The organism is Giesbergeria anulus (genome assembly GCF_900111115.1).
Taxonomy (GTDB): domain Bacteria; phylum Pseudomonadota; class Gammaproteobacteria; order Burkholderiales; family Burkholderiaceae_C; genus Simplicispira; species Simplicispira anulus.
In genome coordinates, this window is the sequence record NZ_FOGD01000003.1 from 225,186 (window position 1) to 273,778 (window position 48,593).

At 57.6% G+C, this 48,593-nt stretch carries 50 protein-coding genes, 1 tRNA gene and 3 pseudogenes (1 of these 54 only partly in view); 31 read left to right on the forward strand and 23 right to left on the reverse strand.

Features of this window, described 5'->3' with window-relative positions:
* The 3 genes in view from tyrS to BMX55_RS07960 are tightly spaced (at most 16 nt apart) and all read left to right on the forward strand, a layout consistent with a single transcriptional unit that may run on beyond the window.
* Positions 1-476 carry the 3' end of a tyrosine--tRNA ligase gene (gene tyrS / locus BMX55_RS07950; protein WP_091455504.1) on the forward strand. 757 nt of this gene lie to the left of the window's left edge, so 476 of the gene's 1,233 nt are visible here — the last part of the coding sequence; the start codon falls outside the window, past its left edge; the stop codon is at positions 474-476.
* Positions 477-492: 16 nt separating this feature from the next.
* Complete coding sequence (gene glmU / locus BMX55_RS07955; protein ID WP_091455507.1) at positions 493-1,935, forward strand: bifunctional UDP-N-acetylglucosamine diphosphorylase/glucosamine-1-phosphate N-acetyltransferase GlmU; 1,443 nt, start codon at positions 493-495, stop codon at positions 1,933-1,935.
* A gap of 6 nt (positions 1,936-1,941) precedes the next feature.
* The gene (locus BMX55_RS07960) at positions 1,942-2,718 is read left to right on the forward strand and encodes a sensor histidine kinase (protein ID WP_091455511.1); all 777 of its coding nucleotides are present in this window, start codon (positions 1,942-1,944) and stop codon (positions 2,716-2,718) included.
* On the opposite strand, the gene BMX55_RS07965 is transcribed toward BMX55_RS07960, so the two are convergent.
* Genes BMX55_RS07965 through BMX55_RS07980 form a run of 4 tightly spaced genes read right to left on the reverse strand, consistent with a single transcriptional unit; the run spans position 2,715 to position 6,509 of the window.
* On the reverse strand, positions 2,715-3,524 hold the full coding sequence (locus tag BMX55_RS07965; RefSeq protein ID WP_091455515.1) for a ChbG/HpnK family deacetylase: 810 nt from the start codon (positions 3,522-3,524) through the stop codon (positions 2,715-2,717). The two genes, BMX55_RS07960 and BMX55_RS07965, sit on opposite strands and share 4 nt — an antisense overlap.
* Positions 3,521-3,931: a GtrA family protein gene (locus BMX55_RS07970; protein ID WP_091455518.1), complete on the reverse strand. Its 411-nt coding sequence runs from the start codon at positions 3,929-3,931 to the stop codon at positions 3,521-3,523. The genes BMX55_RS07965 and BMX55_RS07970 overlap by 4 nt, the downstream gene beginning before the upstream one ends.
* Positions 3,928-4,920 (reverse strand): glycosyltransferase family 2 protein, encoded by a 993-nt coding sequence (locus BMX55_RS07975; protein WP_091455520.1) that lies wholly within the window; start codon positions 4,918-4,920, stop codon positions 3,928-3,930. Before BMX55_RS07975 ends, BMX55_RS07970 begins: the two co-directional genes overlap by 4 nt.
* Positions 4,917-6,509 carry a glycosyltransferase family 39 protein gene (locus BMX55_RS07980; RefSeq protein ID WP_245751327.1) on the reverse strand — a complete coding sequence of 531 codons (1,593 nt, stop codon included), beginning with the start codon at positions 6,507-6,509 and terminating at the stop codon, positions 4,917-4,919. The genes BMX55_RS07975 and BMX55_RS07980 overlap by 4 nt, the downstream gene beginning before the upstream one ends.
* A 93-nt stretch (positions 6,510-6,602) precedes the next feature.
* Between BMX55_RS07980 and BMX55_RS07985 the strand changes: the two genes are divergently transcribed.
* On the forward strand, positions 6,603-7,085 hold the full coding sequence (locus tag BMX55_RS07985) for a thioesterase family protein (RefSeq protein ID WP_091455754.1): 483 nt from the start codon (positions 6,603-6,605) through the stop codon (positions 7,083-7,085).
* 2 nt (positions 7,086-7,087) lie between these two features.
* On the opposite strand, the gene BMX55_RS07990 is transcribed toward BMX55_RS07985, so the two are convergent.
* The gene (locus tag BMX55_RS07990) at positions 7,088-7,525 is read right to left on the reverse strand and encodes an acyl-CoA thioesterase (RefSeq protein WP_091455526.1); all 438 of its coding nucleotides are present in this window, start codon (positions 7,523-7,525) and stop codon (positions 7,088-7,090) included.
* 41 nt (positions 7,526-7,566) lie between these two features.
* On the opposite strand from BMX55_RS07990, the gene BMX55_RS07995 reads away from it, so the two are divergent.
* The 4 genes from BMX55_RS07995 to BMX55_RS08010 all read left to right on the forward strand — a co-directional run bounded on the left by BMX55_RS07995 (position 7,567) and on the right by BMX55_RS08010 (position 12,100).
* Positions 7,567-9,387: an ABCB family ABC transporter ATP-binding protein/permease gene (locus BMX55_RS07995; RefSeq protein ID WP_091455529.1), complete on the forward strand. Its 1,821-nt coding sequence runs from the start codon at positions 7,567-7,569 to the stop codon at positions 9,385-9,387.
* A gap of 72 nt (positions 9,388-9,459) precedes the next feature.
* Positions 9,460-10,155 carry a DUF3334 family protein gene (locus BMX55_RS08000; protein WP_091455533.1) on the forward strand — a complete coding sequence of 232 codons (696 nt, stop codon included), beginning with the start codon at positions 9,460-9,462 and terminating at the stop codon, positions 10,153-10,155.
* Between the two features lie 110 nt (positions 10,156-10,265).
* Entirely contained in the window at positions 10,266-10,658 is a 393-nt protein-coding gene (locus tag BMX55_RS08005) for a hypothetical protein (protein WP_143059597.1), read from the forward strand.
* A 104-nt stretch (positions 10,659-10,762) separates the two neighbouring features.
* Complete coding sequence (locus BMX55_RS08010) at positions 10,763-12,100, forward strand: hemolysin family protein (protein WP_091455538.1); 1,338 nt, start codon at positions 10,763-10,765, stop codon at positions 12,098-12,100.
* On the opposite strand, the gene BMX55_RS08015 is transcribed toward BMX55_RS08010, so the two are convergent.
* The 4 genes from BMX55_RS08015 to BMX55_RS08030 form a co-directional block, all read right to left on the reverse strand.
* On the reverse strand, positions 12,088-13,485 hold the full coding sequence (locus tag BMX55_RS08015) for an SPOR domain-containing protein (protein WP_091455541.1): 1,398 nt from the start codon (positions 13,483-13,485) through the stop codon (positions 12,088-12,090). The two genes, BMX55_RS08010 and BMX55_RS08015, sit on opposite strands and share 13 nt — an antisense overlap.
* A 37-nt stretch (positions 13,486-13,522) precedes the next feature.
* Complete coding sequence (locus BMX55_RS08020; RefSeq protein WP_091455545.1) at positions 13,523-13,981, reverse strand: CreA family protein; 459 nt, start codon at positions 13,979-13,981, stop codon at positions 13,523-13,525.
* 94 nt (positions 13,982-14,075) lie between these two features.
* On the reverse strand, positions 14,076-16,595 hold the full coding sequence (gene cphA, locus BMX55_RS08025) for a cyanophycin synthetase (protein ID WP_091455548.1): 2,520 nt from the start codon (positions 16,593-16,595) through the stop codon (positions 14,076-14,078).
* Between the two features lie 39 nt (positions 16,596-16,634).
* Positions 16,635-18,860 carry a cyanophycin synthetase gene (locus BMX55_RS08030; protein WP_091455552.1) on the reverse strand — a complete coding sequence of 742 codons (2,226 nt, stop codon included), beginning with the start codon at positions 18,858-18,860 and terminating at the stop codon, positions 16,635-16,637.
* Positions 18,861-19,071: 211 nt separating this feature from the next.
* Here BMX55_RS08030 and BMX55_RS08035 point away from each other — a divergent pair, with 211 nt between their 5' ends.
* Positions 19,072-21,399, forward strand: coding sequence for a cyanophycin metabolism-associated ABC transporter (locus BMX55_RS08035; RefSeq protein ID WP_177172855.1), 2,328 nt, complete (start codon positions 19,072-19,074; stop codon positions 21,397-21,399).
* 70 nt (positions 21,400-21,469) lie between these two features.
* Here BMX55_RS08035 and BMX55_RS08040 read toward each other — a convergent pair.
* From BMX55_RS08040 to BMX55_RS08050, 3 genes and pseudogenes are all read right to left on the reverse strand, one after another.
* Positions 21,470-21,718, reverse strand: a pseudogene (locus tag BMX55_RS08040) (IS5/IS1182 family transposase); the annotation flags it as partial.
* A gap of 54 nt (positions 21,719-21,772) precedes the next feature.
* On the reverse strand, positions 21,773-22,867 hold the full coding sequence (locus BMX55_RS08045) for an NAD(P)-dependent alcohol dehydrogenase (protein ID WP_091455562.1): 1,095 nt from the start codon (positions 22,865-22,867) through the stop codon (positions 21,773-21,775).
* Between the two features lie 134 nt (positions 22,868-23,001).
* A complete protein-coding gene (locus BMX55_RS08050; protein ID WP_091455570.1) occupies positions 23,002-24,810 on the reverse strand; it encodes a glutamine--tRNA ligase/YqeY domain fusion protein in 1,809 nt (602 codons plus the stop codon).
* Positions 24,811-24,998: 188 nt separating this feature from the next.
* On the opposite strand from BMX55_RS08050, the gene BMX55_RS08055 reads away from it, so the two are divergent.
* Both BMX55_RS08055 and aroQ read left to right on the forward strand, forming a co-directional pair.
* The gene (locus BMX55_RS08055) at positions 24,999-25,430 is read left to right on the forward strand and encodes a hypothetical protein (protein WP_091455575.1); all 432 of its coding nucleotides are present in this window, start codon (positions 24,999-25,001) and stop codon (positions 25,428-25,430) included.
* An 81-nt stretch (positions 25,431-25,511) separates the two neighbouring features.
* Complete coding sequence (gene aroQ, locus BMX55_RS08060) at positions 25,512-25,964, forward strand: type II 3-dehydroquinate dehydratase (protein WP_091455579.1); 453 nt, start codon at positions 25,512-25,514, stop codon at positions 25,962-25,964.
* Between the two features lie 199 nt (positions 25,965-26,163).
* Here the strand turns inward: aroQ and BMX55_RS08065 are convergent, their stop codons facing one another.
* The 6 genes from BMX55_RS08065 to BMX55_RS08090 are packed head-to-tail and all read right to left on the reverse strand — an operon-like array spanning position 26,164 to position 31,321.
* A complete protein-coding gene (locus tag BMX55_RS08065) occupies positions 26,164-26,991 on the reverse strand; it encodes a M90 family metallopeptidase (RefSeq protein WP_091455584.1) in 828 nt (275 codons plus the stop codon).
* A gap of 3 nt (positions 26,992-26,994) precedes the next feature.
* Positions 26,995-27,768, reverse strand: coding sequence for a UDP-2,3-diacylglucosamine diphosphatase (locus BMX55_RS08070; RefSeq protein ID WP_091455587.1), 774 nt, complete (start codon positions 27,766-27,768; stop codon positions 26,995-26,997).
* A gap of 21 nt (positions 27,769-27,789) precedes the next feature.
* On the reverse strand, positions 27,790-28,296 hold the full coding sequence (locus tag BMX55_RS08075) for a peptidylprolyl isomerase (RefSeq protein WP_091455591.1): 507 nt from the start codon (positions 28,294-28,296) through the stop codon (positions 27,790-27,792).
* A gap of 27 nt (positions 28,297-28,323) precedes the next feature.
* Entirely contained in the window at positions 28,324-28,914 is a 591-nt protein-coding gene (locus tag BMX55_RS08080) for a peptidylprolyl isomerase (RefSeq protein WP_091455594.1), read from the reverse strand.
* The gene (locus tag BMX55_RS08085) at positions 28,914-30,209 is read right to left on the reverse strand and encodes a L,D-transpeptidase family protein (protein WP_091455598.1); all 1,296 of its coding nucleotides are present in this window, start codon (positions 30,207-30,209) and stop codon (positions 28,914-28,916) included. Before BMX55_RS08085 ends, BMX55_RS08080 begins: the two co-directional genes overlap by 1 nt.
* 38 nt (positions 30,210-30,247) lie before the next feature.
* Positions 30,248-31,321, reverse strand: a complete 1,074-nt coding sequence (locus tag BMX55_RS08090) for a nuclear transport factor 2 family protein (protein ID WP_091455601.1) — start codon at positions 31,319-31,321, stop codon at positions 30,248-30,250.
* 157 nt (positions 31,322-31,478) lie between these two features.
* Here BMX55_RS08090 and cysS point away from each other — a divergent pair, with 157 nt between their 5' ends.
* The 6 genes from cysS (at position 31,479) to BMX55_RS08120 (ending at position 37,102) form a co-directional block, all read left to right on the forward strand.
* Positions 31,479-32,855, forward strand: coding sequence for a cysteine--tRNA ligase (cysS, locus tag BMX55_RS08095; protein ID WP_091455603.1), 1,377 nt, complete (start codon positions 31,479-31,481; stop codon positions 32,853-32,855).
* Positions 32,856-32,870: 15 nt separating this feature from the next.
* Positions 32,871-33,611, forward strand: a complete 741-nt coding sequence (locus BMX55_RS08100) for a DNA-3-methyladenine glycosylase family protein (protein WP_091455606.1) — start codon at positions 32,871-32,873, stop codon at positions 33,609-33,611.
* A gap of 53 nt (positions 33,612-33,664) precedes the next feature.
* Complete coding sequence (locus BMX55_RS08105; RefSeq protein WP_091455757.1) at positions 33,665-34,642, forward strand: acetyl-CoA carboxylase carboxyltransferase subunit alpha; 978 nt, start codon at positions 33,665-33,667, stop codon at positions 34,640-34,642.
* A 21-nt stretch (positions 34,643-34,663) separates the two neighbouring features.
* The gene (gene tilS, locus BMX55_RS08110) at positions 34,664-35,605 is read left to right on the forward strand and encodes a tRNA lysidine(34) synthetase TilS (RefSeq protein ID WP_091455609.1); all 942 of its coding nucleotides are present in this window, start codon (positions 34,664-34,666) and stop codon (positions 35,603-35,605) included.
* Positions 35,606-35,701: 96 nt separating this feature from the next.
* Entirely contained in the window at positions 35,702-36,970 is a 1,269-nt protein-coding gene (locus BMX55_RS08115; RefSeq protein WP_091455612.1) for an aspartate kinase, read from the forward strand.
* 39 nt (positions 36,971-37,009) lie between these two features.
* A tRNA-Ser gene (locus tag BMX55_RS08120) sits at positions 37,010-37,102 on the forward strand.
* A 167-nt stretch (positions 37,103-37,269) separates the two neighbouring features.
* On the opposite strand, the pseudogene BMX55_RS16935 reads toward BMX55_RS08120, so the two are convergent.
* Positions 37,270-37,497, reverse strand: a pseudogene (locus tag BMX55_RS16935) (YdaS family helix-turn-helix protein); the annotation flags it as partial.
* On the opposite strand from BMX55_RS16935, the gene BMX55_RS08130 reads away from it, so the two are divergent.
* Together BMX55_RS08130 and BMX55_RS08135 are read left to right on the forward strand one after the other, a co-directional pair.
* Entirely contained in the window at positions 37,496-37,777 is a 282-nt protein-coding gene (locus tag BMX55_RS08130; RefSeq protein ID WP_091455615.1) for a hypothetical protein, read from the forward strand. The pseudogene BMX55_RS16935 and the gene BMX55_RS08130 overlap by 2 nt on opposite strands.
* A complete protein-coding gene (locus BMX55_RS08135) occupies positions 37,774-38,028 on the forward strand; it encodes a hypothetical protein (RefSeq protein WP_091455618.1) in 255 nt (84 codons plus the stop codon). Before BMX55_RS08130 ends, BMX55_RS08135 begins: the two co-directional genes overlap by 4 nt.
* 23 nt (positions 38,029-38,051) lie before the next feature.
* Here BMX55_RS08135 and BMX55_RS08140 read toward each other — a convergent pair whose 3' ends face one another.
* Entirely contained in the window at positions 38,052-38,456 is a 405-nt protein-coding gene (locus BMX55_RS08140) for a DUF4124 domain-containing protein (protein WP_143059598.1), read from the reverse strand.
* Between the two features lie 221 nt (positions 38,457-38,677).
* Between BMX55_RS08140 and BMX55_RS08145 the strand changes: the two genes are divergently transcribed.
* The 11 genes from BMX55_RS08145 to BMX55_RS08200 all read left to right on the forward strand — a co-directional run bounded on the left by BMX55_RS08145 (position 38,678) and on the right by BMX55_RS08200 (position 45,699).
* Entirely contained in the window at positions 38,678-39,967 is a 1,290-nt protein-coding gene (locus tag BMX55_RS08145; RefSeq protein WP_091455624.1) for a replication initiation factor domain-containing protein, read from the forward strand.
* Positions 39,968-39,979: 12 nt separating this feature from the next.
* Positions 39,980-40,303 carry a hypothetical protein gene (locus BMX55_RS08150; protein ID WP_091455627.1) on the forward strand — a complete coding sequence of 108 codons (324 nt, stop codon included), beginning with the start codon at positions 39,980-39,982 and terminating at the stop codon, positions 40,301-40,303.
* Between the two features lies 1 nt (position 40,304).
* Positions 40,305-40,532 carry a hypothetical protein gene (locus tag BMX55_RS08155; protein ID WP_091455629.1) on the forward strand — a complete coding sequence of 76 codons (228 nt, stop codon included), beginning with the start codon at positions 40,305-40,307 and terminating at the stop codon, positions 40,530-40,532.
* Between the two features lie 11 nt (positions 40,533-40,543).
* A complete protein-coding gene (locus tag BMX55_RS08160; RefSeq protein WP_091455632.1) occupies positions 40,544-40,768 on the forward strand; it encodes a hypothetical protein in 225 nt (74 codons plus the stop codon).
* Positions 40,765-41,028, forward strand: coding sequence for a major capsid protein (locus BMX55_RS08165; protein WP_091455636.1), 264 nt, complete (start codon positions 40,765-40,767; stop codon positions 41,026-41,028). The genes BMX55_RS08160 and BMX55_RS08165 overlap by 4 nt, the downstream gene beginning before the upstream one ends.
* Positions 41,029-41,167: 139 nt before the next feature.
* A complete protein-coding gene (locus BMX55_RS16115; protein ID WP_143059599.1) occupies positions 41,168-42,634 on the forward strand; it encodes a hypothetical protein in 1,467 nt (488 codons plus the stop codon).
* 2 nt (positions 42,635-42,636) lie between these two features.
* Positions 42,637-42,939: a DUF2523 domain-containing protein gene (locus BMX55_RS08180; protein WP_091455646.1), complete on the forward strand. Its 303-nt coding sequence runs from the start codon at positions 42,637-42,639 to the stop codon at positions 42,937-42,939.
* Between the two features lie 2 nt (positions 42,940-42,941).
* Complete coding sequence (locus BMX55_RS08185) at positions 42,942-44,138, forward strand: zonular occludens toxin domain-containing protein (protein WP_091455650.1); 1,197 nt, start codon at positions 42,942-42,944, stop codon at positions 44,136-44,138.
* A gap of 259 nt (positions 44,139-44,397) precedes the next feature.
* A complete protein-coding gene (locus tag BMX55_RS08190) occupies positions 44,398-44,973 on the forward strand; it encodes a recombinase family protein (protein ID WP_091455653.1) in 576 nt (191 codons plus the stop codon).
* Between the two features lie 50 nt (positions 44,974-45,023).
* A complete protein-coding gene (locus BMX55_RS08195; RefSeq protein WP_091455761.1) occupies positions 45,024-45,395 on the forward strand; it encodes a type II toxin-antitoxin system RelE/ParE family toxin in 372 nt (123 codons plus the stop codon).
* Positions 45,388-45,699, forward strand: coding sequence for a helix-turn-helix domain-containing protein (locus tag BMX55_RS08200; protein ID WP_091455657.1), 312 nt, complete (start codon positions 45,388-45,390; stop codon positions 45,697-45,699). The genes BMX55_RS08195 and BMX55_RS08200 overlap by 8 nt, the downstream gene beginning before the upstream one ends.
* Before the next feature lie 177 nt (positions 45,700-45,876).
* Here BMX55_RS08200 and BMX55_RS16565 read toward each other — a convergent pair whose 3' ends face one another.
* From BMX55_RS16565 to BMX55_RS08215, 3 genes and pseudogenes are all read right to left on the reverse strand, one after another.
* The gene (locus BMX55_RS16565; protein WP_218144469.1) at positions 45,877-46,044 is read right to left on the reverse strand and encodes a hypothetical protein; all 168 of its coding nucleotides are present in this window, start codon (positions 46,042-46,044) and stop codon (positions 45,877-45,879) included.
* A 206-nt stretch (positions 46,045-46,250) separates the two neighbouring features.
* Complete coding sequence (locus BMX55_RS08205) at positions 46,251-46,712, reverse strand: DUF2726 domain-containing protein (RefSeq protein WP_091455660.1); 462 nt, start codon at positions 46,710-46,712, stop codon at positions 46,251-46,253.
* Between the two features lie 739 nt (positions 46,713-47,451).
* Positions 47,452-47,773: pseudogene (locus tag BMX55_RS08215) on the reverse strand (transposase); the annotation flags it as partial.
* Between the two features lie 80 nt (positions 47,774-47,853).
* Here BMX55_RS08215 and BMX55_RS08220 point away from each other — a divergent pair.
* On the forward strand, positions 47,854-48,593 hold a 740-nt coding region (locus BMX55_RS08220; protein WP_091455764.1), incomplete at its 3' end, for an RNA-guided endonuclease TnpB family protein.

The window sequence follows — 48,593 nt, forward strand, 5'->3', positions numbered from 1 at the left end:
CCGAAGAGGCCAACAGCATGTTTGCCAAGGTGCTGTCGATCTCTGACACGCTGATGTGGGACTGGTACACGCTGCTGTCGTTCAAGAGCTTGGCCGACATTGCCGCGCTCAAAGCCGAAGTAGCCGCAGGCCGCAACCCCAAAGAGGCCAAAGTGATGTTGGCTAAAGAGATTACGGCGCGCTTTCACAGTGTGGCGGCAGCGGATGCAGCCGAGCAAGACTTTATCAACCGCAGCAAGGGCGGTGTCCCCGATGAGATTCCAGAGGTGAGCCTGTCTGGCGCGCCCTTGGGCATTGGTGCTCTGCTCAAGCAGGCCAATCTGGCCCCGTCCACCAGCGAGGCCAATCGCCTCATTGACGGTGGCGGTGTGCGCGTCGATGGCAGCGTGGTCAGTGACCGGGGCCTGAAGGTGGCCGCTGGCACCTATGTGGTGCAGGTGGGCAAGCGCAAGTTTGCCCGCGTTGCACTGAGCTAACCACGACAAGCCCATCATGACATCACCTATCGATATCCTCATCATGGCTGCCGGTAAGGGCACCCGCATGAAAAGCCGCCGCCCAAAGGTGCTGCACCGGCTGGCTGGCCGTGCCCTGTTGCAGCATGTGTTGGATACGGCAGCGCAGTTGCAGCCGCGCAGTGCCATCGTCATTACGGGCCACGAAGCCGCTACCGTAGAAGCAGCGATGGCCGCATCCCACGGCCCCAGCGCCGACTTTGCTTTGAAATTTGCCCGCCAAGAGCCGCAATTGGGCACGGGCCATGCGGTGCAGCAGGCGGTGCCTTTGCTGGCCGGTGATGGCACCGTGCTGGTGTTGTCGGGCGATGTGCCGCTCACCCAAGGTGATACCCTGCGTGACCTGATTGCGGCTTCACAAACGGCGGTTGGTGGGGCGTTGGCCCTGCTCACTGTGACTTTGCCCGACCCTACCGGCTATGGCCGCATCGTGCGTGCTGCCACTGGTGCCGTGCAGGGCATTGTGGAGCACAAGGATGCCAGCGCGGCACAGCGCGCCATCACCGAGGTGTACAGCGGCATCATGGCGGTGCCTGCACAGCGGTTGGCGGGCTGGTTGGCCCGGCTCACCAATACCAATGCCCAAGGCGAGTATTACCTGACCGATATCGTGGCGATGGCAGTGCAAGACGGTGTGCCCGTGGTGGGCCACTGCATTGCAGACGCCTTGCAAGTTGCGGGTGTGAACAGCCCCTTGCAACTGGCCGAGTTGGAGCGTGCCCACCAGGGGCGTCAAGCCCGTGCGCTGATGGAGCAAGGGGTGCGGCTGGCCGACCCGGCCCGCTTTGATCTGCGTGACGATGTGCGCTCAGGTGCCAAGGCCGCGCTGGTGTGCGGCCAAGATGTAGAGATTGATGTCGGCTGCATCTTTACCGGGCGCGTAGAGTTGGGCGAAGGCGTACAAATTGGCGCGCACTGCTGCATTGCCAATGCGCGTATTGCTGCCGGAGCCATCATTCACCCCTATACCCACATAGATGGCGAAAAACTGGGGGTCAGTGTGGGTGAAGGCGCTTTGATTGGCCCCTTTGCCCGCTTGCGCCCCGGTGCCCAATTGGGCCCAGAGGTGCATATCGGCAACTTTGTCGAAGTCAAGAACAGCACGCTGGCCGCTGGTGCCAAGGCCAACCATCTGGCCTATTTAGGCGATGCCACGGTGGGTGAGCGGGTCAACTATGGCGCAGGCAGCATCACCGCCAACTACGACGGTGCCAACAAGCACCGCACGGTGATTGAGGCCGATGTACATATCGGCAGCAACTGCGTACTGGTGGCACCACTGACCATCGGAGCCGGTGGCACCGTGGGTGCTGGCACCACCCTGACCAAAGATGCGCCCCCTGGCAGCTTGAGCGTGGCCCGTGGCAAGCCGATCAACATTGCCCAATGGCAGCGCCCAGCCAAACAACCCAAAGGCTGAGGCCACATGACGCCGCCCACGCCCAGCACCGAGCAAGAAGTGGCGCAGTTGCGCATGCTGCTGGCGCAGCGCGAGCGTCAATTGGCCGAGATAAGCCAAGCCTACGAGGATTTTCTGCGTGCCGTATCGCACGATTTGCGTGCGCCGCTGCGCCATGTTACCTCCTATGGCACCCTGCTGGCCGAGGTGTTGCCAGAGGCCGGGTTGCAAGGCCCCGCTTGGGAAGAAGCCGAGGAGTTTCTGGGCACCATGAACCAATCGGCACGGCGCATGGGCCAGATGCTCGATGGCCTGCTGGCCTTGTCGCGCATCGTGCGTGCGCCGCTACAACGCCAGCCGGTGGCCTTGGCGGCTTTGTTGGCCGAGGTGCAAACCGAGCTGGCTGCGCGCACGGCGCAGCGCAGCATTGAGTGGCAAGCACAATTACAAACCGCCCACGTCGAGGCTGATGCCGCCCTGCTGCGTCAATTGCTGCGGCAACTGCTGGACAATGCGCTCAAGTTCACACAATCGCGGTCACCGGCGCGCATTGCCATTGCCTGTTGGCGCAACACCGAGGGCCAAGTGGGCTTGCGCATCCAAGACAATGGCGTCGGTTTCAATCCAGCGCAAGCGGCAGGGCTGTTTGGCTTGTTTCAGCGCCTGCACCGTGAAAACGAGTTTGAGGGCGTGGGGGCCGGTTTAGCAGCGGTGCGTGCCATTGCCAAGCGCCACGGTGGTGATGCACAGGCCAGCGCCATCCTTGGCGAGGGCTGTACTGTCACGGTGACTTGGCCGGGTTAGCTCTTAGGTGTTTGGGGTAGGGATTCGCCCTGCACCAGCACCACCCCAAGGCGCTGCAATAAAGCAGCAAATTCGGGCGAGGCCAAATAGGCGTATTCCACCGCCCGCTGGCTGCCAATGGCATCGCCCGGCACTGGGGTGCTGGCTGGGTGGCACATCAGCAAGGTGCCCTCCGTGGCTTGTGCCAGCCATTGCACCATGTGTGCGCCATAGGCTGCTGGCGTGGTGGCATCAAAGCCATACACCCCGGCAAAAGCCGGGTGGTGGCGTACCCCCGCCCGCACCAGATGGCGGCGCAGGCTCCAGCCCCCCAACACGGCCAGTACCGTGGCCTTGTCTGGCCCTAGCCGCACAGGCAGGGTAGAGCGCACCCAAGGCTGATGGCTGCCATAGCGGGCGTGCAGCACTTGCAACAAGGCGGTGCGTACCCCCGGCAGTTGGTGGACATGCTGGTGGCCGTCAATAAAATCGGGGGCGGTGCCCAAGTGCTGCTCAAAGGCATCCAACTGGCTGTGCAAGATGGGGGCGATCAGCGCCGGGCGCAACTGCCCACCGTAGGCCCGCGCCAGCACCTGTACCAGACTGGGGGCCGCAGTGCAGCCATGCCCCTCGGTCAAATTAAAGTGCAGGCCCACTTGCAACGCTGGGCGCAGGGGTGGCAGCAGCTGGGCTGCTTCCGGCCAGCGCGGAGAGGTGGTCATGCAACTGGTGGCGCTTAGTCGGCCTCTTTGGGCCAGCGCCACCACGGCGGTATCGACTGCCGGGTGCAAGGCAAAATCATCGGCACACAGGGTGATGTGTTTCATGGGGCTGGCTGGGCAAAGGCCCACAATTTGCTGCTGATAAAGGTGCCCACCGCCACTGCCAGCAGCACCAAAAACAAGCTGATGAGGTAGTGCCACGGCAGCCAGCGCAAGGCAGCAAAGTAGAGCACTTCATTAACCACAAAGGCTGCACAGGCTACGACAAAAAAGCGCGGCAGCGCCTGCCGGTGTGCCACGCCTGTATGCGCAAACGTGAGCAGTGTATGGCCGCCGTAACTGACCCAGAACGCCAGCAAAAAGGCCAGCACATTGGCTGCCAACGGCGGCCAATGCAAGCCCTGCACCAGCAGCGCCACTACCAGCAAATGCGTACTGGCGGCGGCACCGCCCACGGCCATAAAACGCAAGGGCTGCGGCCAGCCGCGCAGCCACATTAGCAAGGCTTTCATGGGTGGGGCGGGGCCAGTGGGCTGTGGTCTTCGTCTTGCGCGAGCAAATACACCGGGCGTTGTTTCACCTCTTCGTAGATGCGGCCAATGTATTCGCCCAAAATACCAATCGACAGCAACTGCACCCCCGAAAACAACATCACGCTGGCCGCCAACGTGGGCCAGCCGCCCACTGCGTTGCCAAACAACAGTGTGCTAATGGTGATCCACAGGCCATAGGCGATGGCCAACAGTGAAATGCAGCCTCCGGCCACGCTCCAAAAACGCAGCGGCAGCGTCGTAAAAGAGGTCAGGCCCAACAGCGCCAGCGCTCCTAAGCGCCGCAGGCTAAAGCTAGACTGGCCGCTAAAACGCTCAGCGGGCACAAAGGGCAGCGCCACCGTCGTAAATCCAACCCAAGCGTATAGCCCTTTCATAAAGCGGTTGCGCTCCGGCAGGGCCTTGAGGGCATCGACCACCTTGCGGTCCATCAGCCGAAAATCTCCGGCATTGCGCGGCATCTGTACGCTAGAGCCCCAGTTCATGAGCCGGTAAAAGACATTGGTGCCCAAGCGCTTGAGGCTGCTCTCGGCTGCCCGGTCGGCAATCACACCATAGACCATGTCGTAACCATTGCGCCAGAGATCAACCATACGTGGCACCAGCTCCAGCGGGTGCTGAAAATCGGCATCAATCAGCAGTACGGCATTGCCCCGCGCGTGATCTACTCCCGCCGATAGTGCTGCCTCTTTGCCAAAATTGCGCGAAAACTCCAAGTAGCGCACCCCCAGCGCCTGTGCTTGCGCCAGCGCCACCTCGCGCGTGGCATCGCGGCTGCCATCGTTAATCACCAGAATTTCAAAATCGCTGGTCAGGGCTGCCGCACAGGCGTGCAAGGCTTGTAAAAATTCAGCCAGATGACCAGCCTCGTTGTAGGCAGGCACCACGCAGCTCAGGCGCAGTGGCGGACGCGGATGCAGGGGTGTCATGGGAGGGGCAGAAGAACTCATGGCAGACGGTGCGCCGATGCAGGCTGCGGCAACACATCAAACACGGCGTAAACAAAGGTTTGGGGGTGCGGAAAGCGCCAACCTTGGCGCTGCGCCGTGAGCAATCGGGGGGTGGCATTTTGCCCGCGCTGCAACAGCCACTGCTGGGCTTGCTGGTCGCACACCGTAGGCAAAGGCTGGCTGCCATCAGGCCGTAGAGTGCCGCGTGGACACAGCAGCATACCAGCCTGTTGCTGCCATGCCGGATGTGGGTTGAACAAGGCAGGATAGCTATCGGGCAGGCCCGGCAGGGTACGGGCCTTTGGCAGGGCATAGAACGAGAGCAGGGCGTTTTCGGCCCAAGCGCCACCCACCCAGCCCAGCGTCAGCGCCGGATGGCGCTGCGCCCAGTCTTGGGCAATGACTTGGGCGGCCTCGGCACTGGGGCGGTAGTAGCCACCTTGGCCGGTGCGGGCGCTGCCTATCCCCAGCGCCAGTGCCACCAAGGCAACGGCGGCCAAAACTGGCCCCACAGCCCGGTACAAGGCGTGTAATGCGGCTGGTGTGGCCTCAGGGGTTGCTATCTGCATATTGCGCAACCACAACAAAGAAAAAGCAAAGCCAATCGGAATGGCCCACGGGGAGGACAACTCGGCCACACCTGCGATGCCAAACCCCAGCGTCAAGGCCCACGGTGCCCAAGCCAGCCAAAACAGGGTGTCTGACGACCCAGTGGGCAGCCAACTGCGCCAAGCCAGCCGCCCCAGCAGCGGCCAAAAACGTTGACCTTGCCGCTGCGCCTGCTGGTAGCTAAACACCGCCACACAGGCCAGCCAGCCCGGCAGCCAATACAGCCACGGTGCCAATGCAAAGCGCAGCACATAGCCCCATTGGGTAGCGCCGCTGCCTTGCTCCATGGCATAACCCAAAGTGATCCAGCCATGCCCAGCTACCCAAGCCAGATGCGGTGCCAATACCAAGGAGAACACAGCCAGCGCTAGATACGGACGCGGCGTGCGCAGCCACTGGCGGCCTTCAGTGCTCAAGAAAATGGGCAGTAAAAACCCCGCCAGAAACACGCCGCTGTAATACTTGCTCAACATGCTGGCCCCAGCCAGCAGCCCCAGCGCAACGCTGTAGGCCAGTCCGCGCCCACCGCGTTCTTGCCAGCTTGCCAACAGCAAAGCTGCCGTCCAAGGCCACAGCGAGAGCAATTGGCTGTTGGCATTGAACTTGGCAGCCAGCGTGGTGTAAGGCAGGCACCACAGCAACAGCAGCACGGCTGTAGGTGCCAGCGTGCGCAAGCCCAAACGTGCTGCCAGATGCCACACCCCCCACAAACCTACCGCTACATTGACATAAGACAGCAGGTGATAAAAAAAGTCGTTTTGCGGAAAAACAGCAAACCATACCCCAACCACCCAAGCAAAGAAGGGCGGATGCTTGTGTGTGCCCCAATCCCACGCTTGCGCCCAAGCGTAGTTTTCGAGCATATCGTGGTAGCCGTCCAGATTGCCTCTGGCTAGCCACTGCACCAACGCCCACAGCAGGCAAGAAACACCCACAGCCACAGCGCCCGAAGCGGCAGACCAAAAAGAAGGGGCTGCCACAGCAGCAGACGCAAAAGGTGGGGAGGTTTTCAAGGACAGACAGACCCAAAAAGACGGCTCGGAATTGTAGGTGCCTGCCGCACAATGGTGGGCATGAGCAAACATACCCCGTTAGCCGCAGTATTTGAACCCGAATTTATTGCAGGCATGAAAGACATTTTTGAGCAGCGCATCGTCTTTAACCAGATGTTGGGCTTGAAGATCGTCACCCTGCAGCCCGACCGCGTGGTGGCCCGCATCGACATGAAGCCCGAACTGGTCGGCCACTTTGCCTACAACCGGGTGCATGGTGGTGTAATCAGTGCCGGGCTAGACGCCACCGGCGCACTGGCGGTGATGGCGGCCATAGGTGCCAAGCACATGGACGAGCCACCAGCGCAGCGCCTAGCGCGCTTTCACAAACTGGGCACCATTGACCTGCGCGTAGATTACCTGCGCCCTGGCATCGGCACGCATTTTGAGTTGCACGCCCAAGTGTTGCGCCTAGGCTCGCGGGTAGCCAGCACCCGGATGGAGTTTGTGGGGCCAGAGGGGCAGTTGATGTCGGCAGGCTCGGCGGCCTACATCGTCTCCTGAAGTTAAGCCGCTGGCGTTTGGCAGGGCAGCGGGCGCGGGCGGCCTTCGTGGTCGATAGCCACATAGGTCAGGCGGGCCTCGGTCACCTTCACATAGCGCCCCTGCTCGGTAAAGCTCTCGGCAAACACATCCACCAGCACGGTGACAGAGGTGGTGCCAATACGGATCACTTTGGCATAGAACGACAGCAAATCGCCCACGCGCACCGGCTGCTTAAAGATGAACTCATTAACGGCCACCGTGGCCATACGGCCCCGTGCGTAGCGGTTGGGCAGGATGGAACCGGCCACATCCACTTGGGCCATCACCCAGCCGCCAAAGATATCGCCATTGACGTTGCAGTCAGCGGGCATGGGCACCACTTTGAGTACCAACTCCATATCTGTAGGGAGCTGGACACTGGGCAAACGGGCGGGTGCAATAGTACAGGTGGAAGACATAGGCACAATCTCGCTAAGAATAACTTGAAGCATTGTCCCCTATGCGCCACCACGGCCACAGTACCCCCCCGGCTCCTGCGGATACCGCCGCCTTGCCCCGCTCCGACTGGGCCACGCTTTCGCGCCTGCTGCCCTATCTGTGGCAATACAAGTGGCGTGTGTTGGCTGCCATCGCTTTTATGCTGGCGGCCAAGGTGGCCAACGTCGGGGTGCCGGTACTGCTGAAAAATTTGGTCGATGCCATGTCCATCCAGCCCGGCCAGCCTGCCGCGCTCTTGGTGGTGCCGGTGGGGCTGCTACTGGCCTATGGTGGCTTGCGGCTATCGACCTCGTTTTTTACCGAATTGCGCGAACTGGTGTTTTCTAAGGCCACGCAGGGGGCGGCCCGTGCCATTGCGCTGCAAACCTTTGAGCACCTGCACGCCCTGAGTTTGCGCTTTCATTTGGAGCGCCAAACCGGCGGCATGACACGCGACATCGAGCGCGGCGTGCGCGGCATTGAATCGCTCATTTCCTTCTCGTTGTTCAACATTGGGGCCACGCTGATCGAGGTGCTGCTGGTGCTGTCAGTGCTGGGGGTCAAGTTTGACGTCTGGTTTGCAGGCATCACTTTGGCGGCGTTGGTGTGCTACATCGCCTTTACGGTATGGGTGACGGAGTGGCGCACACAGTTTCGGCGCGAGGCCAATGAGTTTGATTCGGCTGCGCACAGCAAAGCCATTGATTCGCTGCTCAACTACGAAACCGTTAAATACTTCAACAACGAGGCTTTTGAAGCCCAGCGCTACGACCAAAGCCTGCAACGCCTGCGCACAGCGCGGCTCAAGGCACAAACCACGCTGTCGATGCTCAATGCCGGTCAGCAGGTGATTATTGCTGTGGGCTTGGTGGCTATGCTCTGGCGCGCCACTGAGGGCGTGGCCGCAGGCCGCATGACACTGGGCGATTTGGTCATGGTCAATGCCTTCATGATCCAGCTTTACATTCCGCTCAACTTTTTGGGCGTGATGTACCGCGAGATCAAGCAAAGTCTGACCGACTTGGACAAAATGTTCACGTTGATGGATCGCGAACGCGAAGTGGCCGATGCCCCCAGTGCCCAAGCCTTGGTGGTGCCGCCCGAAGGGGCCGCCCTGTGCTTTGAGAACGTCCACTTTGCCTACGACCCGGCCCGCCCTATTTTGAAGGGCATTAGCTTTGACGTGCCAGCGGGCAAAACGGTGGCGGTGGTGGGGCCATCTGGCTCTGGCAAATCGACGCTGGCCCGCCTGTTGTTTCGCTTTTACGATATCCAACAAGGCCGCATCACCTTGGCCGGGCAAGAACTGCGCCAGCTCACGCAAGGCAGCGTGCGCCAAGCCATCGGCATCGTGCCGCAAGACACGGTGCTGTTTAACGACACGGTGGAATACAACATTGCCTATGGCCGGCCCGGTGCCAGCCGGGCTGAGGTAGAAGAAGCCGCCAGCGCAGCCCGCATTCACGACTTTATTGCCGCCACCCCCAAGGGCTACGCCACGATGGTGGGTGAGCGCGGCCTTAAGCTCTCTGGTGGTGAAAAGCAGCGCGTGGCTATCGCCCGCACCTTGCTCAAAAACCCGCCTATTTTGATCTTTGACGAGGCCACCTCGGCGCTCGATTCGGCTAATGAGCGTGCCATTCAGGCCGAACTAAGCAGCGTAGCGCAAAATAAGACTGCGCTGGTAATTGCGCACCGCTTGTCCACTGTAGTCGATGCCCACGAAATTTTGGTGATGGAAGCGGGCCAGATCATTGAGCGTGGCACCCATGCACAATTGCTGGCTGCCAATGGCCGTTACGCCACGATGTGGGCCTTGCAGCAAAGTGGCGAGGCGGCCTAAGAACACCCTCGTCGCTTGTGCTATACACCGCCTTTCACTTATACCCATAGCTTTATTTTTCGAGACAACTCCATGAGCGCACTCAAAGAAACCGTGATTTATGGCACCGAAGATGTGCTGGTCAGTCTGTGCAATTCTGTGACGCGGGTGCTCAATGTAGCCACCCAAACCCAGATCAATTATTCGGGCATGGTGCAGCGCATCAGCAAAACCTGCCTCAAGCCTGACATTGGCTGCTTTGTGTTGTTTGATGGCGGCTTTTCGGGTCTGGTCATCATCAATTTTTCTGGCGCTGCGGCGATGGAAATTTACGAGAGCTACATGCTCAGTATGGGCATGTCGAAAAAAGAACTGGCCAGCTCCTTTACCTCGGATGAAGTCAGCAACGTCATGGGCGAGCTGATGAACCAAGTGGTGGGCGACTTTACTGGCAAGGTGCGCCGTGAGCTGCAAACGCACATCACACAAAACCAGCCAAAAATGTTGGTACTTAACAAAGAGGTGGTGCTCAATGTGGATGCCAACCTTGACCAGCCTGAGGCCCGCCGCGTTACTTTTTACACCGCCTCCAATAACATCTTTTACCTAGAGATGGCTATTGACCGCACTGAGTTCATCAAGCTCTATGATTTTGAGGCCCAAGCCGCGCCTGATCCAGACGCTCTGATGGCCCAGACCCGTGAGACCAGCCAAGCGGCTGCCAGCGCGCCTGTGCCCCCAGTAGTTTTGAGTGAAACTGACGAGCTGCTCAAGTCCTTGGGGATGTGAGCACCTTTGGTTTTTAGGTGCCAACATGGGTTGGATTCTTGGGCCGTCTTTGACTGTGGTGGCGGTGGTTTGCACCACCCAGAGACGGGCCGATTGCGTAGGGCATAGTTGTGGCTGATTTCATTGCGTTGCTGATCCGCTGGACTTTCCGGGCCGTCTTGTTGTTGTTGGGCACGGTAGTGTTTTTGGTGGTACTGGCACTGGGGCTGGTGCTGGCCGTGGTTTGGGCGCTGCGCGCCCTGTGGGCACGTTTAACGGGGCGTCCTGTCACCCCTTGGGTGATGCCGCTAGATCCGCGTGCCAGTTGGCGCATGGTGTACCAGCGGGGCCAAACACGCCGCGCATCGGCCTCAGCGGCCACGGGGGCTGATGTCACCGATGTGACGGAGATGCGTGAGACCCCCGGCGAGTGGCCGGAAAGCCAATTTGGGCGTATCTTGCCTGGTGAAGCTGATATGGATATCACTGACGTGCAGCCGCGTGAGCCTCAGCGGCCACTTTGACTGGCCGTACCCTATAGCTCGCACGGGGCTGTCACATACAGTCTTGGCTCCAGCCATACAATGCAACGCTTTAGCACTTTCAGGGAGCGCTAGGCTCCCTTTGTATGGAAATAGCAATACTTTTCGCTCTCATCTTGCTCAATGGCCTGTTTGCCATGTCGGAGATCGCGCTGGTCACGGCACGCAAAACGCGCTTGCAAAAGCTGATAGATGAGGGCGACCAAGGCGCTTTGGCTGCTGCCAAACTGGGCGAAGACCCCACCCGCTTTTTATCCACCATCCAAATCGGCATCACCTCCATTGGGGTGCTCAATGGTATTGTGGGCGAGGCCGCATTGGCCGCTCCCTTGGCCGTTTGGCTCGAGCGCATGGGTGCCCCCCAGCCCTATGGTGGCTATGCTGCCACGGGCTTGGTAGTGGTATTGATTACCTATTTTTCCATCGTCATCGGTGAGCTAGTGCCCAAGCGCATTGGTCAATCGCACCCCGAAACTTTTGCCCGGTTGGTGGCACGGCCCATCCATTTGTTGGCAGTGGCCACTAAACCCTTTGTGCTGCTGCTGTCGGGTTCTACCCGCACCTTGCTGCGGATGCTAGGCGTGAAAGAAACCAGTGGCAGCCCCGTCACAGAAGAAGAAATCCATGCCATGCTGGTCGAAGGCACTACCGCTGGCGTGATTGAATCGCACGAGCACACCATGGTGCGCAATGTGTTTCGTTTGGATGACCGCCAGATTGGCTCACTGATGGTGCCGCGTGGCGATGTGGTGTGCCTCGACCTTGACTTGCCGTTTGAAGAAAATCTGCGCCGTATTGAAGATTCTGACCACGCCCGTTTTCCGGTGGTGCAGGGCGGCATGGACAACATCCGGGGCGTGATTAATGCCCGCCAGTGGCTGGCGCGCACGCTGCGCGATGGCGACCATGCTTTGTCTAGCCAGCATTTGCAGGCGGCGCTCTATGTGCCTGAGACCATCACAGGCATGGAGCTGTTAGACAACTTCCGCCTGTCGGATGTACACATGGCGTTTGTGATTGACGAGTACGGCGAAGTGCAAGGCATCGTGACCTTGCAAGACTTGATTGAAGCCATTACTGGCGAGTTCCAGCCGCGTGACCCCGAAACCTCTTGGGCTTTGCAGCGCGAAGATGGCAGTTGGCTGCTCGATGGCCATATTCCGGTGCCCGAACTCAAAGACCGTTTGGGCTTGTCCACCGTGCCCGAAGAGGAGCGGGGCCGCTACCACACCCTGAGCGGCATGATTATGCTGCTCACAGGCCGCTTGCCCAAAGAGACAGACACCGTGCAGTGGGAAGGCTGGAAACTCGAAGTCGTGGATATGGACGGCAAAACTATCGACAAAATTCTGGCCTGCCGCCTGCCCGACAATTTGCCAGAAAACGCTCAAGCCCTGCCTGATGCTGAAGTTCAGCGGCCATAAATCATTGCATCTAGGTGCATAGAGCGCAGTTTGGCAGCGGCCCGGTCAGCCTCAGCACGACTGCCAAACGGGCCTACGCGCACCCGAATCAAGTTTTTGTCGGCATTGGTAAAGTTTTGCAGGGTGGCTGGTAGGCCTGCCATTTCAATGCGGGCGTGTACCTTTTCGGCATTGCTGGCTACAGAAAAGGTGCCAGCATGGATAAAAAAGCGGCCTGTGGCTTTGTCTGGCGGCGGTGGTGTTTCTTTGGCAGGGGGGGCGGCCACTGCCAGCTTGGCTGGGATTTTGCCCGGCGTCTTGCCCGGTGTTTTGCTTGGTGCGGGGGCGCGGATGGGTTCTGCTGTTGGGGCAGGGCGTGGTGCCGTTGGTTGGCTGGCATCTTGGCTGCTGTAAACCTTGGCGCGTGGCTTGGGGAGTGCTACAGGTTCTGGTGCTGGCGCTGGTTTGTTGACCGCCACCTTGCCGGGGCGGCGTGGCACAGGCTCGGCTGCCACCGTGCTGTTGACGGGGTTGGCCGCTGGCGTTGCTGTGGTGTGCTCTGGGCGAGGGGCTGCCGGGGGGCTGGTCACGCTTTTATCCACTGGGGGTGGTAGTTCCGGAGCTACGGGCGCCGGTTGGGCGGCTTGCGCTGGCCCAGAGATGATGGGGGGCTGCTGCCCGCCAATAGCCGTGGTTGGTGGTGGCACTGAGGGCGCTGGCGGTGCTGCTGGTGCTGGCGTGATCGCCCCAGTAGCGGGGGCGTTGAGCGGCAAAATTGGCGCTGGCCGGGGCAAAATCGGCGTTGCCATGGTGGGTTCTGGTTGCCGGCTGGTCAGCTGCGGTTGCTTGTCTGGGGCCATACTGACCAGTGTGACCATGCCGCCCAAGGCCAGCAGAAGCAAGTGGGCCAATGCCTGCCAGCCCATGCGCTTACCAGTGCCTGCTCGGCGTGCCAGCAGAGCGCGGGCTTGTGTCAGGTTTTGCGATGCAGCAATGGCGTTGTGTACGCGCAACTCGGTTTGTGCATAGAGCAAGATATCGCCGTACAGGCCCGGCAGCAGGGTGCCGACCACGACAAAGGCCAGCAGCAGCCACCAGCGCACTGAGGCCAAGGTAGGCATGGTGGCCGCATCAACTGCCAAAAAAAGACCCCACAAGATGGCAGCCAGCACAGCGTACAGCGCTGCCGGACGCCAAAGCCGGTAAAACACCATCCAGTGCAAGGTGAGAAAGGCTGCTGCCGAGTTCCAGCCGGGCCGCGTGCGGCCGGTGGCCTCAAACACCGAGAACACCCGGATATTGCGCTCAATACCCAGCGGCCCCAGCGCCTGCCGGTACAGCGACATGAGGGGGGTTTCGGTGGGGGCGCGAGTGAGAGGGGAAACCGGGGGAGAAGCGTCAGGCATCGTCAAATTTTGCTACGTTGAGATCGTCCACACGTTCTTAGCGCACCGGGATCGGAATGCTCCTGTCCACTGCCACCGCCGTGACGCTATTTTGCGGCGAGCCGTCGATCAGCTTTTCTGAATAGGTCAGATAGACCAATGTGTTGCGCGTGCGATCAATCATGCGCACGATGCGCAGATGTTTGAACAGCAGGGACATGCGCTCGCTAAACACTTCTTCTTGCTGGCGCAGCGGTTTGGGAAAGCTGATCGGCCCCGTCTGGCGGCAGGCAATGGAGGCTTCGGCGCGGTCTTCGGCCAAGCCCAATGTGCCCTTGATGCCCCCCGTACGTGCTCGCGACACATAACAGGTGATGCCGGCTGCGCCGGGGTCATCATAGGCTTCGACCAGAATGTCGTGGTCGCGGCCTATGAGTTTGAAGGCGGTATCGACGGTGCCGATTTTTTCGCCACCGGCATGGGCCAGCCCGATGCTGGCCCATGCCAGCAAGAGCATGGCAGCGCTGCGGTGCCAGAAAGAAGTGCAAGAGCGGTGGGGCAATGTGTGCATGGTGCCCGAATTGTGCCGCACACCCTGCCCCAGCGGTAGCTCAAGCCTCGCGACAGCGCTGTGCGAGATGGGCCAGTGCCTCTTCTACCTGATCGACCAACACCAAACACAGGTCGCCGGGGGTCAGACGCTCTAGCGCCGCATCAATGGCCTTGAACTCGCCGTAAATCTCTTCGACATGGCGGGTGCGGCTGGCGCCTTGCAAACCTTCGCGCAACAGGGCGATGACTTCGCCAAAGGCGGCACCCAAAATCACGGTTTGGGCGCGGATATCTTCATCGCGCCGGTCTCCAGCACCACTGATGACCACGCTGCGGCGTTTGCCGGGCAGGGCATCCACCGCCGCTACCAAGGCGCGCATGGCGTCGGGGTTGTGGCCGTAGTCGGCAATGATGGTGGCCCCTTTGTAATCCATCAGGTTAAAGCGGCCAGGGGCGTTGTCGCTGTCATTGACAAAACCGGAGAGGCCCCGGCGGATGGTTTGCCAAGACAAGCCTACCCCCCAAGCACCGGCCACGGCAGCCATGACGTTTTCGACCTGAAAGCCAATTTTTCCATTGCGGGTGATGGGCACATCGCGCAGGTGGATGGTTTCGCGCCACGAGCCTTCTGCCGCGACGATGGAGTCACCATCGACATACACCGAGCGGTGCCCTTGGGCGCGGTGCGTTGCCATGACGGGGTGGTGGCGGTCGGCGGCAAAGAAAATGATCTTGCCAGTGCAGGCTGGGGCCATCGCTGCCACGATGGGGTCGGCGGCATTGAGCACGGCGTAACCGTCGGGGGCTACGTTTTGCACAATCACGCGCTTCAAGACGGCCAAATCTTCTACGGTGCTGATGTAGTTCAGGCCCAGATGGTCGCCCTCACCAATGTTGGTAACGACGGCCACTTGGCAGCGGTCAAAGCCCAAGCCCTCGCGCAAAATGCCGCCACGGGCGGTTTCAAACACCGCTGCATCCACTTCAGGATGCAGCAGCACATTGCGGGCGCTGCGCGGGCCGGAGCAATCGCCGCTGTCAATCTGGCGGCCATTGACATAAACGCCGTCGGTATTGGTCATACCCACACGCAGGCCCTGTGCGGAGAACAAATGCGCCAGTAGCCGCGCTGTGGTCGTTTTGCCATTGGTGCCAGTCACGGCCACCACCGGGATGCGGCCATCTTGGCCGGGGGCAAATACCTCATTAATCATGGCTTGGCCGACATTGCGCGGCTTGCCATAGCTGGGGGCCAAGTGCATACGCAAGCCGGGCGCGGCGTTAACCTCGACAATGCCGCCGCCTTGCTCTTCAATCGGGTGCAGCACGCTTTCGCAGACCAGATCAACACCGCAGATATGCAGGCCAATCATCTGTGCTGCTGCTACAGCACGGGCCGCCAAATCGGGGTGGACGTCATCCGTGACATCGGTGGCGGTGCCACCGGTCGACAGGTTGGCGTTATTGCGCAGCACCACGCGTTGGCCCTTGGCGGGGATGGAGTCGGGCGTGAGGCCTTGGGTGGCCAAACGGGCCACGGCAATATCGTCCAAGCGGATTTTGGTCAGGGAGGTAGCATGGCCTTCGCCCCGGCGCGGATCGAGGTTGACCAAATCGACCAGCTCCCGCACGGTATGGATGGCATCGCCCAGCACTTGGGGCGGCTCGCGCCGCGCTGCGGCTACCAAATGATCGCCCACCACCAGCAGGCGGAAGTCGTGGCCGGGCAAGAAGCGCTCGACCATCACCGTGCCATACTCTTCGGCCACGCGGTAGGCATCGTCCAGTTGGGCGCGCTCAGTGATGTTGACCGTCACGCCTTTGCCTTGGTTGCCGTCTTGCGGCTTGACCACCACCGGCAGGCCCACTTCTAGGGCCACGGCCCAAGCCTCGTCCATGCTTTCGACGGGGCGGCCCAGTGGCACCGGCACACCGGCGGCATGCAGCAGGCGCTTGGTCAGGTCTTTGTCTTGGGCGATGGATTCGGCTACGGCGCTGGTGGAATCGAGTTCCGCCGCTTGGATGCGCCGCTGCTTGCTGCCCCAGCCAAACTGCACCAAACTGCCTTGGGTCAGGCGGCGGTACGGAATGCCACGCGCCACAGCAGCATCGACAATCGCACCAGTGCTGGGGCCTAGGCGCTCGTCTTCGTCTAGCTCGCGCAGTTGTGCCACTGCGGCGGCACCATCAAAACTGCCGCCGTGGAGTGCGGCCTCGATCAGCGCTTGGGCATGGTCAAAAGCTTGGCGGCCTACCGCTTCTTCGGTGTATTCGACAATCACTTGATAGACACCGGGGTCTACCGTAGCGGCGGTGCGGCTAAAGGTGACTTGGCAGCCCGCTTGGGCTTGCAGCGCCAGCGCTGCCGATTGCAGCACATGGGCCAAAGAGATGTCGCTGTCACTGCCTTCGGGGTGCAAGGTGCCAATGGCAGGGAACAAGGCGCGCAGGCGCGCTTCAAAGCCATCGAGCTGGGCCATGGCGCGCTCTTGTGGCAAACAGGACACAACAGCCTCAATGGCGGTATTGCGGCTCCAGAGATTGGGGCCACGCAGGGCACGGATGCGGGAGACGTCCATGATGGGTTCTTCTTTCCGAAACTAAAGAGAGCGATGCGCTTACAGGGGCAATACCGGCGCACGCGTGGCGTTGGCCGTGGGCGTGGCAGGCTCAAAGGTCTTGATGCCAGCGGCAATCAGGTCGGGGGCAATGTCCAGCGCCCAAGCGGCAGCCACAGCGGCCAGCAAGGTGGGTACATCAGCGGCCAGCGATTCGCGGCCCGCCGTCAGGCGCTCTAAGGTGCCGATAGACTTTTCGCTGCTGCCGGTAGCCAGCACGACCTTGCCGTCCAGCAACAATACAGCACGGCCTTGGTTCTCAGTCCGATGGGCGATGATGGCGGGCAGGTTGGCGTCAGCGGCATACAAAATGACATCACCATCGCACAGCGGGGCCAGCTCGGCCACCTGAGGCTCTGCCGCATTGAGCACCGCTGCACCTTGCTCTAGCACCACATCCACTTGGGTGCGCAGCACCTTGGTCATTTGGGCTTGCTCTTGGATATCGAACTCGGCCAGCGTTTCAAAGCCATCCATATCGGTCACTACGCCCACCGTGCAGCGGTCGTAGGCCAAGCCGTCTTGCAAGATGATGCGGGCATCGTTCTCGATCACCGCTGCTTGCACCATTTGGCTCACCAGCAGGCGGTGCGCGCCAGCCCAGTGGGCGCTGTCGCGGGTATCGACGCAGCGCTCGTTCATGAACATGCCTTCGCGGCAGGCTAAACCCGTAAAGTGGCCGCCTAAATGCAGCAGCCATGCCACCAAACGGGCAATGGTGGCCGTGCCACGGCGACCGGCCACCCCGACGACTGGAATGCGGCCCGGTGCGGGTGTATCTTCGCCTTCTTCTGCCGGGAACAGGTGTTCGGCAATGGCCTGCCCCACCGGGCGCGGCGCGCCCACAGCGGGCTTGAGGTGCATGAGCAGGCCGGGGCCAGCGTTGACTTCGACAATCGCACCGCCTTGGCTGTGCAGCGGTTTGGAGATGTCTTGCGCCACCATGTCGATGCCCGCAATGTCCAAGCCCACCACCTTGGCTGCCAACTGAGCGATATAGGCCACTTCGGGGTGTACCTCGTCGGTGCAATCGACGGCCACATTGCCATTGCGCTGCACCACCACCTGCTGCCCGGCGGCAGGTATGGCGTTGGCGTCTAGGTCTTGGCGTTTGAGTTCTAGCTGCACCTTGGCGTCGGTGGCTATGTCGATGATTTCTAGCGGGTACTCTTCTTCGTGACCGCGCCGGGGGTCAGAATTGAGTTGGCTGTCGATGAGTTCGCGCACCGTGTTGCGGCCATTGCCAGTAATGCCCACTACCTCGCCACGGGCCGCCGCTACCAGCTTGCCACCCACCACCAGCAGGCGGTGCTCGTCACCAGGGATGTAGCGCTCGACCATCACATCGCTGCCCTCAGGGTAAGCGACATGGTAGGCTGCCTCAATGTCTTGCTGCTTGCGCAAATCGAGCGTTACGCCCCGGCCATGGTTGCCGTCTGACGGCTTAACTACCACCGGCAGGCCGATGTCTTGGGCTGCCTCCCAGGCTTCTGCCGGGCTATTGACGATTTGCCCTTCTGGGATGGGCACGCCGCAGGCTTTGAGCAGGCTCTTGGTCAGGTCTTTGTCGCTGGCAATACCTTCGGCAATGGCGCTGGTGTATTCGGATTCTGCTGTCCAGATGCGCCGTTGGCTGGCACCGTAGCCCAGTTGCACCAAATTGCCATCGTTGAGGCGAATGTGCGGAATGCCGCGATCCCCCGCTGCGGTGACGATACAGCCGGTGCTGGGGCCAAGGTAGCGGTCATCCACCTCGGTACGTACCAGCGCCACAGCGGCTTGTACGTCAAAAGGCTGGTCGTTGATGGCCGCCATAATGAGGCGATGGCCTTGCTCTAGCGCCACGCGGGCCACCTGCTCTTCACGGGCGCGAAACACCATGCGATAAACGCCGTGCTGCGAGGTGCTGCGTGTTTGGCCAAAGCCAGTGGGCATACCGGCCAAATTGAGCAACTCAATGACGATGTGCTCAAGCACATGGCCGCACCAAGTGCCTTCTTGCAGGCGTTGCAAAAAGCCGCCGCGCTCGCCCACGCCACAGTGGTGCTCAATCAGTGCGGGCAACCACGCAGTGAGACGCTCATTGAAGCCGGGCAGCAGGTTGGAGGGGTAGTCCTCTAGGGCACCAAGGTCTAACCAGACCTCTAGCACCGGGCGATAAGTCCAGATATTGGGGCCACGCAAATAGTTGATGCGCAGCAATTGGATGTCGTTAAATGTCGGCATGGGGTGCAGCGTGAAGCAAGTGGAATAAAGGAGTATTGCAGGCCCGGCGGGCTGAAAAGTGATTGTGCGCGCACGGCGGGTGTCAGCGCGCAACGCCTTGGCAGCGTTATTGCAAGGTGCGCAAGCACCCCGACGCCCCGCAGGGGCGATAACCCAAGCCGCCATGCAGGCAAGCACTACGGGCTGTCGGGACTAAAAAGACCAAGCAAAAATGCCACATCATCCTGTGAATACCTCGGAGGTTCCGGGCGGCCCCTTTGGGGCCGAACTGCGGGCCAAGCTCGCTTCCCATGAAAACGTTTTGGCAACGCTGTCGGTTGACTTGAGTGTCGATCTGCGCTTTGCCACCGGCCAGCTCCTGCTCACTCCGCAGCGCCTGCTGGCCCAGACCCCCGGTGCCACCGGAGTGCAAGAGTGGACTTTGGCCCCCAGCCACAGCTTGCGTTTGGTAGATCATGGCGGCGTGGCTACCCTAGAGTTGCACGACGCACAGCAGCGCTTGGCCCTGTGGCGCTTGACGATGGGGCTGCACGCCTCGGCCTTGCAACTGGTGCAACGCTTTGAGCAGCAAATCGCACACCTGCAATCGGGCAACGCGGTGCAGCAGCAAGCGGAGGCGGTGCCTGCCTGCCCAGTCTGCCATACCGCGCTGCCCCCCGATAGCGATGAGTGCCCCGCCTGCGCCCGCGCCCAGCCCGCCAAAACCTCCACTTGGGTGCTGCTGCGCCTGTGGCGTTTTGCCCATCCCTACCGCTGGCAACTGGCCGCCGGTTTTGGCCTGACGCTGGCTTCTACTGCCGCCACCTTGGTGCCCCCTTACCTGACCATCCCGCTGATAGATGACATCCTGATCCCGTTCCAAAACGGTAAGCAGATCGACCCGATGTTGGTGCTGATGTACCTCAGTGGCTTATTTTTGTCGGCGCTGGCCGCTTGGGGCTTGGGTTGGGCGCGTACTTATATTTTGGCGTTGGTGTCTGAGCGCATTGGGGCTGATCTGCGCACCACTACTTACGAGCATTTGCTCAAGCTGTCGTTGGATTATTTTGGCGGCAAGCGCACCGGCGACCTGATGGCGCGCATTGGCTCCGAGACCGACCGCATCAACGTCTTTTTATCTTTGCATGCGCTGGATTTTTTAACCGACGTGCTCATGATCTTCATGACCGCAGCCATTTTGTTCAGCATCAACCCGTGGCTGGCGCTGGTCACACTGGTGCCGCTGCCCTTTATTGGCTGGATGATCCACACCGTGCGCGACCGCTTGCGCACCGGCTTTGAAAAAATTGACCGTGTTTGGTCTGAAGTGACCAACGTGCTGGCCGACACCATCCCCGGTATCCGCGTGGTCAAAGCCTTTGCCCAAGAGCAACGCGAGGCCAAGCGTTTCCACGATGCCAACCAGCACAATTTAGAAGTCAATGACAAGCTGAATAAAACGTGGTCTTTGTTTAGCCCCACCGTATCGTTGTTGACGGAAATCGGCTTATTGGTAGTCTGGGGTTTTGGTATCTGGCTGGTGGCGCACAGCCAGATCACGGTCGGGATATTGACCGCCTTTATCGCCTACATTGGCCGCTTTTATGGCCGCCTCGATTCGATGAGCCGTATTGTCTCGGTCACGCAAAAGGCTGCTGCCGGGGCCAAGCGCATTTTTGACATCCTTGACCATGTGAGCAATGTGCCTGACCCTGCCCAGCCGGTGAAAGTCGGCAAGGTACAAGGGGCCATCACTATGCAAAATGTCGGTTTTCGCTATGGCAGCCGCTCGGTGATTAGGGGGCTGGATTTGAATATCCGCCCCGGTGAGATGATTGGCTTGGTGGGCCACAGCGGTTCCGGTAAGAGCACGCTGGTCAACCTGATTTGCCGTTTTTACGATGTCAGCGATGGCTCGATTCAGTTGGATGGTGTGGATGTGCGCCGCATGGCGGTGGCCGATTACCGCCGCCATATTGGTCTGGTGTTGCAAGAGCCGTTCTTGTTCTTTGGCACCATTGCCGAAAACATCGCCTATGGCAAACCCGAAGCCACCCGTGAGGAGATTGTGGCCGCTGCCCGCGCTGCCCATGCCCATGAGTTCATTTTGCGCCTGCCACACGGCTACGACTCGTTGGTGGGTGAGCGCGGTCAGGGCCTGTCGGGCGGGGAGCGCCAGCGCATCAGTATTGCCCGTGCTTTGCTGATTGACCCACGCATCCTGATTTTGGATGAGGCCACCTCTGCTGTGGACACCGAGACCGAGAAGGAAATCCAAAAGGCGCTAGACAACTTGGTGCAAGGCCGCACCACCATCGCCATTGCCCACCGCCTGTCCACGCTGCGCAAGGCCGATCGGCTGGTGGTGATGGATCGGGGCGAGATTGTGGAAGTGGGGCCGCACGACGAGCTGATGGCAAAGCAAGGTGCCTACTGGCGTTTGTACGAAGCCCAAGCCCGTCGCGCCGAAGAAGATGCCCAAGCCGCTGGGCTGGTGATTGATGTGGTGGCCAGTGCTAGCCCTGTTGTTCACGCTAGGGACTTGATCGCTGCACGGTGATGATGCTGATGGCCAAAATGGGGTTGTTCTGATTTGGCACCAATTTGGCCGCTGGATGCTACAGGGCGGTTCAAATCCCATTTTGGGCAGCCGCCACAAACACCAGAAAGTGCAGTCGACCCAGCACCTGTGGCAACTGTTCGTAGCTCCTCGCTAATCAGTCAAAGCTGCGCTCCACTACCTAGTGCCTAGGCAGCAGTACAAAGCCCTTCTTGGCCTCTGGCAACTTGACCACTTTCAACGGCACACCATGTGCTTGGGCATCACTGCGGGCCTTCTCGCCTGTATAGGCCTGATCGGCCCACGCTAACTTCACGGTCTCCCCTGTGACCGAGTGGATACCATGCTCTAGCGATACTAAAAAACCAGCTTACTATGGCTTGATAGCCACCTTGAGCACACCATCGCGCTGGTGGGCAAACAGGTCATAGGCGGCCTCGATGTCATCGAGCTTGTACTGGTGCGTGACCAGCAAGCCTAAATCAACGCGGCTAGATGCCACCACATTCATCAGGCGGCGCATCCGCTCTTTACCACCGGGGCACAGCGCCGTGTTGATTTTGTGATCGCCCAAGCCTGCCGCAAAAGCTGACAGCGGAATTTTTAAATCTTCAGAATAAACGCCTAGGCTGGACAAGGTACCGCCCGGCTTGAGCACCCGCAGTGCCGATTCAAACGTAGCCTGTGTGCCCAAGGCTTCAATAGAAGAATCGACGCCCCGACCCCCGGTGAGCTTCATGATTTCATCGACCACATCGCAGTTGCGGAAGTTGAGCGTGATATCGGCCCCCATTTTTTGCGCAATGCCCAAGCGGTGGTCATTACCATCGACCGCAATGATGGTGGTGGCACCCAGCAGACGCGCACCAGCGGTAGCGCACAGGCCAATCGGCCCTTGCGCAAACACCACCACAGTGTCGCCAATTCTGATGTTGGCATTTTCAGCACCCTTAAAGCCGGTGGACATGATGTCGGGGCACATCAGCACCTGCTCATCGGTCAGGCCATCGGGAATTGGGGCCAAATTGGCTTGGGCATCGGGCACCAGTACATACTCGGCTTGGGTGCCATCAATCAGATTGCCAAAGCGCCAGCCGGCCGTGGCCTTGTAACCGTGGCAGCCGCACAAGCCACCGGCAATCAGGTAGCTGCCATCTTGCGATGCCACGCCATCTTGCGCCGCATAGGAGTTAAAGTTGGGGCAGATAGCCCCGGCAATCACGCGCTGGCCTTCGGTGTAGCCGACCACGGCACTACCGAGTTTTTCGATGATGCCCACAGGCTCGTGACCGATAGTCAGGCCCTTAGCGACCGGGTACTCCCCCTTGAGAATATGCACATCGGTACCGCAGATCGTAGTGGTAGTGATGCGCATCAAGGCGTCATTGGGGCCTACCTCCGGGATCGGCTTGTCTGCCAACTCGATACGACCGGGGGCAACAAAAACGGCGGCTTTCATCATGCTCATGGAAAACTCCTGTGCGATGGGGTTGGAGCAAAACACGCAATGCGTCTTGCTTCCCACGGTTTACCCCAAAACGCCGCCCCTGTCATTGGGGTAAGCGCAAGGCACGGTGGTTTCGTGCCTTGCGCTCTGGCCTATCAGCCCCAGCTGTCTTTTAGGCCCACGGCCAGATTGAAAACCGGCTTGCCCAGCGCATGATCGACCCGGTCGGCCACAAAATAGCCATGGCGCTCAAACTGGAACTTGGCATCAGGCTGGGCATGGGCCAAGGAAGGCTCGATGATGGCCGTGACCACCTTCAGGCTATTGGGGTTAAGCGCTTGCAAAAAGTCTTTGCCACCGGCATCGGGCTGGGCATCCGAGAACAGGCGGTCATACATCCGCACCTCGGCCTGCACGCCATCGCTCACGCCCACCCAAGTGATCGCCGCTTTGACCTTCACGCTATCGGCTCCGGGGGTGCCGCTCTTGGTATCTGGCACCACAGTAGCCAGCACTTCGGTGATATGGCCGTTAGCATCTTTGGTGCAGCCGGTGCATTCAATCACGTAGCCACCCTTGAGGCGCACCTTGTTGCCGGGGAACAGGCGCTTGTAGCCTTTGGGCGGTACTTCGGCAAAGTCTTCGCGCTCAATCCATACTTCTTTGCCAATCTGAAAGTGGCGCAGCGGCGATGCCACGCCCTCTGGCGGGTGTGGCAATGCGGGCAAGGTGCAAGGCTCTAGGTGGCCTGCGCCCATCACTTCGTCCCAGTTGGTCAGCACCAGCTTGACTGGGTTGAGCACCACCATGCCCCGGTGGGCAGTGGTTTCTAGGGTTTCGCGTAGGCAGCCCTCTAGGGTGCTGTAGTCAATCCAACTGTCGCTCTTGGTCACGCCAATGCGCTCGGCAAACAGTTGCAGGCTTTCGGGGGTGTAGCCCCGGCGGCGCAGGCCAACGATGGTGGGCATACGGGGGTCGTCCCAACCATTCACTTTGCCTTCGTTGACCAGTTGTGCCAGCTTGCGCTTGCTGGTCACGACATAAGTCAGGTTCAGGCGGGCAAATTCGTATTGGTGCGGCGCCGGGGCGGCCAACAGGCCGCCCTCAATCAGGCGCTGCAACAGCCAGTCGTAAAACGGGCGTTGGTCTTCAAACTCCAGCGTGCAAATGCTGTGCGTGATTTGTTCTAGCGCATCTTCAATCGGGTGCGCAAAGGTGTACATCGGGTAGATGCACCATTGGTTGCCGGTGTGGTGGTGTTCGGCATGCTTGATACGGTAGATGGCCGGATCGCGCAGGTTGATGTTGGGGCTGGCCATGTCGATTTTGGCACGCAGCACGGCAGCACCATCGGGCAAGGCACCATCACGCATCTGGCGAAAGCGGGCCAAATTTTCTGCGGGGCTGCGGCTGCGGTAGGGGCTGTCCACGCCGGGTTTGCCAAAGTCGCCCCGGTTAGCGCGCATTTCTTCGGCGGTCTGCTCATCCACATAGGCGTGGCCGGCCTCAATCAGGGCCTCGGCGGCACGGTACATAAAACCAAAATAGTCGCTGGCTTGGTAGGGCTGGCTGTTGCCCGGTTGGCTCCAGTCAAAGCCTAACCAACGCACGGCATCAATGATGCTGTTGACGTATTCTTGGTCTTCTTTTTCGGGGTTAGTGTCGTCAAAGCGCAGGTGGCAAACGCCGCCATAGTCACGCGCCAAACCAAAGTTAATGCAGATGGATTTTGCATGACCCACATGCAGGTAGCCATTGGGTTCGGGCGGAAAGCGGGTGCGGATTTTGGCCGGGTCGGGCTCTCCAGCCGCGTGGTGGGCGGCATCGCCGGGGCTACCGGCCCAGCGGCGACTGGCGTAGGTGCCTTTGTCCAGATCATGCTCAATGATTTGGCGCAAAAAATTGCTGGTTTTGCTGGCTTCAGGGGCCGCTGTAGCGGCAGGGGCAGATGTGGGGGTACTCATGGCGGACATTTTAGGATGCCAGCTCGGCAGTGCTGGTACGGCTACCGCCACCCGATATATACGTCCAGAAACAAGTTCACAGGAATTTTTTACCTTTCCTTGCCATCCTATGGCCTAGGTGCTGCGTTATAGGTCTATCAAGCCACAGATGCTGTGGGTGTGCAGTGTGGTTTTCAGGAGATTTTGGTATGGCAAATAAACGTTCTGTCCGTTCCATGCTGGTCAGTGCCGGTCTGGCTTTGGTCGCGTTGGCCGGGGTTGGCATGGCGCAAGCCAGAGATGTCAATTGGTCGCTAGGGATCAGTTCGCCCGGTGTGGTGGTGGATGTGGACAATGGCCGTGGTGTGCGCGTCTTGCCGGCCCCAGTGTATTTGGCACCACCCCCACCGCCCCCACCGCGCGCGGTGTATTACCCGGCACCCGCCCAGCCGGTGTATTACGCACCGCCCCCGCCGCGCCCGGTTTACTATGCTCCTCCGGTGTATGTGGCCCCGCCACCGGGCTACTATTACCGCGATGAACCTCGGCACCACCGCCACCGCCACCACGACCGTGGGCATGGCCGGGGGTATGGTGATCATGGCTATGATGACCGTCGCAGTGGTTGGGAGCGCCGCTAAAGCTGCCCGCTGGCGCAGATAATCTGGCATTTGGGCCTGTGGGCGGTGGATGCAGACAGGCCCCCCCCGTTAGGAGTGCCCATGAAAACCGTTTTTGTCCTCAATGGCCCCAATCTGAATCTGCTAGGCACGCGCGAGCCTGCCGTTTATGGTGCCCAAACACTGGCCGATGTCGAGCAACTCTGTGCCGCTGCCTGCGCCCGCCACGGCTTTGCCCTGCGCTTTCACCAAAGCAACCACGAAGGTACGCTGCTAGATTGGATTCATGAAGCAGGCCGCTTGCACGCTGCCGGGCAATTGGCCGGTGTAGTGCTCAATGCCGGGGCCTATACCCACACCAGCATTGCCCTGCCCGATGCTATCAAGGGCACTGGGGTTACGTTGATCGAATTGCACATCAGCAATGTTCATGCGCGTGAGAGCTTTCGCCACCACTCTTACCTGTCGGCAGTGGCCAAGGCGGTAATGTGTGGCTTTGGCGTGCCGGGCTATGGCTTGGCGATTGACGCGATGGCCTTGCAGGCGGGGGGTTAACATGCTCGATTTGCCGCTCACCTGCTCGCGGCGCGCTGTGGCACCGGGCACGCCCCGGCCTTGACGGGTGGTGCTGCTGCACGATGTGGACAGCAATGCACATGACTCGGGAGTTTGCTGTCGGCCACGAGTTGCGTGGTGGCGAGGTAGCGGCTGCTGTGTCGTGGTTGGATGAGCTAGCTACCAGGCAACCGTCTGTTTAAGTGCTGGTGCTGGCCTGTGGGCGAAAAAACTCATCCAACAAGGGCAGCAAGCTAGGAAACTCGGTGCTAAACCGCTCCCGCTGGACAAAATAGGCTTCACACACCACCGCAAAGAATTCTGCTGGGGCCGTAGCGCCATAGGCATCAAGCCAAGGCTGGGGGCCACCAAAGCGCTCGGCCATGCTCACGCGCTCCTGAAAATGCATATAGGCAGGCTCCCAAGCGTCCCACCAGCAGGCATGGGCGGCGCGGGCGCTGTGTGTGCCCATAAAGCCCGCAGGCAGGGGCGGGCAGCCATCTACTGGGCCATTGCGCATATCGAGTTTATGCACAAACTCATGGATCACCACATTGCTGCTACCCGTGCGGCTCTGGCGCACATCGGGCCAACTGAGCATGATGGGGCCGCCAGACATGGCCTCGCCCGCCAACACTTGACGGTAATCGTGTACCACGCCCGCCGCATCTACCACCTGACGGCGAGCGCGGGCCGGGGCAGGATGCAGCACGATACCGACAAAATCGTCGTACCAGCCTAGTGCATCTTCTGGCTCGCCCCAGTGCAACAATGGCAGGCAGGCTTGGGCGGCAATTTCTACGGCCATATGGTCGCTTACCACCAAGCCATGCACACCCTGAAACTCTTTATCGTGCAAAAACAGCGCAGCCAGCACGCGCAACTTGGCCTGCTCTGCCAAGCTCAGTTGGGCTAAAAAAGGATAGTGGCGCAAGGTAGGCAGCCACAGGGCGTCACTGATGGTGGGCAGCGGGGCCACAGCTTGCCGCAGGCGTTGCCAGCAGCGTTGCCAAAAAGGCAGGCTCATGGCTTACACCAGCGCGATGCGGTGCAGGCCGTGGGCATCCAAGCGCAGCACTTGGGCACGGGCCGGTTGGGCCGCCAAGTCCCAATCGCTCAAGACGATGCGCGATAAATCAGGGGCCAAGGTATGCTCTGCCGGGCGGTGGGTATGGCCGTGGATCAAGGTGTGGGCCTTGGCTGCTTCTAGCCAGACGATAGCGGCGGCAGCATCCACATCGGCATAGAAGGTGCCCGATTGCTTGTGCGCCTCGCTCTCTTGCCGCAGGTGGCGGGCCTGCGCCCGGCGCTCGGCCAAGGGCTGGGCCAGAAACTGCTGTTGCCATGCTCGATTGCGCGCCACGGCGCGAAAGCGTTGGTAGGCTACATCGTCTAGGCACAGTGCGTCGCCGTGGCTCAGGAGCAGGCGTTGCTGTTGCCATTGAAGCACGGTCGGGTCGGACAAAATGTGCAGGCCACACTGCTGGGCGAAGGCCGAACCCAGCAGGAAATCCCGATTCCCAGCCATAAAAAACAATGCCCGGCGCTGCGCTGCCGCGTGTAGCACGGCGGCACCTTGGGCTTCAAAACTATCAGGCTCGGCCAACGCATCGTCGCCCACCCAGACCTCAAATAAATCACCGAGCATAAAAACCGCATCCGCCGGTGTCGTGTCTAGATAGCGCTGCCACGCTGCCCAAGTAGCCAAATCGCCCGGATGCAGGTGCAGATCGGCCAAAAAATCGACCGTGCGCCAGTGCGAGGGAGCAAACAGCTCTTCGAACTGGGGCACGGTCGTGGTCACGGGTGCAAACGGAGGTAGGGCTTACAGCGCCACAGCCTTTTCGATCAGCACGTTTTCTTTGGGCACATCGTCATGAAAGCCGCTGCGGCCCGTTTTCACGGCCTTGATCTTATCGACCACGTCGTTGCCCGACACTACCTTGCCAAACACGGCATAGCCCCAGCCTTGGGCGCTGGGAGCGGTGTGGTTCAGGAAACCGTTGTCGGCCACGTTGATAAAAAATTGGGCGGTGGCCGAGTGTGGATCGCTGGTGCGGGCCATCGCGACGGTGTAGTTGGCGTTTTTCAGGCCGTTGTTGGCTTCGTTTTCAATCGGGGCGTCGCAGTCTTTTTGCTTCATGCCCGGCTCAAAGCCACCGCCTTGGATCATAAAACCCGGAATCACGCGGTGGAAGATGGTGTTGTCGTAGTGGCCCTTGTTCACATAGGCCAAAAAGTTAGCCACCGACTTGGGGGCCTTGTCGGCATCCAGCTCAAGGGTAATTACGCCGTAGTTGGCAATGTGCAGTTCGACTTGGGGGTTGCTCATAACAAAAAACCTTCGTTAAAAAAAGAATCAGGGCAGCAGTGTGGCCGAAGTGATGGTCACAGGCGTGCTGGGCACATCTTGGTGGAAGCCTTTGTTAGCTGTAGGTACGGCTTTGATTTTGTCCACTACGGCGGTACCGTCAATCACCTTGCCAAACACGGCGTAGCCATCGTTGCCGGGCTGGCGGGCGTTGAGCATCTCGTTGTTTTTGACGTTGATAAAGAACTGCGCCGTGGCCGAATGTGGATTGCCGGTGCGTGCCATCGCAATGGTGTAGGGCTGGTTTTTTAGACCGTTGCCCGATTCGAGCATGATCGCGGCCTTGGTTGGCTTTTGCGTCATGTCGGCGGTAAAGCCACCGCCTTGGATCATGAAGCCGTCGATAACGCGGTGAAAAATGGTGCCGTCGTAGTGCTTGTCTTTGACGTAAGCCAGAAAATTTTCTACCGTTTTGGGGGCCTTGGCCGCATCAAGCTGCACCACGATGTCGCCCATCGAGGTACTGAGCTTGACCTTAGGGGCTTGGGCATCTTGGGCGGCTACGGGTTGCACGAGGGCCAAGCCCAGAGCCAAGCTGCTGGCAGCCAGTGCCAACAGGGATTTTCTTTTGGACAGCATCAACTGATTACTCCTTCATAGAATATTTGCCACTGGTCGCCTTGGCGTTTCCAGTATTGGCGTCGCGTCGTGCCGCTGCGCTCGCCTTTGGTTACTTCACCAAAGGTGACCACCATGGTCTCGCTGGCATCACGCCAGTGCAGGTAAGACTTGTCTTTGAGTTCAACTTCTTTACTCTGCTGGGTGCTTGTGCTGGCTAGTTTAGTGAGCCACTGTTGCCGGGGCTGCTGTGAGGCACTTTTGAAGTCAGCGGTATAAAAGCGCTGCAAGCTTTGCACATCGCCTTGGGCCTTGGCATCGCTCCAAGCTTGCAACACGGTATCAAACTGCTGGCGGGCGGTATCGACGCTGTGCGGCGCTACCCAGCGCAACTCTGGGGCAATCACTACTGGCGTAGAACGCTCTACGGTGCGCAACAAACGCTCCAGATCAGGATTGGCCAAAGCGACACAGCCATCGGTGGCTTGTGGAGCGCGGGCAAACTGGTGGGGCGGGGTGCCGTGCAGCCAGATGCCGCTGCCGGTTTTACCCCGGCTTTGGTCTAGCGGATTGGGGTAGTTCAGGGGCAAAGCACCGGCACCATAAAAATCGCGCAAGGTGCTGGGGTCGAGGCGACTGGTGATGAAGTAAACACCAATCGGTGTGCGCTGATCGCCTTCGACATATTTGTCGATACCCAATTTGCCCACCGAGGCGTAGTAATCAGCCACCAAACGCAGGCCATCGGGAGTGTTTTCAAACAGGTACAAGCGCGAGCGTGAGGCATCTACCGCCACCGCATGGCGCTGGCGTGGCGACAGGGTTAAAAACTGCGCTGGAATGGTATTGGCCGGTGGGCGGGCGTGCAGTGCTTGCAAGCGGCGGCGCGATTCTTCGCGCAACACATCCAGATTCTTGTTGTCTGTAGCGCTGGCCAGATTGCTGGGCAAGTGGGCACCGGGCACGGCACCTGTTGGCTGTGCTGGGCGCGCGCGCGCGGCCCACAAATCACCCAACACCAACTGCGCCAACTGAAAGTTGGGGTAGTCGCGCACCAGCGCTTCGGCACCGGCCAAGGCTTGGCGGTGCTGGCCTTGGCTAATCGACTGGTACACCTCTAGCAGGCGAGACTCCGCCTGACCATCGACCAACGCTGCTGGTGGCGCTTTTTTCGAGGCTTTGTTGGTGGGTTTGCTAGGCTGTTGTGCTGTGGCCGGTGGTGTGTGCACGACCAGCAAGGCGGCCAAGGTAGCAGCCAGCGCAGCACCGGGGCCAGCACGGCCAGAGCGAGAAAAATACCGAGAGATCACATCCATATCCATATCTTTGACGCAAGGGCGGCTGGCCTAGCCGCTTAATTACCGACGGTTTCGCGCACGATCACCCAACGCCCCTGTACCTTGCTCATCTCTAGGGTTTTGCGGCTGCTTGTTTGCAGTGCCCCAGCGCTGTAGTCTTGGCGGAAGCGTGCCGTGGCGCTGTCGCCATCGATGCTCACTTTCAGGTCTTGCACCTTGACACTGATGCGCGATTTTCCCTCAATGCGAGCACGCCGCTCGGCCTCCCAGTCTTTGCGACTTTGCTTGCCAGAGGGCACCGTATTTTTGGCATACGCAGCAAAATAGCCATTTATGTCTTTGCTGCCCCAAGCGTTGGCCCAACCCTGCACAGCGGCACTGACGGCCTGCACGGCAGCGGTATCGACTGCCGGGGCTGCTGGGGCCGCAGTGGGCGCTGGTGGCGGCGCAGCCACCGGGGTGGCTGCCGGAGCAGGTGCTGGGCTGGGAGCTGGTTTTACTGCCACTGGAGCAGGTGCAGGTGCAGGCGCTGGCGCTGGCACCGGTGCGGCCACGGGGGCTGGGGCAGGTGCAGGGGGCACAGCGCTGGGCTTGGTATTGCCAGCGGCCGGATACGCCAGCCCTTGGATCATCTCTAGCTTAGGCTGCACGCTGGCCGTCTGGGTGCTATCGACTTGCAGCGCCTTGTTGTAGGCGGTGCTGGCCAGACGGGCATAGACATCGCCTAGATTTTCGTGGGCAGTGGCGTAGCTGGGGTTGGTGCGAATAGCCATTTCCAGCGCCGAGCGGGCTTTGTCAAACTGGTTTTGTCCGGCATACAGCACGGCCAAGTTGTTGTACGGCTCAGGCAGTTCGGGGTAGTCTTGGGTCAGTTTGGTAAAGACGGCAATAGCTTGGTCTTGTTTACCCGCCTGCGTCAGGGCTACACCACGCAAAAAGCGCAATTGCGGATCACGCGGCTTGGCGCTCAGGAGTTGGTCGGTGCGGGCCAGTGCGTCGGCGGGTTTACCCGCGCGTAGCAGCTTCTGGATGTCGCCATACTCATCGGCTTGAGCCACGCTGGTGCCCAGCAGTGCAGTCAAAGTTAACAGGCGCAGAGCATGGGTGAAGGTGCGGCGAACGTGCATCATGAAGAGGGAGAAATGGAAGGGCCGGAACAGGCCCGCAGGCGCTTATACTGGCGCGGATTGTAGCGGAGGGGGTGCCGCGCTGGTGCCTATTCCCTCTGTACGTGCTGCCATTGCCTGCCGGGCCGCTGGCCTCTTCCTTTCCCACACCCAATACCCCATGAGTTTGCGTATCTACAACACGCTATCGCGTGCCCTGGAAGCGTTTTCGCCGCTGGAGCCGGGCCATGTCCGCATGTACGTCTGCGGCATGACAGTTTACGACCTGTGCCATCTGGGCCATGCGCGTTCTATGGTTGCCTTTGACGTGGTGCAACGTTGGCTCAAAGCCAGCGGCTTGCGCGTCAGCTATGTGCGCAACATCACCGACATTGACGACAAAATCATCCAACGTGCCGTGCAAAATGGCGAAAGCATCCGCCACCTGACGGACAGGATGATTGACGCCCTGCACCAAGATGCCGATGCCTTGGGCATTGAGCGCCCCAGCCACGAACCGCGCGCCACCGACTACGTGCCGCAAATGCTGTCACTGATCGGCCAGCTCCAAGACAAGGGCTTGGCCTACCCAGCAGGCAATGGCGACATGAACTATGCCGTGCGCAAGTTTGTGGGCTATGGCAAGCTGTCGGGCAAGTCGCTTGACGAGTTAAACGCTGGCGAGCGCGTTGCCGTGCAAGATGGCAAACACGACCCACTGGATTTTGTCCTCTGGAAATCGGCCAAACCCACCGAGCCCGCAGAAGTGCAATGGGACAGCCCGTTTGGCAAAGGCCGCCCCGGCTGGCATATCGAATGCTCGGCCATGGGTTGCGCATTGCTAGGCCAGACCTTTGACATCCACGGTGGTGGTGCTGATTTGCAGTTTCCGCACCACGAAAACGAAATCGCCCAAAGTGAAGGGGCCAGCGGCCAGCCTTTGGCCCGCTTTTGGATGCACAACGGCTTTATCAATATCGACAACGAGAAGATGTCCAAGAGCTTGGGCAACTTCTTCACCATTCGCGATGTGCTGCAACAGTACGATGCCGAGACGGTGCGCTTTTTTGTCGTGCGCAGCCACTACCGCAGCCCGCTCAATTACAGCGATGTGCATCTCAACGATGCCCGTGCGGCGCTCAAGCGCCTGTATACCGCTCTAGCCGAAGTGCCTGCCGCTGACGTTGCCATCGACTGGGCCGATCCTTATGCTGCCCGCTTCAAGGCGGCCATGGATGAAGATTTTGGCACCCCTGAAGCCGTGGCCGTGCTGTTTGATTTGGCCAGCGAGGCCAACCGCAGCAAATCGCCCCAAGTGGCCGGGCTGCTCAAGGCACTGGGGGGCATACTGGGCCTATTGCAAACTCCCGCGCAAGATTTTTTGCAAGCGGGCAGCAGTTTGGATGCCAGCGCCATCGAAGCGCACATTGCCGCCCGTGCCGCTGCCAAAGCCGCCAAAAACTGGGCCGAAGCCGACCGTATCCGCAAGGAACTGCAAGCGCAGGGCATTGTCCTGAAAGACAGCCCCAGCGGCACCACTTGGGAAGCAGTGCAATAAACCCCTGCGTCGTCCGTGAAGCCTGCCAAAAAAACCAGCCGCCGCACCAGCCACCCCGATCTGCCACCTTACTGGGCGCAGGCTTGTGCGCAGTTGGGGCAGAAAGACCGGGTATTGCGGCGGCTGATTCCGCAATTGGGCGAGCATGTGCTAAGCCCTAGCTGCGATGCCTTTACCACGCTAGCGCGTAGCATGGTGGGGCAGCAGATTTCTGTACCGGCCGCCAGAACCCTATGGCAGCGTCTGCTGGAGTTGTTGCCTGCCCCTGTTGCCGCAGCGTCGCTGCCCCAGACCCAACTGGCCTTGGATTTGGCACCACCACCCACACCAGACGAGCCACGGATCGTCCTGCCTACTGAGCTATTGCAACTGCGGGTGGAGGATATGCGTGCCGCCGGGCTATCACCACGCAAGGTAGATTACCTATTAGATTTGGCTCGGCACTTTGCCAGCGGCAAATTGCGCCCGCACAGCTGGGCCACGATGGACGATGAAGTCATCATCCAGCAATTGCTGCCCATTCGCGGCGTGGGCCGCTGGACGGCAGAGATGTTTTTGATGTTCCACCTGCTGCGCCCCAACGTGTTGCCGCTGGACGATGCAGGGCTGATCAAAGGCATCAGCCTGAACTATTTTTCGGGCGATCCAGTCAGCCGCAGTGAGGCACGCGAGGTGGCACAGGCTTGGCAGCCGTGGTGCAGCGTAGCCACTTGGTATATTTGGCGCTCGCTGGAGCCCCAGCCGCTAGCGCCCTGAACGCCGTTGCTCGCGCCACCTCAGGCACCGAGAACGCACAAGGAGAACCTATTTTGGCCAAAAAAACCTTCCTCGATTTCGAACAACCGATTGCCGAACTCGAAGGCAAAATTGAAGAACTGCGCTACGTACAAAACGAAAGCGCCGTCGATATTTCCGAAGAAATCGACCAGCTCAGCAAAAAAAGCCTACAGCTGACCAAGGATATCTACAGCGAGCTGTCGCCTTGGCAAGTCACCAAAATTGCCCGCCACCCAGAGCGCCCCTACACGCTGGACTACGTGCGCGACTTGTTTACCGACTTTGTAGAGCTGCACGGCGACCGCCACTTTGCCGATGACAAATCCATCGTCGGCGGCTTGGCGCGCTTCAATGGTCACGCCTGCATGGTGCTGGGCCAACAAAAGGGCCGCGACACCAAAGAGCGCGCCCTGCGCAACTTTGGCATGACGCGCCCCGAAGGCTACCGCAAAGCTCTGCGCCTAATGAAAACCGCTGAGAAGTTCAAGCTGCCAGTGTTCACGTTTGTGGATACCCCCGGTGCCTTTCCAGGCATTGATGCCGAAGAGCGCGGCCAGTCTGAAGCCATTGGCCGCAACATCTACGAGATGGCACAACTCGAAGTGCCTATCATCACCACCATCATTGGCGAAGGCGGCTCTGGCGGTGCGCTGGCCCTGAGCGTGTGCGACCAGTTGCTGATGTTGCAGTATTCGATCTACTCGGTGATCAGCCCCGAAGGTTGTGCCTCTATCCTCTGGAAAACATCGGACAAGGCGCAAGATGCCGCCGAAGCGCTGGGCATCACCGCCCACCGCTTGAAGGCCTTGGGGTTGGTAGACAAAATCGTCAATGAACCTGTGGGCGGTGCCCACCGCGATACCAAGCACATGGCCGCCCTGCTCAAACGGGCGCTGGGCGATGCCTTCCGCCAATTGGCTGACCTCAAAGTGGACGAGCTAATTGAGCGCCGCTATGCTCGTCTGCAAAGCTATGGCCGCTTTACCGACACCAAGGCCAACAGCCGCTAATACCCACGCCCCCCAGCGGCTATGACCCACTCTGTAGAAGCGGCGATGGCAGCCTTTACGCCAATGCTGCCACTGGCTATCGGCTTGAGTGGAGGGGCAGATTCCACCGCACTGCTGCTGGCTTGCGCACGGCGCTGGCCGGGGCAGGTCTCGGCCATCCATGTCCACCACGGCTTGCAGGCCGCCGCTGATAATTTTGAGCAGCATTGCATAACTCTGTGTGCGCAGCTTGAAGTCCCTTTAACGGTGCAGCGGGTCGATGCCCGCCATGCCCGTGGGCAAAGCCCCGAAGACGCGGCGCGCACGGCGCGCTACCAAGCCTTGCAAGCAGCTGTGGCAGCCCATACCGTCGTGCCCGCTTCTATAGCACTGGCACAGCACGCCGACGACCAAGTAGAGACCCTGTTGCTGGCGCTCTCACGCGGGGCTGGAGTAGCCGGGCTGGCGGCTATGCCCGCGCAATGGCAACGCGGCGGCTTGGCTTGGCACCGGCCCTTGCTAGAAGTACCCGGTGCAGACATTCGCCGTTGGTTGCAAGCCCAACACCAAACTTGGGTAGAAGACCCCACCAATAGCGATGAACGCTACACACGCAACCGTATCCGCGCACGGCTCCTGCCTGCACTGGAGGCGGTGTTTCCGGCCTTTCGCGCTACCTTTGCCCGCAGTGCATCCCATGCTGCACAGGCCAAGGAGTTGTTGCTAGAGTTGGCCGAGCAAGACTTGGCCCAAGTGGGCAACCCACCGCGCATCACCGCCTTACAGGCCCTGAGCACGGCACGCCAAGCCAACGTATTGCGCCACTGGCTGCTCATCGCCCACCAAACGACACCCGCCAGCAGCCAACTGGCCCAGTTGCAGCAGCAGATACGCGCTTGCACCACGCGGGGCCATCGCATCCACCTCAAGGTGGGGCGTGGGTTTGTTTTGCGCGCTGGTGCGGTGCTGGATTGGTACAATTGACAAGTTTTGGCCCACTTTTGCACGAAACGCGGCGACGCCCCAAAACATTGTTCAACCTGCGCCGCGCCCTCTGGGTTTCGTCACCACACATCTCCAATGGCATTGATCGTTCATAAATATGGCGGCACGTCGATGGGTTCGCCCGAGCGCATCCGCAACGTTGCTAAACGCGTGGCCAAATGGGCGCGCGCTGGCCACCAGATGGTGGTTGTCCCCAGCGCCATGAGCGGCGAGACCAACCGCCTGCTGGGCTTGGCTGGTGAACTGGCTCCATCCAAAGCCAGCAGCGAGTACCACCGTGAACTCGACATGCTGGCCGCTACTGGCGAGCAAGTATCTTCGGCACTGTTGGCTATTGCCTTGCAGGCCGAGGGCATGGAAGCCATCAGCTACACCGGCTGGCAGGTGCCCGTTCGTACTGACAGCAGCTACACCAAAGCCCGTATCGAGTCGATTGATGACCAGCGCGTGCGTGGTGATCTGGCCGCTGGTAAGGTGGTCGTCATCACCGGCTTCCAAGGCATTGACGAGGCTGGCCACATCACCACCTTGGGCCGTGGCGGCTCCGACACCTCGGCTGTAGCCATTGCCGCCGCCATGAAGGCCGATGAGTGCCTGATCTACACCGATGTCGATGGCGTTTACACCACCGACCCGCGCGTAGTCTCTGCGGCCCGCCGCCTGCACACCGTCAGCTTTGAAGAAATGCTCGAAATGGCGAGCTTGGGCAGCAAAGTGCTGCAAATTCGCTCGGTGGAGTTTGCTGGCAAATACAAGGTGCCGATGCGTGTGCTCTCCAGTTTCACGCCTTGGGACATCGATCTGGCCGAAGAAGCCCAATCGGGCACGCTCATCACTTTTGAGGAAGACGAAAAAATGGAAAAAGCCGTTGTATCCGGCATCGCGTTCAACCGTGGCGAAGCCAAGATCTCGGTGCTCGGTGTGCCCGACACCCCCGGCATTGCCTACCGCATCCTCGGCCCGGTGGCAGAAGCCAACATCGAAGTCGATGTCATCATCCAAAACATCAGCAAAGACGGCAAGGCTGATTTCAGTTTTACCGTCAACCACAGCGATTACAACCGCGCCTTGGATTTGCTGCGCACTAAGGTGGTGCCCGAACTGGGTGCCAAGGAAGTGGTGGGCGACCCCAACATCTGCAAGGTGAGCATTGTCGGTATCGGTATGCGCAGCCATGTGGGCGTGGCCAGCACCATGTTCCGTGTCCTCAGCCAAGAAAACATCAATATCCAGATGATCTCTACTTCCGAGATCAAGACCTCGGTGGTCATTGACGAGAAGTACCTTGAGTTGGCCGTGCGTGCCCTGCACACTGCTTTCGGTCTGGACAAGCCCGCAGAATAAATCCAGAGACCCCGATTTTCGGGGTATAATAGTGGGATTGGAAACGTGACCGAGTGGCCGAAGGTGCTCCCCTGCTAAGGGAGTATGGGGTGTAGAGCCTCATCGAGGGTTCGAATCCCTCCGTTTCCGCCAAAACCAGCCCCCTGAAGCAATTCAGGGGGCTTTTTGTTTTGCCCCCGCTGCCGCCTCAACACCCGGCAAAGCGCCTCGCCCTTCGGCGTACCTGCATGGCGCTCCAGTACGGCATTTACCAGCACTTCCACAGGGTCAAGCCCTACCAGATCAGCAATTCGCGCTTGATCTTCGGGTGGGCATGGCTTCGCGCCTGATTTCCAGTTGTTCACCGTCATTCTGGTGACTCCTAACGCTTCTGCTAGGCGTGAATAGTTCCCACATTTCTTAGCAGCCGCTTCTAAAAGTTCATTTATTTGTTGCATGGTCGTATTCTTCTGGTATACATTTCCGCATGTATGCAAAAGGCATACAGCTGTTCTGAACCAGAACTCTACACCCACAGGAGCCGCCATGCACCAGATTCCCCCAGTCTCTCAAGTTCTTCCCCTGCCTGCTCAACAAAGTGTTGCCCCTGCTGTGGCGGCTCCGGGCACATCGCAGGCGGGGGATTTTCTTTTTTCTGACGCCCCTATCGTCAACTGGTTCGATGCTCAGGACTACGCAACTCGATTTTTTTGGATTGATTGTGCGTCTGAGCAATTAGGTTTGTCGGACTACTCTGCTACTGAGCAGCAATGTTTCGCGGCTTTTCGTGCTTTTGCTACCCGTGGCGTTTTGACGGCAGCATCATGATGATTTGCACCGCTGTTACCCCTGAGCGTGTAGGTTTGTGTGGACTTCCGATTGATCTTGACTCTTCTTACGCTATCAATCGTTTCTACTTTTTTCACTTCCGGACTATGTATCGTGGGCATCTTGCTCTTAGAGGGCCAGATGATCCAGATGTCCTGTTTTACTTTCAGCAGTTGCGTTTTTACGCTGCTTGCCTGATTGCGGCCATGCCCAGCACAGGAAATTTCCTGTCCATCATTGACCGGGGTTGAGCATGACTTCTCGCATTCATGTTTCAACATCTCAGATCGAAGTATCGCTTCCGCACTTGGTACAGCGTTGCCTCGTCCGCGTTCTTGGCATTGATTTTTGTGTCCAGCCAAGTGCACTCGAATTTGTCTTGCGCAGGCAGCTTCATTCTTCGTCGTTCGACCTTCATTTGCTCGTGGGTCAACCCGGTGAGCGGCATCACGGCGTTATCTATTCCTTTTATGAGATCTTCCTGCCGCGAGCGTGCGTTCGAAGTTCTCTTTCCGCTGAGGCTGTGCGCTCCCTCGGTCGGCAGTACATCTACCACTTTGGCGTTCATACAAGGTTCATCCGAGTACCCAATTTTTCCTTGGTACTCACACCGGTAGATCGGTTGCCCCAGCGCTGGAACATTTATCAACAACAGCAGAAAAAGTTGTGCAATTTTCATGGTTTGGTTGTCCATCAAGGTGCAGTGCAACAGACCGTACAAGTAGTCCGTACAGACAGCCGCCCGGCAGGCGTCAAGCGTAGCGTCACGCCTGCCGGGCGGCTGTCTTTGGGCTTGAGGTTTTCTGTCTTCGCACTGGCCTCCCCCTATGGTAATCACGGGAATCACGGGGAGAGATTAGGCATGGTCGTTGATCGCTCGTTTCTGCCGGGGGGTACAGCGTGACACGTCCTAATCCGCTCGTCCTTGATGGTTCTGAGGTGAAGTTGCGTTTGCAGGCTCAACGCCAGTTCACCGGCTCTCCTGTTCATGTTGACTGGTTGCGCTTTACTGTGCAGCTTCGTCATGCACCTGCGCCCTCTGCTGATGATCTGTTTCCTCTGCCCCCTCGTGCTGCTATGCCCGTTGGGCGTGACCTTGATTCTTGGTATGCCGAGAACATCAAAGACGGGTGTTATTGCCCTCGCTTTGTCAGTGACCAGCACTGGCAAGAAAAGCTCCTAGGCCTAAGCAAAGTTCTCAATAGCCTCCCTGATGCCGACTTTGCTGCCAGTGCTCAAGCCAAAGAACTAGCTACCCAAGTGGCGGCCTGTCTTGGCCATGAGTTCTCGCTGCATCCTGAAATGCTCAAGGGGCATGACTTCTATCGTTTCCGCTGGTCTATCGTGCGCAATGACAAAGAAGTTGCTTGGGTGGGCTTTCTTGCTTCTAGCACTTCCCCTCGGCAGAAGTCCCAAGCCAACACCATCCATGTCAACATCACTGGCACGGCTTGCACTTTTGCAGAACCTGTTTGGCCGTCCCGCATGGTCGAATTGATAGAAGAAACCAATGCCAAGATTACCCGCTGTGATCTTGCCCTTGATTTTTTTGATGGCATCTCTGGGGGATTACAACGGGTCAAGGCCGACTATGAAGCTGGGGCCATGAAAGTCCGGGGCAATCAGCCCAAATGCAACATGCTTGGCGTTTGGTTGGACTCTGGTGGTCATTCCCGTTCCTTCTACATTGGCTCGAAAGAGGCAGGCAAGCAAACCAACATCTACGAAAAGGGCCACCAGCTTTTCGGCCCCCAGGACACCAGCGCTTGGCAGCGTATTGAGCTGCGCTATGGCAACAAGCTCCGCGAACTCTCGCCTGACATGTTGCGCCGTCCGACTGACTTCTTCGCGGGTGCCTCTGACTGGCACGAAAAGCTCTTGAAGGAGCATGGCGATTTGGCCCCTGCTCCGTCTCCGGCATTGGTTAAACCTCGCCGCGCCTTGGAAACTGTCCGCGCCGAGGTCTCGCGCAATATTCGCTGGCTGCTCAACACGGCGGCACCTTCTGTGGCGCTTGCTTTTCATCATCTCGGTGATGAATTTTTAGAAATTGTCACCGGCAAATCGGCTCCGGGTCGTCTCCAGTCGTTTGCTCATTCTGAGGTGCAAAACGCCTACGCCTCGGCCTTCTCCCGTCTTTCTTCAGGCTCCCGCGCGGGCGGCGGGGCTGTGCCTGCTTTTGCCCCGTAACTAAGGTACACCATGAAATTTCAAAACATTGTTCTTTGCACTGGCATCAAAGAATCAAAGGGCGACTATGAGGGGCGGCCTTTTAGCTCTACCACCTTTCACCTGATCGTCGATGTGGCCGAAAACTCTAGCGGGCGCAGCATCGGTGCGGTCACTCGCCCCTTTAAATTCGGTGACGCTTCCGAGTTTGACAAGTGGGCGCATTTGGCTAAATCGTGGCCAGCTGCTGGCCTGCCTTGTATCGCTGACTTTGACATTGTGGCCGGTGCTGGCAATGACTCCAAGCTGACTTTGTTGGGCATTAAGCCTGCTCCCGCACCTGCTAAGGCTGCCTGATATGCCCCGGCTCCTTGTCCAGTCCATTGCTACCGGGCGTTTTCTCGTTCCAGCTTTAGAGTTCCCCTATTCTCCTGAATGGGTGATTTCTCTGCGTGAGACTGGAGGGGGCGTTTTGTCTGATTATGAGGTGGCTTGCGCTTTAGTCGAAGAATATTCAGAAATCGACGATATTTGTATTATCGTCGATTTAGATAAAATCGGAACTGTTAACGATTATCCAATATGACTATGTGAAACATGTTCTGCTTGAAACACGACGGCACAGCTTATCAAGAGGTCTCTTGTGACATTCCTGATGCGTTGATTGTCGTCAACCGGATAGAACTGGCCCAATTAAGCCCGTTATATTTGGATACCGAATCGGCAATGGCAATCTCTGGGGCCATGCTGATGATTATGGCGGTGGCGTTTGTGCTTCGCCAAGTCCGTAAATACCTAGAAACTGAGAAAGAAGAATCATGAACCTCGTCAACGTTGTGAAACGCCGTGTCCAGTCTGCAATGGACTCTGTTCGGGCTACCGCTCTGGCATTCCGTCTGTTTTTTCTGGGCTTGATTGGCTTATCTCTGTCCACTGGTGCCAATGCGGCAGCACTGATTGACACTTCTGCTGTGGTATCTGCTATTTCGGAAGGTGTCACGATTATCTCTGCAATTGGTGTTGCTATTTTGTCTCTCGTGGTGGTAATTAAGCTGTTCAAATGGGTTCAGCGCGTTCTGTAAAAGTCCGTGCTTTTTAAGGGGGCTGCTTCTTTTGGGGTAGCCCCTTTTTATTTTCTAGGAGATTATTATGGGTTTTTGGGTTGTCATTGCTTTATTTTCGGCGGGTTTAATTTTGTTTTGGCCTTGATTTGGAGGCGGCATGGCTTATGTTTACCGCTTAATTGTTTTTATATTTTTTCTTTTTTCTTTACTTAATATTTCCCATGCTGCTCTTCCAAAAGTTAAAGTTTGGACTTGGAGTTTAAACGGCTTGTCTTCTTCAGTTACTTACTCTTCATATAATGCTGCTTGCCGTGGTGTTTTTGATGCTTTTGTTTCTCAAGCTGGCGGTGGTAGTTATGAAAATGAGGTCGTTGCTGGCCCATACTGCCGGGCTTGGAAAATTGTTGGTGGAGAGCGTTATTCTAATCAATTGCTTTTTCCTGTTGCAGTTATGTCTTGTCCTGAGAATTCTACGGCTTCCGGTTCCGATTGTATTTGTAGCGCAGGATTTGAAGAAAAAGACGGTGCTTGTAAGTCACCAGAGCTTCCAAAAGATCCAAAATGCGGCTCTTTAGCAGATATGCCTTTAGGCTTAAATGATTATGGTGCTAGTTTTGGAAATAAATCAATCGACTGGGCTAAGAATCAAGTTGGCAAACCCGCTAATTCTTGTTTTGCTGGTGGTTGTCAAGTCACTGGCGATGTTACTGGTTGCATGAGTGGAGGTACTGCTTCTACATATTGCAAAATGTCAAATCCTAAATTTACGGGTGAATCTTGTATTGAGTCCGATACATCGGGCGATAAAGATAAATGCCAAGATGGTTATTCGGCTAGTAAACATGTTCCCGGTGTTTGTGTGCCTGACGCTGATAAACCTGACCCAAGTAAGGACAATAATGGTGATGGCAAACCAGATGATGCCGATGGTCTTTGTCCTGATAAAACTGACCCTACTAAGCGTGTCCCTTGTGAGGGTAAAAAATCTAATTGTTCAGTTGGGCTTTGTGAAAGTAAATTTGCGCCTGATCTTTGTATTCCTTGCGATACTAATGTTGATAAAAGCACAGGTGCAGGTACAAAAACTAGTACTACTTGTAATGGTTCTAGCTGTACTACTACCAAAGAAGATGGTACGAAAGAAGAAAAACCAAAGGAACAATTTTGCGCGGAAAATCCTAAATCACCACTTTGCATAGTAAATAAATGGGGCGGAGGTTCTTGTGCTTCTGGAAATTTTAGCTGTGACGGTGATGCAATCATGTGTGCTGTCGCTAGAGAACAGCACCTTAATAATTGCAAAATCTCTAAATTATTTGAATCTGATAATGATTCTGCTAGTTTATTTAATAAAGCTGCCGCTGGTACTGATGAATTTTCTCCGGATAAAATGAAATCACAGGCGCAGCAAATTACCGTTTCTTCTTTCGATCAATCTGGTTTTGGCTGGTCTCATTCTTGTCCTGCTGACCCTTCTTTTAATCTTCCTTTTGCTCACGCTGAATTCTCCATCCCTTTCAGCAAAATTTGTCCTTTGCTTGCTATCTTATCTAATGCGGGTGTTGGTATTACTTTGCTTGGTTCTCTGGTTTGGGTTTTAGGTGGTCGTAATAATAGGGGTTAATAATGCCTTGGATTCTTTCCACTTTGCTCGGTGGTCTTTTACAGATTGCGAGTAGTCTTGTTGGTCGAGTTTTAATTGCTTTGGGTTTTGGTTTTGTTGAATATATTGGCGTTTCTGCTTTAGTGGATTCCGTTAAAACTCAAGCCACTTCTTTAATTAATTCGGTGGGCGCTTCTACTCTTGCGGATTGGGCTGGATTTTTTCGTATTGATGTTCATATTTCTATTGTAATTAGTGCCATCGGGGTTAAGCTGGTCTTAAACTCATTGACTGGCGATAAAGTTCGTAAATTAATTCAAAAATAAATATGCCTATTAATTTTGTCACTGGTTTGCCACGTACTGGTAAAACTTTATTCACTTTTATACAAGTTATTGATCGTGCGAAAAAAGAAAATCGCCCGGTTTATTATTGCAACATTCCAGAAGTTACTATTCCGGGATGGATAGAAATTGATCATCCAGATAAATGGATGGAGTGCCCCAACGATTCCATTATTATTGTCGATGAGTTGCAGGATTTTTGGGGCGATGCAAGTCCGGGCGCTAAAGTTCCATTGCCAATTTTGGAATTATCAAAACACGGCAAGCGCGGCATTGATTTTTATTTTATCACCCAAGACCCCACACTGGTGCATAAAACTCCGCGCAAATTGTGTGAGACTCATTGGAATGTCATTCGCGCTTTTGGCACAGAAAAAGCAATGGCTCACAAGTTTAGCCGTATGCAGACTGATCCAGAAAAAGTTAAAAATAAAGCAGATAAATACCCTTGGTCATATCCGAAGGAAGCATTCGGAAAAAAGGATAAAGCTGGAAATTGGATTACTAAACCTTGGTACAAAAGCGCCGACGTGCATAATATCAGGCGTCAAATACCTCTTAAATTAATAGCTATTCCAGGTGGCATATTAGTTGCTGGTTTAGCTGTTTGGATTGCTTTTTCATTTTTCGGTAATTTTGTTGAAAATGCTAAAAATCCAACGGGTGCAAAATCTGCCGTTGGTGCAAAGCCTGCTTCTGCTGCGTCGGGTGCAAACGTGCCCACTATTGCAAAGCCTGCTTCTGCCGAAGAATACGTTTTGGCTCGCTTGCCTCGGCTTCCGAGTTTTCCGCACACTGCCCCGGTTTACGATGAAGTCACTAAACCCACCCACGCACCTTATCCAGCTGCGTGTGTTCAGTCTGCAAGCGTCTGTAAGTGCTACACGCAACAAGGCACTTTGCTTCGTGTTGAAGTATCGGTTTGTGCCCGTATCGTTGCTGAGGGCTTTTTCATTGACTGGGACGCTGGGCGTGGTCAGCAACAGCAAGCACACGCCCCTGCGCCGCACCAAACAGCCCCTACACAGGAGGCCCATCAGGTGCAGTCTATGCCCGCCCCTCTACTGGTGGCGTCGGCCCCGTCTGTACCGGCTCCAGCTCTACCAGCTCCGTCGAAAAATTTGGGCTATCTCGAATCACTGCGCCTGCGTAATGCCGAAGTCCGTAGCGTTCTGCGGTAAGCCCTACTGGGGGTATGGGGGCTGTAGCCCCCATGGTTACGGTGCGTTTTTGCTGCGCTGTGTTTGCACTGTACATGCAGCATCCTGCCCGTCGCTTCGCCCCGGCCTTGGCGCGCGGGGCGCTGGTTTCACTTTGTCACTACTCGTCCCCCGTCGCCCTGATAAACATGGCTTTTAGCAGGGGCGGGCGTGGTGGCCCTGTCTCTGTTTTTTGGGCATCCGCTTGTGATGCCCGCTGCCCTCTCTGTGAGAGAGCAACATGATTTACGGTTATGCCCGGGTTTCTACAGTCCATCAAGACACCCACTTGCAAATTGACGCCCTGACTCGTGCAGGGGCCACCTTTATCGTTGAAGAAAAAACCTCCTCGGTCGGGGCGCGGCGCGAACTCAACCGCCTTCTGTCCCGGCTCCATCGTGGCGACTGCGTGCTGGTTTACAAGCTGGATCGATTTGCCCGCAGCTTGATTGATCTGCTCAAAATCATTGACCGCATCGAATCAGCAGGCGCGACATTTCGCAGCATCACTGAATCAATTGACACCTCAACCCCAGCAGGTCGGATGATGATGCAGATGCTGGGTGCGTTTGCCGAATTTGAGCGCGGCATCATCCGTGAGCGCAGCATTGCGGGCCAGCAGGCTGCACGCGATAGGGGCCACCTGCCGGGCCGCCCCCGTACTTTGACGTTTGACCAAGAGCGCGAACTGGTAGCGCTCTACCAGTCTGGCGCTCACACGTTCAAGGGGCTTGCTACCCGCTATGGGGTGTCGATTTCTGTAGTCAAGCGGTCGGTGTATCGCGTCACCAAGCCCTGCTCTAGCAGTTTGAAATGATCTAACGGTGTCAAAATATGCACTTGAAAGAATACTCATTAGGGGGAATAATGTCCGGTAAGTGGGAAGTGGAATACACCGATGAGCTTGGTCAGTGGTGGGCTGACCTGACCGAAGCGGAACAGGAATCCATTGATGCATCGGTTCGGCTTTTAGAAGAGAAGGGGCCGAATCTTGGGTTCCCCCATACGTCTGGAATTGAGAGGTCAAGGCACTCTCATATGCGTGAATTGCGGGTACAGCATGAAGGTCGGCCCTATCGGGTTCTCTATGCGTTTGACCCGCGCCGTAGTGCCATCCTCTTGCTAGGTGGTGACAAAACTGGCAATGACCGCTGGTATGAAGTTCATGTTCCGATAGCTGACAAGCTGTATGACACGCACATCGAAATTTTGAGAAAGGAAGGGCAGATCAATGGCTAAGAAGTTCAGCGAATTGCGCACCAAAATGTCACCAGAGGCCCAAGCTCGTGCTGCTGCACGCGCTGAGGCCATGCTGGTGGAAATGCAACTCCAAGAGCTGCGCAAAGCCCGCAAGGTGACACAGGTGGAAGTAGCCAAGGCCATGAGTGTGGAACAGGCCACGGTTTCCAAGTTGGAGCACCGGGACGACATGTATGTCAGCACACTGAGGGAGTACGTCAAAGCCCTTGGGGGCGAGTTGAAGCTGGTTGCCTCGTTTCCTGATGCAGACATTCAGGTGCATCCGTTCGAGTTAGCCCATTGAAGGAGCTACTCACAGGCAAAAAAAAGCCGGGTGAACCCGGCACTTTGGTCTAGTCATCTTGGTTCGAAACCTTGGCTAGTTGTCCTTGTAAACGCTGTACCAACGGAAAATTGGCATGAATTTGTTCGTCGCCGATGCGTTCGTTTCCGCCAATTTGCATCAGCCCCTAGCTCATCGCTAGGGGCTTTTTGCTTTGGTGCCCACTGTCTTAGCACGCGGCAAAGCAGCCTCGCTGCCCATATTTTTCTGTGGCTTGCTCCAAAAGCGAAATTTCTTGTTGCATAGCTGTTGTCTTTTTGGCATCAAGTTTTGTAGCCAGAGCTCTACACCTACAGGGGCTGCCATGCACTATCCGGAAAGCTTAAAACTGCTTCGCGCTGAGTCTTCTTCGTTTGTGTGCCATCTGTGCCACCCTGTACGTCATTTTTCGGCCCTGAATGCCTACCGCCTCCAACAAGCCTTTCTCGGCATTGAGCGGGTGCCACCTCGCAGCCCTGGTCAGCCACATAAGCAGCACTCTGCATCTCAACAACAGTGGGGCGTTTGATGGTTTATCTAAAGTCCATTGCCACCTGCTCAATGTCTGGGATGCCCCGGTACCGTAGCACCCGGTATCCAGCATCCTTTAGCAGTTTGTCTCGGTTAGCGTCTTGTGCTTCTCGTCCGTCGTGGCTGCTGTCGTCCAGTTCAATCACTGCCAGCACCTTGAACGATTTATCGCAGATCACGAAATCGGCGCGCTTGCGGTCAAAGGTGTTGCGTGCTCCTCGTGATTTGGCTGTTAGCAGTGCCCCAAAGGACACCTGCGATAGCACGATCAAGGTAGGCAATGCACTTTGCAAGCGGAAGAACATCGCTTGTTCGTTCTTGGTCAATGGTGGACAAGCCCTTGGCTTTTCTCCTTCGATGGCCTTATCGGGTATCTCCTTTGGCCCTTGCTGCTTTTTTGAGAGTGCTGCTATGACAACAACAGCAATGACCAACACTATCAACACCAGCATGATGGTTTGCATTTCTTTTTCCTTTCTGGGGGGCGGTTCTGCCGCAGATTGTGCTGCTGTTGCAGCCACAGGGGGGGCTGTTTGAACTTCGCACAGTCTCTCCGTCCTGTAACACGGGAGAAAGTTCTAACGTTCAGGATCAGGGTGTCTTGCGCTTCGAACGCTCCATCAAGCTCTTTGCACATCATAGTTCTTTGCCGTCGTCTATCGGTTGCGCTGTTATGGAAAGGTTTTCAATTATCTTTATGATATTGGTGCAAATTAAGAAGAATTGATAGAAGATGTTAACGTTATTAGATTAAATCGTCGGGTTAATTTATCCAGTGTGGTGTCTGGCGTGTCGAGGGGTGTCTTTAATCATTGTTTAATAGTTTAAAAATGGATAAAATAAAAATCACAGGATACGAAAATTGTGCTGGTCTTGGAAAAGCGTCTGACAAGGCTTATGCCATCGGTCAATTGCATACTCTCGCACCTCTTATTGAGTCATTTCCTGAGGGTGGGATTTGTCGTGGGGGATAGATCCTAATTGCCAATGGTTGCTTCCTCTTGTATAGAGAATTAAGCGTATTCAATCTTCATTATTATCAGAATTTTATATTCAGGAAGTTATGATTTTTCTTGCAAGCGAGAACAGCAAGTTCGTGACATAGCGCGTGTTATCAACTCCCAGCGGTAGAAAATATCCGGGTCGTCGATAGCAGGATCAGAACTGCAAAGTGCATTCATCCAGAATTAAGGCGCTGGGCTAGCCTTGTCTATCTTGGGCGACACGAATGATGGAGCGCAGATCCGAGGCCATCGCTTCAAAACAACCTGCCTGCAGCCAGCGGCGTATTTGTTGGTACACCGCTTCCCAAGGGGGTAGATCGTTGGGTAGCATGCATCAAGTTGTCCCGGCACGCACTAGCCAGCGCAGGGCATTACAGACTTTTCGCATAGATCGTGGTAACGCTGGGGGCGTTGGTGCCAATCAATGCCAAGTAGGGTTGGGTGAAATTCCATTTTTCACCACTGACATCAGTGGGGTAGGTCTTGCACTCACTAAGTGCGCGGCAAGCCTCGGGGTTCAGCCCGAGTTTGAGAGCGCGGATGCCGTAGGCATCCTCATGGGTGTTTGCTACTCTTGGATGTCCAATTGATAATGCACAGCATGGACTGCACCAAAACCCTGCGCCTACGCATCAAAGACAAACATGCCCGCGTGTTGTCTGCGATGGCGCGTGAGGTCAACCAAGTCTGGAACTTCTGCAATGAAACCAGCCACCGTGCCATCCGTGAGCGCCACCAGTTTCTCAGTGGCTACGACCTGCAAAAGCTAACCAACGGTTTCAGTAAGTGCGATGGGGTACAAATCGGTTCGCCCACCGTGCAGCAAGTGTGTGAAGACTACGCCAAGGCCCGCAGGCAGTTCAAAAAGGCCAAACTGCGCTGGAGAGTCTCCAACCCCCAAAACAGCAAATACAGCTTGGGCTGGATTCCGTTCAAAGCGCGGGCCTTGCAATACAAGGCAGGGCAGGTCGCCTTTGCGGGCCAGAAATTGAGCCTCTGGGACAGCTACGGATTGGCAGACCATGAGCTACGCTCGGGCAGTTTTAGTCAAGACAACCGGGGGCGTTGGTATCTCAATATCGTAGTCAAGGCGCAAGCGAAGCCCATAGCGGCAACGGCCAGTGTGGGTATTGACTTGGGCCTGAAAGAAGCGGCGGTAGCCTCTACGGGCGAACGCATCGAAGGGCATTTTTATCGCAAGCTCGAATGCCAACTCGGTATTGCACAGCGGGCAAAGAAGAAAAAGCGTGTCAAAGCCATCCACGCAAAAATTGCCAATCAGCGCAAAGACCTACTGCACCAGTTCAGTACGCAATTGGTCAAAAACAACGCTGCCATCTT

Coding starts and splice junctions, on each gene's coding strand:
- glmU (WP_091455507.1), top strand. CDS start 493: ATGACATCACCTATCGATATCCTCATCATGGCTGCCGGTAAGGGCACC.
- BMX55_RS07960 (WP_091455511.1), top strand. CDS start 1,942: ATGACGCCGCCCACGCCCAGCACCGAGCAAGAAGTGGCGCAGTTGCGC.
- BMX55_RS07965 (WP_091455515.1), bottom strand. CDS start 3,524: ATGAAACACATCACCCTGTGTGCCGATGATTTTGCCTTGCACCCGGCA.
- BMX55_RS07970 (WP_091455518.1), bottom strand. CDS start 3,931: ATGAAAGCCTTGCTAATGTGGCTGCGCGGCTGGCCGCAGCCCTTGCGT.
- BMX55_RS07975 (WP_091455520.1), bottom strand. CDS start 4,920: ATGAGTTCTTCTGCCCCTCCCATGACACCCCTGCATCCGCGTCCGCCA.
- BMX55_RS07985 (WP_091455754.1), top strand. CDS start 6,603: ATGAGCAAACATACCCCGTTAGCCGCAGTATTTGAACCCGAATTTATT.
- BMX55_RS07990 (WP_091455526.1), bottom strand. CDS start 7,525: ATGTCTTCCACCTGTACTATTGCACCCGCCCGTTTGCCCAGTGTCCAG.
- BMX55_RS07995 (WP_091455529.1), top strand. CDS start 7,567: ATGCGCCACCACGGCCACAGTACCCCCCCGGCTCCTGCGGATACCGCC.
- BMX55_RS08000 (WP_091455533.1), top strand. CDS start 9,460: ATGAGCGCACTCAAAGAAACCGTGATTTATGGCACCGAAGATGTGCTG.
- BMX55_RS08010 (WP_091455538.1), top strand. CDS start 10,763: ATGGAAATAGCAATACTTTTCGCTCTCATCTTGCTCAATGGCCTGTTT.
- BMX55_RS08015 (WP_091455541.1), bottom strand. CDS start 13,485: ATGCCTGACGCTTCTCCCCCGGTTTCCCCTCTCACTCGCGCCCCCACC.
- BMX55_RS08020 (WP_091455545.1), bottom strand. CDS start 13,981: ATGCTCTTGCTGGCATGGGCCAGCATCGGGCTGGCCCATGCCGGTGGC.
- cphA (WP_091455548.1), bottom strand. CDS start 16,595: ATGGACGTCTCCCGCATCCGTGCCCTGCGTGGCCCCAATCTCTGGAGC.
- BMX55_RS08030 (WP_091455552.1), bottom strand. CDS start 18,860: ATGCCGACATTTAACGACATCCAATTGCTGCGCATCAACTATTTGCGT.
- BMX55_RS08035 (WP_177172855.1), top strand. CDS start 19,072: ATGCCACATCATCCTGTGAATACCTCGGAGGTTCCGGGCGGCCCCTTT.
- BMX55_RS08045 (WP_091455562.1), bottom strand. CDS start 22,867: ATGAGCATGATGAAAGCCGCCGTTTTTGTTGCCCCCGGTCGTATCGAG.
- BMX55_RS08050 (WP_091455570.1), bottom strand. CDS start 24,810: ATGAGTACCCCCACATCTGCCCCTGCCGCTACAGCGGCCCCTGAAGCC.
- BMX55_RS08055 (WP_091455575.1), top strand. CDS start 24,999: ATGGCAAATAAACGTTCTGTCCGTTCCATGCTGGTCAGTGCCGGTCTG.
- aroQ (WP_091455579.1), top strand. CDS start 25,512: ATGAAAACCGTTTTTGTCCTCAATGGCCCCAATCTGAATCTGCTAGGC.
- BMX55_RS08065 (WP_091455584.1), bottom strand. CDS start 26,991: ATGAGCCTGCCTTTTTGGCAACGCTGCTGGCAACGCCTGCGGCAAGCT.
- BMX55_RS08075 (WP_091455591.1), bottom strand. CDS start 28,296: ATGAGCAACCCCCAAGTCGAACTGCACATTGCCAACTACGGCGTAATT.
- BMX55_RS08080 (WP_091455594.1), bottom strand. CDS start 28,914: ATGCTGTCCAAAAGAAAATCCCTGTTGGCACTGGCTGCCAGCAGCTTG.
- BMX55_RS08085 (WP_091455598.1), bottom strand. CDS start 30,209: ATGGATGTGATCTCTCGGTATTTTTCTCGCTCTGGCCGTGCTGGCCCC.
- BMX55_RS08090 (WP_091455601.1), bottom strand. CDS start 31,321: ATGATGCACGTTCGCCGCACCTTCACCCATGCTCTGCGCCTGTTAACT.
- cysS (WP_091455603.1), top strand. CDS start 31,479: ATGAGTTTGCGTATCTACAACACGCTATCGCGTGCCCTGGAAGCGTTT.
- tilS (WP_091455609.1), top strand. CDS start 34,664: ATGACCCACTCTGTAGAAGCGGCGATGGCAGCCTTTACGCCAATGCTG.
- BMX55_RS08115 (WP_091455612.1), top strand. CDS start 35,702: ATGGCATTGATCGTTCATAAATATGGCGGCACGTCGATGGGTTCGCCC.
- BMX55_RS08130 (WP_091455615.1), top strand. CDS start 37,496: ATGCACCAGATTCCCCCAGTCTCTCAAGTTCTTCCCCTGCCTGCTCAA.
- BMX55_RS08135 (WP_091455618.1), top strand. CDS start 37,774: ATGATGATTTGCACCGCTGTTACCCCTGAGCGTGTAGGTTTGTGTGGA.
- BMX55_RS08140 (WP_143059598.1), bottom strand. CDS start 38,456: ATGAAAATTGCACAACTTTTTCTGCTGTTGTTGATAAATGTTCCAGCG.
- BMX55_RS08150 (WP_091455627.1), top strand. CDS start 39,980: ATGAAATTTCAAAACATTGTTCTTTGCACTGGCATCAAAGAATCAAAG.
- BMX55_RS08155 (WP_091455629.1), top strand. CDS start 40,305: ATGCCCCGGCTCCTTGTCCAGTCCATTGCTACCGGGCGTTTTCTCGTT.
- BMX55_RS08160 (WP_091455632.1), top strand. CDS start 40,544: ATGTTCTGCTTGAAACACGACGGCACAGCTTATCAAGAGGTCTCTTGT.
- BMX55_RS08165 (WP_091455636.1), top strand. CDS start 40,765: ATGAACCTCGTCAACGTTGTGAAACGCCGTGTCCAGTCTGCAATGGAC.
- BMX55_RS16115 (WP_143059599.1), top strand. CDS start 41,168: ATGGCTTATGTTTACCGCTTAATTGTTTTTATATTTTTTCTTTTTTCT.
- BMX55_RS08180 (WP_091455646.1), top strand. CDS start 42,637: ATGCCTTGGATTCTTTCCACTTTGCTCGGTGGTCTTTTACAGATTGCG.
- BMX55_RS08185 (WP_091455650.1), top strand. CDS start 42,942: ATGCCTATTAATTTTGTCACTGGTTTGCCACGTACTGGTAAAACTTTA.
- BMX55_RS08190 (WP_091455653.1), top strand. CDS start 44,398: ATGATTTACGGTTATGCCCGGGTTTCTACAGTCCATCAAGACACCCAC.
- BMX55_RS08195 (WP_091455761.1), top strand. CDS start 45,024: ATGTCCGGTAAGTGGGAAGTGGAATACACCGATGAGCTTGGTCAGTGG.
- BMX55_RS08200 (WP_091455657.1), top strand. CDS start 45,388: ATGGCTAAGAAGTTCAGCGAATTGCGCACCAAAATGTCACCAGAGGCC.
- BMX55_RS16565 (WP_218144469.1), bottom strand. CDS start 46,044: ATGGCAGCCCCTGTAGGTGTAGAGCTCTGGCTACAAAACTTGATGCCA.
- BMX55_RS08205 (WP_091455660.1), bottom strand. CDS start 46,712: ATGCAAACCATCATGCTGGTGTTGATAGTGTTGGTCATTGCTGTTGTT.